General features: G+C 48.4%; 60 protein-coding genes, 2 tRNA genes, 3 rRNA genes and 1 pseudogene (2 of these 66 only partly in view). 29 read left to right on the forward strand and 37 right to left on the reverse strand.

Translation table 11 applies throughout. From position 1 onward, the window contains the following. The 6 genes in view from SFSGTM_RS14955 to SFSGTM_RS14980 are tightly spaced (at most 20 nt apart) and all read left to right on the forward strand, a layout consistent with a single transcriptional unit that may run on beyond the window. Positions 1-213 carry the final stretch of a serine/threonine protein kinase gene (locus SFSGTM_RS14955; RefSeq protein WP_162085860.1) on the forward strand. 729 nt of this gene lie to the left of the window's left edge, so 213 of the gene's 942 nt are visible here — the last part of the coding sequence; its start codon lies off the left edge, out of view; its stop codon occupies positions 211-213. A 20-nt stretch (positions 214-233) separates the two neighbouring features. Further along, entirely contained in the window at positions 234-1142 is a 909-nt protein-coding gene (locus SFSGTM_RS14960) for a PP2C family protein-serine/threonine phosphatase (protein ID WP_162085861.1), read from the forward strand. 9 nt (positions 1143-1151) lie between these two features. After that, positions 1152-1868 carry a ribonuclease PH gene (rph, locus tag SFSGTM_RS14965; protein WP_162085862.1) on the forward strand — a complete coding sequence of 239 codons (717 nt, stop codon included), beginning with the start codon at positions 1152-1154 and terminating at the stop codon, positions 1866-1868. Then, positions 1868-2461 (forward strand): RdgB/HAM1 family non-canonical purine NTP pyrophosphatase, encoded by a 594-nt coding sequence (gene rdgB, locus SFSGTM_RS14970; RefSeq protein ID WP_162085863.1) that lies wholly within the window; start codon positions 1868-1870, stop codon positions 2459-2461. Before rph ends, rdgB begins: the two co-directional genes overlap by 1 nt. Beyond that, positions 2461-3627 carry a radical SAM family heme chaperone HemW gene (gene hemW / locus SFSGTM_RS14975; RefSeq protein ID WP_232525996.1) on the forward strand — a complete coding sequence of 389 codons (1167 nt, stop codon included), beginning with the start codon at positions 2461-2463 and terminating at the stop codon, positions 3625-3627. Before rdgB ends, hemW begins: the two co-directional genes overlap by 1 nt. Then, positions 3624-4376, forward strand: coding sequence for a tRNA threonylcarbamoyladenosine dehydratase (locus SFSGTM_RS14980; protein ID WP_162085865.1), 753 nt, complete (start codon positions 3624-3626; stop codon positions 4374-4376). The genes hemW and SFSGTM_RS14980 overlap by 4 nt, the downstream gene beginning before the upstream one ends. Before the next feature lie 165 nt (positions 4377-4541). Here SFSGTM_RS14980 and rrf read toward each other — a convergent pair. The 6 genes from rrf to tyrS all read right to left on the reverse strand — a co-directional run bounded on the left by rrf (position 4542) and on the right by tyrS (position 11286). Beyond that, positions 4542-4655, reverse strand: a 5S ribosomal RNA gene (rrf, locus tag SFSGTM_RS14985). A 114-nt stretch (positions 4656-4769) separates the two neighbouring features. Then, positions 4770-7652, reverse strand: a 23S ribosomal RNA gene (locus SFSGTM_RS14990). A 310-nt stretch (positions 7653-7962) separates the two neighbouring features. After that, a tRNA-Ala gene (locus SFSGTM_RS14995) sits at positions 7963-8038 on the reverse strand. Positions 8039-8047: 9 nt separating this feature from the next. Then, positions 8048-8124, reverse strand: a tRNA-Ile gene (locus tag SFSGTM_RS15000). Between the two features lie 132 nt (positions 8125-8256). Beyond that, positions 8257-9794, reverse strand: a 16S ribosomal RNA gene (locus tag SFSGTM_RS15005). Together the 16S, 23S and 5S rRNA genes with 2 tRNA genes alongside form the textbook arrangement of a ribosomal RNA operon. A gap of 274 nt (positions 9795-10068) precedes the next feature. After that, positions 10069-11286, reverse strand: coding sequence for a tyrosine--tRNA ligase (gene tyrS / locus SFSGTM_RS15010; RefSeq protein ID WP_162086367.1), 1218 nt, complete (start codon positions 11284-11286; stop codon positions 10069-10071). A 102-nt stretch (positions 11287-11388) separates the two neighbouring features. On the opposite strand from tyrS, the gene SFSGTM_RS15015 reads away from it, so the two are divergent. Together SFSGTM_RS15015 and SFSGTM_RS15020 are read left to right on the forward strand one after the other, a co-directional pair. Then, entirely contained in the window at positions 11389-12714 is a 1326-nt protein-coding gene (locus tag SFSGTM_RS15015) for a M23 family metallopeptidase (protein ID WP_162085866.1), read from the forward strand. Between the two features lie 10 nt (positions 12715-12724). Then, a complete protein-coding gene (locus SFSGTM_RS15020; RefSeq protein WP_162085867.1) occupies positions 12725-13822 on the forward strand; it encodes an anhydro-N-acetylmuramic acid kinase in 1098 nt (365 codons plus the stop codon). 46 nt (positions 13823-13868) lie between these two features. On the opposite strand, the gene erpA is transcribed toward SFSGTM_RS15020, so the two are convergent. From erpA to rplM, 4 genes are all read right to left on the reverse strand, one after another. Then, positions 13869-14219 (reverse strand): iron-sulfur cluster insertion protein ErpA, encoded by a 351-nt coding sequence (gene erpA / locus SFSGTM_RS15025; protein ID WP_162085868.1) that lies wholly within the window; start codon positions 14217-14219, stop codon positions 13869-13871. Between the two features lie 54 nt (positions 14220-14273). Beyond that, a complete protein-coding gene (argC, locus tag SFSGTM_RS15030; RefSeq protein WP_162085869.1) occupies positions 14274-15302 on the reverse strand; it encodes an N-acetyl-gamma-glutamyl-phosphate reductase in 1029 nt (342 codons plus the stop codon). Positions 15303-15411: 109 nt separating this feature from the next. After that, entirely contained in the window at positions 15412-15804 is a 393-nt protein-coding gene (gene rpsI / locus SFSGTM_RS15035; protein WP_162085870.1) for a 30S ribosomal protein S9, read from the reverse strand. Positions 15805-15807: 3 nt separating this feature from the next. Continuing rightward, complete coding sequence (rplM, locus tag SFSGTM_RS15040) at positions 15808-16242, reverse strand: 50S ribosomal protein L13 (protein WP_162086368.1); 435 nt, start codon at positions 16240-16242, stop codon at positions 15808-15810. Between the two features lie 122 nt (positions 16243-16364). Between rplM and SFSGTM_RS15045 the strand changes: the two genes are divergently transcribed. Both SFSGTM_RS15045 and SFSGTM_RS15050 read left to right on the forward strand, forming a co-directional pair. Continuing rightward, positions 16365-17108 carry a YdcF family protein gene (locus tag SFSGTM_RS15045; RefSeq protein ID WP_162085871.1) on the forward strand — a complete coding sequence of 248 codons (744 nt, stop codon included), beginning with the start codon at positions 16365-16367 and terminating at the stop codon, positions 17106-17108. A 30-nt stretch (positions 17109-17138) separates the two neighbouring features. Beyond that, entirely contained in the window at positions 17139-17555 is a 417-nt protein-coding gene (locus SFSGTM_RS15050) for an OsmC family protein (protein WP_162085872.1), read from the forward strand. A 68-nt stretch (positions 17556-17623) separates the two neighbouring features. Here the strand turns inward: SFSGTM_RS15050 and SFSGTM_RS15055 are convergent, their stop codons facing one another. Together SFSGTM_RS15055 and coq7 are read right to left on the reverse strand one after the other, a co-directional pair. After that, entirely contained in the window at positions 17624-17941 is a 318-nt protein-coding gene (locus tag SFSGTM_RS15055) for a DUF2322 family protein (RefSeq protein ID WP_162085873.1), read from the reverse strand. A gap of 29 nt (positions 17942-17970) precedes the next feature. Beyond that, positions 17971-18600 carry a 2-polyprenyl-3-methyl-6-methoxy-1,4-benzoquinone monooxygenase gene (gene coq7, locus SFSGTM_RS15060; protein ID WP_162085874.1) on the reverse strand — a complete coding sequence of 210 codons (630 nt, stop codon included), beginning with the start codon at positions 18598-18600 and terminating at the stop codon, positions 17971-17973. A 61-nt stretch (positions 18601-18661) separates the two neighbouring features. Between coq7 and dacB the strand changes: the two genes are divergently transcribed. The 4 genes from dacB (at position 18662) to trhA (ending at position 21641) form a co-directional block, all read left to right on the forward strand. Further along, entirely contained in the window at positions 18662-20035 is a 1374-nt protein-coding gene (gene dacB, locus SFSGTM_RS15065; protein WP_162085875.1) for a D-alanyl-D-alanine carboxypeptidase/D-alanyl-D-alanine endopeptidase, read from the forward strand. Positions 20036-20118: 83 nt separating this feature from the next. Continuing rightward, entirely contained in the window at positions 20119-20262 is a 144-nt protein-coding gene (locus tag SFSGTM_RS15070) for a DUF3096 domain-containing protein (protein ID WP_162085876.1), read from the forward strand. Positions 20263-20305: 43 nt separating this feature from the next. Beyond that, positions 20306-20962: a YiaD family glycine zipper/OmpA-like lipoprotein gene (locus tag SFSGTM_RS15075; RefSeq protein WP_198420669.1), complete on the forward strand. Its 657-nt coding sequence runs from the start codon at positions 20306-20308 to the stop codon at positions 20960-20962. Between the two features lie 61 nt (positions 20963-21023). Then, positions 21024-21641, forward strand: coding sequence for a PAQR family membrane homeostasis protein TrhA (gene trhA / locus SFSGTM_RS15080; RefSeq protein WP_162085878.1), 618 nt, complete (start codon positions 21024-21026; stop codon positions 21639-21641). Between the two features lie 8 nt (positions 21642-21649). Here the strand turns inward: trhA and SFSGTM_RS15085 are convergent, their stop codons facing one another. Then, a complete protein-coding gene (locus SFSGTM_RS15085; RefSeq protein WP_162085879.1) occupies positions 21650-22201 on the reverse strand; it encodes a glycine zipper 2TM domain-containing protein in 552 nt (183 codons plus the stop codon). Between the two features lie 32 nt (positions 22202-22233). Further along, positions 22234-22779: a bactofilin family protein gene (locus tag SFSGTM_RS15090; RefSeq protein ID WP_162085880.1), complete on the reverse strand. Its 546-nt coding sequence runs from the start codon at positions 22777-22779 to the stop codon at positions 22234-22236. Positions 22780-23362: 583 nt separating this feature from the next. On the opposite strand from SFSGTM_RS15090, the gene SFSGTM_RS15095 reads away from it, so the two are divergent. After that, positions 23363-24073 (forward strand): flagellar brake protein, encoded by a 711-nt coding sequence (locus SFSGTM_RS15095; protein ID WP_162085881.1) that lies wholly within the window; start codon positions 23363-23365, stop codon positions 24071-24073. Positions 24074-24125: 52 nt separating this feature from the next. On the opposite strand, the gene SFSGTM_RS15100 is transcribed toward SFSGTM_RS15095, so the two are convergent. Both SFSGTM_RS15100 and SFSGTM_RS15105 read right to left on the reverse strand, forming a co-directional pair. Continuing rightward, a complete protein-coding gene (locus SFSGTM_RS15100) occupies positions 24126-24629 on the reverse strand; it encodes a cyclic nucleotide-binding domain-containing protein (RefSeq protein WP_162085882.1) in 504 nt (167 codons plus the stop codon). A 1-nt stretch (position 24630) separates the two neighbouring features. Next, complete coding sequence (locus SFSGTM_RS15105) at positions 24631-25044, reverse strand: hypothetical protein (RefSeq protein ID WP_162085883.1); 414 nt, start codon at positions 25042-25044, stop codon at positions 24631-24633. Between the two features lie 74 nt (positions 25045-25118). Here SFSGTM_RS15105 and SFSGTM_RS15110 point away from each other — a divergent pair, with 74 nt between their 5' ends. Next, complete coding sequence (locus SFSGTM_RS15110; protein ID WP_162085884.1) at positions 25119-26102, forward strand: biotin--[acetyl-CoA-carboxylase] ligase; 984 nt, start codon at positions 25119-25121, stop codon at positions 26100-26102. Then, positions 26099-26815, forward strand: coding sequence for a type III pantothenate kinase (locus SFSGTM_RS15115; protein ID WP_162085885.1), 717 nt, complete (start codon positions 26099-26101; stop codon positions 26813-26815). Before SFSGTM_RS15110 ends, SFSGTM_RS15115 begins: the two co-directional genes overlap by 4 nt. A 109-nt stretch (positions 26816-26924) precedes the next feature. Here the strand turns inward: SFSGTM_RS15115 and SFSGTM_RS16995 are convergent, their stop codons facing one another. Next, complete coding sequence (locus tag SFSGTM_RS16995; RefSeq protein WP_174237425.1) at positions 26925-27245, reverse strand: hypothetical protein; 321 nt, start codon at positions 27243-27245, stop codon at positions 26925-26927. Between the two features lie 79 nt (positions 27246-27324). Here SFSGTM_RS16995 and SFSGTM_RS17000 point away from each other — a divergent pair, with 79 nt between their 5' ends. Beyond that, a complete protein-coding gene (locus tag SFSGTM_RS17000) occupies positions 27325-27684 on the forward strand; it encodes an SPOR domain-containing protein (RefSeq protein ID WP_174237426.1) in 360 nt (119 codons plus the stop codon). Between the two features lie 194 nt (positions 27685-27878). Here SFSGTM_RS17000 and SFSGTM_RS15125 read toward each other — a convergent pair whose 3' ends face one another. Next, entirely contained in the window at positions 27879-29309 is a 1431-nt protein-coding gene (locus SFSGTM_RS15125; RefSeq protein ID WP_162085124.1) for an IS1182 family transposase, read from the reverse strand. Between the two features lie 322 nt (positions 29310-29631). Here SFSGTM_RS15125 and SFSGTM_RS15130 point away from each other — a divergent pair, with 322 nt between their 5' ends. From SFSGTM_RS15130 to SFSGTM_RS15145, 3 genes and pseudogenes are all read left to right on the forward strand, one after another. After that, positions 29632-31032 (forward strand): hypothetical protein, encoded by a 1401-nt coding sequence (locus SFSGTM_RS15130; protein WP_162085887.1) that lies wholly within the window; start codon positions 29632-29634, stop codon positions 31030-31032. Beyond that, a pseudogene (locus SFSGTM_RS15135) lies at positions 31022-31857 on the forward strand (tyrosine-type recombinase/integrase). The gene SFSGTM_RS15130 and the pseudogene SFSGTM_RS15135 overlap by 11 nt, the downstream one beginning before the upstream one ends. After that, complete coding sequence (locus SFSGTM_RS15145) at positions 31854-32969, forward strand: IS91 family transposase (protein ID WP_162083488.1); 1116 nt, start codon at positions 31854-31856, stop codon at positions 32967-32969. Before SFSGTM_RS15135 ends, SFSGTM_RS15145 begins: the two are co-directional and overlap by 4 nt. A 737-nt stretch (positions 32970-33706) precedes the next feature. Here the strand turns inward: SFSGTM_RS15145 and mscL are convergent. The 3 genes from mscL to SFSGTM_RS15160 form a co-directional block, all read right to left on the reverse strand. Beyond that, complete coding sequence (gene mscL, locus SFSGTM_RS15150) at positions 33707-34126, reverse strand: large conductance mechanosensitive channel protein MscL (protein WP_162085888.1); 420 nt, start codon at positions 34124-34126, stop codon at positions 33707-33709. A gap of 80 nt (positions 34127-34206) precedes the next feature. Then, a complete protein-coding gene (locus SFSGTM_RS15155) occupies positions 34207-34737 on the reverse strand; it encodes a response regulator transcription factor (protein ID WP_162085889.1) in 531 nt (176 codons plus the stop codon). Further along, a complete protein-coding gene (locus tag SFSGTM_RS15160; RefSeq protein WP_162085890.1) occupies positions 34734-35999 on the reverse strand; it encodes an ATP-binding protein in 1266 nt (421 codons plus the stop codon). The genes SFSGTM_RS15155 and SFSGTM_RS15160 overlap by 4 nt, the downstream gene beginning before the upstream one ends. 110 nt (positions 36000-36109) lie before the next feature. Between SFSGTM_RS15160 and SFSGTM_RS15165 the strand changes: the two genes are divergently transcribed. After that, positions 36110-36541 (forward strand): copper chaperone PCu(A)C, encoded by a 432-nt coding sequence (locus SFSGTM_RS15165; protein ID WP_162085891.1) that lies wholly within the window; start codon positions 36110-36112, stop codon positions 36539-36541. A gap of 3 nt (positions 36542-36544) precedes the next feature. On the opposite strand, the gene SFSGTM_RS15170 is transcribed toward SFSGTM_RS15165, so the two are convergent. Genes SFSGTM_RS15170 through SFSGTM_RS15235 form a run of 14 tightly spaced genes read right to left on the reverse strand, consistent with a single transcriptional unit; the run spans position 36545 to position 46109 of the window. After that, entirely contained in the window at positions 36545-37186 is a 642-nt protein-coding gene (locus tag SFSGTM_RS15170) for an LON peptidase substrate-binding domain-containing protein (RefSeq protein ID WP_162085892.1), read from the reverse strand. Continuing rightward, on the reverse strand, positions 37183-37800 hold the full coding sequence (locus SFSGTM_RS15175; RefSeq protein ID WP_162085893.1) for a flavin prenyltransferase UbiX: 618 nt from the start codon (positions 37798-37800) through the stop codon (positions 37183-37185). The genes SFSGTM_RS15170 and SFSGTM_RS15175 overlap by 4 nt, the downstream gene beginning before the upstream one ends. Next, positions 37781-38308, reverse strand: a complete 528-nt coding sequence (locus SFSGTM_RS15180; RefSeq protein WP_162085894.1) for a Gx transporter family protein — start codon at positions 38306-38308, stop codon at positions 37781-37783. Before SFSGTM_RS15180 ends, SFSGTM_RS15175 begins: the two co-directional genes overlap by 20 nt. Then, the gene (locus SFSGTM_RS15185) at positions 38289-38669 is read right to left on the reverse strand and encodes a NusG domain II-containing protein (protein WP_232525997.1); all 381 of its coding nucleotides are present in this window, start codon (positions 38667-38669) and stop codon (positions 38289-38291) included. Before SFSGTM_RS15185 ends, SFSGTM_RS15180 begins: the two co-directional genes overlap by 20 nt. After that, positions 38670-39503 (reverse strand): RNase adapter RapZ, encoded by an 834-nt coding sequence (rapZ, locus tag SFSGTM_RS15190; RefSeq protein WP_162086370.1) that lies wholly within the window; start codon positions 39501-39503, stop codon positions 38670-38672. Positions 39504-39523: 20 nt separating this feature from the next. After that, positions 39524-40468 (reverse strand): HPr(Ser) kinase/phosphatase, encoded by a 945-nt coding sequence (gene hprK, locus SFSGTM_RS15195; protein ID WP_174237427.1) that lies wholly within the window; start codon positions 40466-40468, stop codon positions 39524-39526. Further along, positions 40465-40920, reverse strand: a complete 456-nt coding sequence (gene ptsN / locus SFSGTM_RS15200) for a PTS IIA-like nitrogen regulatory protein PtsN (protein ID WP_162085895.1) — start codon at positions 40918-40920, stop codon at positions 40465-40467. Before ptsN ends, hprK begins: the two co-directional genes overlap by 4 nt. Positions 40921-40932: 12 nt before the next feature. Then, complete coding sequence (gene hpf, locus SFSGTM_RS15205; RefSeq protein ID WP_162085896.1) at positions 40933-41268, reverse strand: ribosome hibernation-promoting factor, HPF/YfiA family; 336 nt, start codon at positions 41266-41268, stop codon at positions 40933-40935. A 22-nt stretch (positions 41269-41290) separates the two neighbouring features. Further along, positions 41291-42715, reverse strand: a complete 1425-nt coding sequence (locus tag SFSGTM_RS15210) for an RNA polymerase factor sigma-54 (RefSeq protein ID WP_162085897.1) — start codon at positions 42713-42715, stop codon at positions 41291-41293. A gap of 2 nt (positions 42716-42717) precedes the next feature. Further along, positions 42718-43440 carry an LPS export ABC transporter ATP-binding protein gene (gene lptB, locus SFSGTM_RS15215; RefSeq protein WP_162085898.1) on the reverse strand — a complete coding sequence of 241 codons (723 nt, stop codon included), beginning with the start codon at positions 43438-43440 and terminating at the stop codon, positions 42718-42720. Continuing rightward, positions 43437-44027: a lipopolysaccharide transport periplasmic protein LptA gene (lptA, locus tag SFSGTM_RS15220; RefSeq protein ID WP_162085899.1), complete on the reverse strand. Its 591-nt coding sequence runs from the start codon at positions 44025-44027 to the stop codon at positions 43437-43439. Before lptA ends, lptB begins: the two co-directional genes overlap by 4 nt. After that, a complete protein-coding gene (gene lptC, locus SFSGTM_RS15225; protein WP_162085900.1) occupies positions 44011-44583 on the reverse strand; it encodes an LPS export ABC transporter periplasmic protein LptC in 573 nt (190 codons plus the stop codon). The genes lptA and lptC overlap by 17 nt, the downstream gene beginning before the upstream one ends. Next, positions 44580-45104, reverse strand: coding sequence for a KdsC family phosphatase (locus SFSGTM_RS15230; RefSeq protein ID WP_162085901.1), 525 nt, complete (start codon positions 45102-45104; stop codon positions 44580-44582). The genes lptC and SFSGTM_RS15230 overlap by 4 nt, the downstream gene beginning before the upstream one ends. Further along, positions 45105-46109, reverse strand: a complete 1005-nt coding sequence (locus SFSGTM_RS15235) for a KpsF/GutQ family sugar-phosphate isomerase (protein WP_198420570.1) — start codon at positions 46107-46109, stop codon at positions 45105-45107. It abuts the gene before it with no gap. Between the two features lie 92 nt (positions 46110-46201). On the opposite strand from SFSGTM_RS15235, the gene SFSGTM_RS15240 reads away from it, so the two are divergent. Next, positions 46202-48175 (forward strand): monovalent cation:proton antiporter family protein, encoded by a 1974-nt coding sequence (locus tag SFSGTM_RS15240; RefSeq protein WP_162086373.1) that lies wholly within the window; start codon positions 46202-46204, stop codon positions 48173-48175. A 5-nt stretch (positions 48176-48180) separates the two neighbouring features. Here SFSGTM_RS15240 and SFSGTM_RS15245 read toward each other — a convergent pair whose 3' ends face one another. Then, complete coding sequence (locus SFSGTM_RS15245; protein ID WP_162085902.1) at positions 48181-49059, reverse strand: SDR family oxidoreductase; 879 nt, start codon at positions 49057-49059, stop codon at positions 48181-48183. Between SFSGTM_RS15245 and SFSGTM_RS15250 the strand changes: the two genes are divergently transcribed. The 4 genes from SFSGTM_RS15250 (at position 49051) to SFSGTM_RS15265 (ending at position 54645) form a co-directional block, all read left to right on the forward strand. Then, positions 49051-50076: a CDP-6-deoxy-delta-3,4-glucoseen reductase gene (locus SFSGTM_RS15250; RefSeq protein WP_162085903.1), complete on the forward strand. Its 1026-nt coding sequence runs from the start codon at positions 49051-49053 to the stop codon at positions 50074-50076. The two genes, SFSGTM_RS15245 and SFSGTM_RS15250, sit on opposite strands and share 9 nt — an antisense overlap. Before the next feature lie 25 nt (positions 50077-50101). Then, positions 50102-53638 carry a DUF748 domain-containing protein gene (locus SFSGTM_RS15255; RefSeq protein ID WP_162085904.1) on the forward strand — a complete coding sequence of 1179 codons (3537 nt, stop codon included), beginning with the start codon at positions 50102-50104 and terminating at the stop codon, positions 53636-53638. A gap of 475 nt (positions 53639-54113) precedes the next feature. Further along, entirely contained in the window at positions 54114-54377 is a 264-nt protein-coding gene (locus SFSGTM_RS15260) for a type II toxin-antitoxin system RelB/DinJ family antitoxin (protein ID WP_162085905.1), read from the forward strand. After that, complete coding sequence (locus tag SFSGTM_RS15265; protein ID WP_162085906.1) at positions 54364-54645, forward strand: type II toxin-antitoxin system YafQ family toxin; 282 nt, start codon at positions 54364-54366, stop codon at positions 54643-54645. The genes SFSGTM_RS15260 and SFSGTM_RS15265 overlap by 14 nt, the downstream gene beginning before the upstream one ends. A gap of 124 nt (positions 54646-54769) precedes the next feature. Here the strand turns inward: SFSGTM_RS15265 and SFSGTM_RS15270 are convergent, their stop codons facing one another. Next, the gene (locus SFSGTM_RS15270) at positions 54770-55060 is read right to left on the reverse strand and encodes an HU family DNA-binding protein (RefSeq protein WP_269780111.1); all 291 of its coding nucleotides are present in this window, start codon (positions 55058-55060) and stop codon (positions 54770-54772) included. Positions 55061-55282: 222 nt separating this feature from the next. Between SFSGTM_RS15270 and SFSGTM_RS15275 the strand changes: the two genes are divergently transcribed. Together SFSGTM_RS15275 and SFSGTM_RS15280 are read left to right on the forward strand one after the other, a co-directional pair. Continuing rightward, positions 55283-55819, forward strand: a complete 537-nt coding sequence (locus SFSGTM_RS15275; protein ID WP_162085908.1) for a DUF4337 domain-containing protein — start codon at positions 55283-55285, stop codon at positions 55817-55819. A 289-nt stretch (positions 55820-56108) separates the two neighbouring features. Continuing rightward, positions 56109-57671, forward strand: the beginning of a protein-coding gene (locus tag SFSGTM_RS15280; RefSeq protein ID WP_198420571.1) for a type VI secretion system Vgr family protein. The gene runs 1905 nt beyond the window's last position; 1563 of the gene's 3468 nt are visible here — the first part of the coding sequence; the start codon lies at positions 56109-56111; its stop codon lies off the right edge, out of view.

Below are 57671 nucleotides of genomic sequence, written 5' to 3' on the forward strand. Positions count from 1 at the left end.
GACAAGTTAATCCCGGCCACCAAAGCCTGGCAGGGAAAGTATTCTCATGAAATGCTGGCTATTGTTGATGAATGCTTACAATTAGATCATCTAGCCAGACCTCAAAGCGTTTTTTCATTACAAAAGGCGATTATGGAAACCAAAGATCTGGTTATCAAACCGCCGACATTGTTAGAAAATTTACGCAATACCTTATACAAAGATATTTTTTAATTTTCTGAGTCGAGAACCCCATGCGTTTTTCTATCTATCAAGCAAGTCGACAAGGTGGCCGTCGCTACAATCAGGATCGCATTGCCTATTCTTACAGTCGTGATGCGCTCCTGATGGTGGTGGCAGACGGCATGGGGGGGCATTTACATGGTGAGATTGCAGCACAAATTACCGTCAAAGTATTGGCTGAAACCTTTCAGAAACACACTAGACCAAAATTACGCGATCCTGCCAGTTTTTTGCATGGTGCAATTCAACGTGCTCACGATGCAATCAACGAATACACTCGCAAAGAAAAACTGCCAGAAGCACCGCATACTACCTGCGTAGCATGTGTAGTGCAAGATGACACGGCATGGTGGGCACACGTTGGTGATTCCCGCTTATATTTATTCAGTGACAATGGGTTAGTCGCTCGCACTAACGACCATTCCACCGTTCAGCAATTGTGTGATGACGGCTTGATCACAGAAGATGAGATGAAAATACACCCAGATCGCAACAAAGTATACAATTGCCTGGGTGGCTACCTCGTTCCCGAAATTGAAATTTCCCGCCCCATGCCTCTAGCAGAACAGGATTCAATTTTAATGTGCACCGATGGATTATGGGGCATGCTGACCACTGAACAAATTGCTACAACATTACGCACTTTCCCGCTTGCCCGCGCCATAGAATTCCTCATGGATCATGCAGAATTGCGTGCAGGTCGTCATGGTGACAACCTGTCGGTGATAGCAATGACCTGGGAGTCTCATGACACCAATGATAGCCAATCGGTTTCTACTGTTGCCATGCCAATTAACACGTTCACTACCAAAATGGATGAATTCACGCCATCTTCTGCAGACTTAGCAGAAGATGAAGTTGAACGGGCAATTGCGGAAATACAAAATACCATCAAAAAATTCTCCGAGAATAATCCTTAAGGATACCTAATGCGGCCGAGTCAACGATTAACCAACCAGCTTCGTGACATCCACATCACACGTCATTACACCAAACACGCAGAAGGTTCAGTACTTATACGCTGTGGTGATACCCACGTAATTTGTACTGCCAGCATAGAAGACAAAGTACCAGGATTTTTAAAAGGTAAAAATCAGGGCTGGCTAACCGCCGAATACGGCATGTTGCCACGCTCAACCAGCACGCGCATGGATAGAGAAGCAGCACGCGGTAAACAATCTGGCCGCACACAGGAAATACAACGTTTAATTGGACGCTCATTACGCGCAGCAGTTGATTTAAATGCATTAGGTGAACGTACCCTGCATATCGATTGTGACGTAATACAAGCTGATGGCGGTACGCGTACCGCATCAATTTCAGGTGCTTTTGTGGCCGCCCACGACGCCATCAACACACTGCTGCAAAAAGGCGCATTAACCGTAAATCCCATCCGTGATTTCGTCGCTGCCATTTCAGTAGGCATATATCAGGGCGAGCCGGTATTAGATCTGGATTATGCTGAAGACGCGGCTTGCGATACTGACATGAACGTGGTCATGACCGGCACAGGCGGGATGATAGAAGTACAAGGCACAGCCGAAGGCGCCGCATATAATCGCGCAGAGCTAAATGCCATGCTGGATTTGGCTGAGCATGGCATACAGCAGATTGTCGCATTACAACGTGCGGCACTTGCAGGCTGATGCTGCAAACAATCGTCATTGCCAGCAACAATAAGGGCAAATTGCGCGAAATCAACCGCCTGCTTGTACCATTGGGGTATGACGTACAGCCACAATCCAATTTCGGCGTACCTGAGGCCGAAGAACCCTACCCGACTTTTATTGAAAACTGCATAGAAAAAGCTCGCCATGCATCCAAACTTACTGGACTGCCAGCGCTAGCAGATGATTCTGGTATTTGCGTGTCAGCATTGGATGGCGAACCAGGCGTACACTCGGCTCGTTTTGCAGGTGAGCCAAAGTCCGACCTGGGGAACAACGCTAAGTTGGTAGCCGCACTCGCTGATAACCCACAACGGTCGGCCTATTACTACTGTGTAATGGTTTATTTAAGACATGCGCGAGATCCACAACCTATCATTGCCGAAGGCCGCTGGCATGGTGAGATTATTGATGCCCCTCGGGGCATAGATGGATTTGGTTACGACCCGCATTTTTTCATCCCCAGCCTCAATAAGACTGCAGCTGAATTATCACCAGAAGAAAAAGATGCGCTAAGTCATCGTGGACAGGCATTACAGCAGCTAGTTACCCAACTTGGAAATCCATGCTAATGCCATTGCAACACAACTTAACAGCACTTCCACCACTATCACTTTATATACACATACCTTGGTGCGTAAAGAAATGCCCATATTGCGACTTTAACTCGCACACTGCACGTGATGCAATACCTGAGCAACGCTATATTGAAGCGTTAACCCGTGACCTTGAAAGCGCCTTACCTCTCATCTGGGGGCGAAATATTCATAGTATTTTTTTTGGCGGCGGCACACCCAGCCTTTTCTCCGGTGAAGGGATAGATAATATTCTGACCACGGTGCGCAGTTTATTAAAGCTTGATTTCTTTGCTGAGGTTACGCTTGAAGCCAATCCTGGTACAGTCGAAGCCAATAAATTTCAAGAATTCAAATCTGCTGGTATTAACCGACTCTCTTTAGGCATACAAAGCTTTAATCCAGCACATCTAAGCGCACTCGGTCGTATACATAATGATCGTGATGCGCATAATGCTATTGGTATCGCTAAAGACAATTTTGATAACTTCAATTTAGACTTAATGTATGCGTTGCCTAATCAAACCCTGTTACAAGCCCAACAGGATCTCAATACTGCGTTAAGTTATACTCCTCCACATTTATCTTGCTATCACCTCACGTTAGAACCTAATACACCGTTTCTTCATCACCCACCCAGTCTACCTGATGATGATTTATCAGCCGACATGCAGGTGATGATAGAAACCACACTTGTAACCGCGAATTATCTACACTACGAAACGTCAGCCTTTGCGCAACCCCATCGCAAGGCAAAACACAATCTTAACTATTGGCAATTTGGTGATTATTTAGGTATTGGAGCCGGTGCTCACAGTAAATTATCATTTCATAACCGCATGATACGGCAGATGCGACATAAACTGCCACGCGAGTATATGGATCATGCACTCGTAGGGAATCCTGTCCAAACCGAGCACGAGATTTCCACCTCTGACCGTTCTTTCGAATTCATGATGAATGCATTACGCTTAACTAATGGCTTCGATTTAAGTTTATTCAGTGAACGAACAGGATTGCCAATCACGGCTATACACAAACAGCTTGAACTTGCTGAAGCTCAGCAACTCATCACCCGTGACCACATACATGTCACACCAACATTGCATGGTCAGCGCTTCCTCAATGATTTACTAGGTTTATTTTTAACGAGCTCAACATGACAACGGTACCACAATTCGAACGCACTGAGATACTAATAGGACAAACGGGCATAGCTACTTTAGCTAGCAAACACATATTTGTTGCTGGTTTGGGTGGGGTTGGTTCATATTGCGCTGAAGCCTTAGCTCGGGCAGGCATAGGCAGAATCACCTTAGTTGATCACGATCATGTCGCTCCTAGCAATATTAACCGACAACTTCCCGCACTACTATCCACCATAGGACTACCCAAAATTGATATCATGCGTGAGCGCATTATGAATATTAATCCAGCTTGTAAACTCACCACGCATCAGGTTTTTTTAACTACAGAAAACATGCTTGATTACGTTCCTGCAGATGCTGATTACGTCATTGATTGCATAGATTCCCTTAATTGCAAGGTTGCACTGGTTTCCACTAGCCTGCAGCGTGGACTGAATGTCGCTTCTAGTATGGGTGCAGGAAATCGGCTGGAGCCTAGCATGATCAAACTTGCAGACATTAGCAAAACGGAAATGTGTCCTTTGGCGCGCATTATGCGCAAACGTCTGCACAAGCTTGGTATCAGAAAAGGCATATTGACAGTATATTCCGACGAGCAACCTGCCGATCCCCTGCCACCCGTTGCTGTTGATGGCCCTGGTCGCGCACGGGCAGTGAATGGCACAATTAGTTACATGCCACCACTTTTTGGTCTTATGCTTGCAGGTGAGGTCATACGTAGATTACTGGCTAGTCAGAGCACATCAACAACAGAATCCATCTAAAAAATTCAATTACAGCAATGTCTAAATTACCCGCCACACTATATCAATCCAAAAACTTGATCTAGCACTGCTATCTAATATAGTAACGTCTAAACTAGACGCTAGAATCTCACAAGCAATAAAAAACCCCCACCAGATAACTGGAGGGGGTTTTTAGAATGGGGAGTCTGACGATGACCTACTTTCACATGGGTAATCCACACTATCATTGGCGCAGTCTCGTTTCACGGCTCTGTTCGGGATGGGAAGAGGTGGTTCCAAGACGCTATTGTCGTCAGACGTAAGGGGTGAGATGCTGATTAAATCAACATCTCTTATCTGGAAGAAGTAAAGTCAGGTTTTAGACTGCATGTCTTATAACACTCGTCACACTAACCTCATACTTAAGGTTATAGGGTCAAGCCTCACGGGCAATTAGTACTGGTAAGCTTAATGCATTACTGCACTTCCACACCCAGCCTATCAACGTGGTGGTCTTCCACGACCCTTTAGGGGGGTTATACCCCCGGGAAATCTCATCTCAAGGCGAGTTTCACGCTTAGATGCTTTCAGCGTTTATCTCTTCCGAATTTAGCTACCCGGCAATACCACTGGCGTGATAACCGGTACACCAGAGATTCGTCCACTCCGGTCCTCTCGTACTAGGAGCAGGTCCCTTCAAATTTCCAGCGCCCACGGCAGATAGGGACCAAACTGTCTCACGACGTTTTAAACCCAGCTCACGTACCACTTTAAATGGCGAACAGCCATACCCTTGGGACCGGCTACAGCCCCAGGATGTGATGAGCCGACATCGAGGTGCCAAACTCCCCCGTCGATGTGAACTCTTGGGAGGAATCAGCCTGTTATCCCCAGAGTACCTTTTATCCGTTGAGCGATGGCCCTTCCATACAGAACCACCGGATCACTATGACCTGCTTTCGCACCTGCTCGACTTGTCAGTCTCGCAGTCAAGCATCCTTTTGCCATTGCACTATCGCTACGATTTCCGACCGTAGCTAGGATACCTTCGTGCTCCTCCGTTACGCTTTGGGAGGAGACCGCCCCAGTCAAACTGCCCACCATGCACGGTCCCCGATCCAGATAATGGACCTAGGTTAGAATCTCAAACACACCAGGGTGGTATTTCAAGGTTGGCTCCACAAGAACTGGCGTCCCTGCTTCTATGCCTCCCACCTATCCTACACAAGTCTATTCAAAATCCAATGCAAAGCTACAGTAAAGGTTCATGGGGTCTTTCCGTCTAGCCGCGGGTAGATTGCATCTTCACAAACATTTCAACTTCGCTGAGTCTCAGGAGGAGACAGTGTGGCCATCGTTACGCCATTCGTGCGGGTCGGAACTTACCCGACAAGGAATTTCGCTACCTTAGGACCGTTATAGTTACGGCCGCCGTTTACTGGGGCTTCGATCAAGAGCTTGCACCCCATCAATTAACCTTCCAGCACCGGGCAGGCGTCACACTGTATACTTCCACTTTCGTGTTTGCACAGTGCTGTGTTTTTATTAAACAGTCGCAGCCACCTTTTCACTGCAACCTCGTTCTGCTCCTCCCGCAGGGGATTCACATACTTGAGGCACACCTTCTCCCGAAGTTACGGTGTTAATTTGCCGAGTTCCTTCTCCTGAGTTCTCTCAAGCGCCTTAGGATTCTCACCCTGCCCACCTGTGTCGGTTTGCGGTACGGTCGTTCTTGAACTGAAGCTTAGTGGCTTTTCTTGGAAGCATGGTATCGCTCACTTCAGTGCCGTAGCACCTCGTCATCATGCCTCAGCATTAAGATCCCGGATTTGCCTAAGATCTCTGCCTACACACTTAAACCAACTATTCCAACAGTTGGCTGAGTTAACCTTCTCCGTCCCCACATCGCATTCAAGACCGGTACAGGAATATTAACCTGTTTTCCATCGACTACGCTTCTCAGCCTCGCCTTAGGGACCGACTCACCCTGTTCCGATGAACGTTGAACAGGAAACCTGGGGCTTTCGGCGAACGGGCTTTTCACCCGTTTTATCGCTACTCATGTCAGCATTCGCACTTCTGATACCTCCAGCAAGGTTCACACCTCACCTTCTCAGGCCTACAGAACGCTCTCCTACCATATGTCATAAATGACATATCCGTAGCTTCGGTGCACAGTTTGAGCCCCGTTACATCTTCCGCGCAGGACGACTCGACCAGTGAGCTATTACGCTTTCTTTAAATGATGGCTGCTTCTAAGCCAACATCCTGGCTGTCTATGCCTTCCCACATCGTTTACCACTTAACTGTGTCTTTGGGACCTTAGCTGACGGTCTGGGTTGTTTCCCTTTTGACACCGGACGTTAGCACCCGATGTCTGTCTCCCAAGCTCGCACTCTTCGGTATTCGGAGTTTGCAATGGGTTGGTAAGTCGTGATGACCCCTAGCCATAACAGTGCTCTACCCCCGAAGGTGATACTTGAGGCACTACCTAAATAGTTTTCGGAGAGAACCAGCTATTTCCAGATTTGTTTAGCCTTTCACCCCTATCCACAGCTCATCCCCTAATTTTTCAACATTAGTGGGTTCGGACCTCCAGTGCGTGTTACCGCACCTTCATCCTGGCCATGGATAGATCATCTGGTTTCGGGTCTACGCCCAGCAACTATCGCCCTTATCAGACTCGGTTTCCCTTCGCCTCCCCTATTCGGTTAAGCTCGCTACTGAACGTAAGTCGCTGACCCATTATACAAAAGGTACGCAGTCACGGATCAAGTCCGCTCCCACTGTTTGTATGCATGCGGTTTCAGGATCTATTTCACTCCCCTCCCGGGGTTCTTTTCGCCTTTCCCTCACGGTACTGGTTCACTATCGGTCGATTACGAGTATTTAGCCTTGGAGGATGGTCCCCCCATGTTCAAACAGGATTTCTCGTGTCCCGCCCTACTTGTCGCAAGCTTAGTTCTACTAACAGGTTTTTACATACGGGACTATCACCCACTATGGTCGGCCTTTCCAAACCGTTCTGTTAACGTGTTAGCTATATCTTGCAGGCTGCTCCGCGTTCGCTCGCCACTACTTGCGGAATCTCGGTTGATTTCTTTTCCTCGAGCTACTTAGATGTTTCAGTTCGCTCGGTTCGCTCCTCTAGACCTATGTATTCAGTCTAGGGTACCCCTAAGGGTGGGTTTCCCCATTCGGACATCTGCGGATCAAAGCTTGCTTGCCAGCTCCCCGCAGCTTTTCGCAGGCTGCAACGTCCTTCTTCGCCTGTAATCGCCAAGGCATCCACCACATGCACTTAGTCGCTTGACCCTATAACCTTAAGTCTCTGTCGCCAGAGCTTTCAGTCATAGGTTAGTGCAACGTTTGTGTTGCCAACTCGGTTCGACTAAGTTCCAAGTTGGTTTGATACAATCTAAAACCCATTTCGTCAATTCGCTTCTCAACAAGGCTTGCACCTGGTCAATCCACTTATCAACAACTTTACTTCTTCCATTTTTTTAAAGAGCATTTACACTTAAAGTGTAAGGTCTAGGGTGTTTGCTTTGTTTTTCATGCAACACGCTACACCTGACACTTCAGGTCTTCGCTTCCTAACAGTTTTACTTCGCACTAAGGTGAGTGGTGGAGGATAACGGGATCGAACCGTTGACCCTCTGCTTGCAAAGCAGATGCTCTCCCAGCTGAGCTAATCCCCCATTCATTCTTGGTGGGTCTGGTTGGGCTCGAACCAACGACCCCCGCGTTATCAACACGGTGCTCTAACCAACTGAGCTACAGACCCTTTGACAGGTCTGGTCGTGTGAGGCTGCTTGAGTCGCGTTGCTCTGCTTGTCTCAGGCTTTGCCTTGCCGCGCCATTCCTTGTGCGTCGCTGACAATCGATAAGTGTGAGTATTTACTGACGGTTACTCTAGAAAGGAGGTGATCCAGCCGCAGGTTCCCCTACGGCTACCTTGTTACGACTTCACCCCAGTCATGAATCCTACCGTGGTAAGCGCTCTCCCGAAGGTTAAGCTACCTACTTCTGGTAATACCCACTCCCATGGTGTGACGGGCGGTGTGTACAAGGCCCGGGAACGTATTCACCGCGACATGCTGATCCGCGATTACTAGCGATTCCGACTTCATGCAGTCGAGTTGCAGACTACAATCCGGACTACGATCGGCTTTCTGAGATTAGCTCCCCCTCGCGGGTTGGCAACCCTCTGTACCGACCATTGTATTACGTGTGAAGCCCTACCCATAAGGGCCATGAGGACTTGACGTCATCCCTACCTTCCTCCGGTTTGTCACCGGCAGTCTCATTAAAGTGCCCAACTAAATGATGGCAATTAATGACAAGGGTTGCGCTCGTTGCGGGACTTAACCCAACATCTCACGACACGAGCTGACGACAGCCATGCAGCACCTGTGTTACGGTTCTCTTTCAAGCACCAAGCTATCTCTAGCAAGTTCCGTACATGTCAAGGGTAGGTAAGGTTTTTCGCGTTGCATCGAATTAATCCACATAATCCACCGCTTGTGCGGGCCCCCGTCAATTCCTTTGAGTTTTAATCTTGCGACCGTACTCCCCAGGCGGTCAACTTCACGCGTTAGCTGCGTTACTAAGGAGGTCTCCCTCCCCAACAACTAGTTGACATCGTTTAGGGCGTGGACTACCAGGGTATCTAATCCTGTTTGCTACCCACGCTTTCGTGCATGAGCGTCAGTATCGACCCAGGGGGCTGCCTTCGCCATCGGTATTCCTCCACATATCTACGCATTTCACTGCTACACGTGGAATTCTACCCCCCTCTGCCGTACTCTAGTTTATCAGTTTCCAACGCAGTTCCCAGGTTAAGCCCGGGGCTTTCACATCAGACTTGATAAACCGCCTGCGCACGCTTTACGCCCAGTAATTCCGATTAACGCTCGCACCCTACGTATTACCGCGGCTGCTGGCACGTAGTTAGCCGGTGCTTCTTCTACAGGTACCGTCATTATTACTGGTTATTAACCAGTAACGTTTCTTCCCTGTTGAAAGAGCTTTACAACCCGAAGGCCTTCTTCACTCACGCGGAATGGCTGGATCAGGCTTGCGCCCATTGTCCAAAATTCCCCACTGCTGCCTCCCGTAGGAGTCTGGACCGTGTCTCAGTTCCAGTGTGGCTGATCATCCTCTCAGACCAGCTACTGATCGTCGCCTTGGTGAGCCTTTACCTCACCAACTAGCTAATCAGACGTCGGCCGCTCCACTAACGCAAGGCCCGAAGGTCCCCTGCTTTCTCCCGTAGGTCGTATGCGGTATTAGCACATCTTTCGATGCGTTATCCCCCATTAGTGGATACGTTCCGACGCATTACTCACCCGTTCGCCACTCGCCACCAGAGCAAGCTCCGTGCTGCCGTTCGACTTGCATGTGTAAAGCATTCCGCCAGCGTTCAATCTGAGCCAGGATCAAACTCTTCAGTTTAATTCCTGTTGTGCTACTCGCTACATAAATGCAACTTTCGCTTGTCGCTTGCTTACATATTTCTATTTCAGCATGCGTATTTACTACTTTTAGTTTCGTTTCAGTACAGCACCAGTTGCCCAGTACCGCACCAAACTCACCGCAGTAAATACCCACACTTATCGATTGTCTTCTTGTTAAAGAGCGTTTGCTTCCGGTCGGTTGCGACTTGCTTTGCTTCCAACGAGGTGCGAATTATACAGACCCATTTTACATTGTCAACTATATTTCTTGTTTAATTTGAATTAGGGTGAATAAGCACTTTTGCATACTTCCGCTTTCCAACCTGCAACACGCACTCACTACCTATTGGCAGAACTAAACCCCTATCGCTAATTTTCTCCCCATCAACTTTAACCCCACCCTGATCTATCATTCTATTGGCTTCAGACGTGCTAGCCGACAATCCTGCCTGCTTCATAATTTGCGCTATCTGCACACCCTTACCATCTGTTGCAGTCAGCTCTACAGTCACCAAATCATCCGGCACCCCACCCTGACGGAAGCGCGATTCGAAATCCAGCAATGCATTCTCTGCAGCTGTCGCATTGTAGAAACGACTAACCATCTCCTGCGCAAATCTGACTTTTATATCTCGTGGATTTAACCCCTCGACAACTTTCTGTTTCCAAATTGCTATATCCCCTAAACTTGCAGACGACAATAGTTCTAAGTAGCGCCACATCAATGTGTCAGGTATAGACATGATTTTGCCAAAGATCTCATTTGCCGGCTCCGTAATACCTATATAGTTACCTAGCGACTTGGACATTTTATTAACCCCATCCAAACCTTCCAATAAAGGCATGGTCAACACACACTGGGGAGCCTGACCATAATGCTTTTGCAACTCACGCCCCATCAACAAGTTAAATTTCTGATCAGTTCCGCCCAACTCCAAATCGGAGTTCAATGCCACCGAGTCATAACCCTGCACCAAGGGGTACAGAAACTCATGTATTGCAATAGGCTGATTATTTTTATAACGTTTACTAAAATCGTCCCGTTCCAGCATGCGCGCAACCGTGTGCGTTGCAGCCAACTTCATCACTCCCGCCGACCCTAACTGATCCATCCATGTGGAATTAAATACCACCTCAGTTTTATCTGGATCAAGAATCTTGAACACCTGCTCTGTGTATGACTTCGCATTTTCGGCAACCTGCTCACGCGTGAGTGGCGGGCGCGTAGTATTCTTGCCGGTGGGATCTCCTATCATTCCAGTAAAATCGCCAATCAGAAACAATGCATGATGACCCAAATCCTGCAATTGCTTCATTTTATTCAACAGCACTGTATGACCCAGATGCAAATCTGGCGCAGTTGGATCAAACCCGGCTTTAACCCGCAATACCTTGCCCGCCTTCAACTTCGCCACTAATTCATGCTCAACAATTAATTCATCACAACCACGCTTAATGATCTGCAGCGCTTCATTTACCCCAGCAACCATCACACTAACCCCATAATAATCAACACACTAAATCTAAAGCTTCTCATTGCCGACACGTTCTGTTACTATCACGTGTCGAGCACGCAGTAAGGAAATGAAACAATGGCGAGAATCAAACGTAATAGCAATTTACTAACACACGGCGAACGTGTAAACGCACGCAAAGTTCGCTTACGCTGGTTGATTGCTCTGTCCAGCCTTCCATTATTCGGCATGGTAACCGCTTTTGGTATAGCTCCGCAAACAGATACCTCCAACGTTACCGTTTCCACCGTTGTTGAAAACTTGGCGCTACCCGAAACAATCAGCCTTGCCGACACAAGCACTAACACATATATCCGCGACGAACGTATCGAACGTGGCGACACTGCTGCAAGCATACTCAAACGTTTGGGCGTAAATAACGAACAAATATCGGCATTCCTGAAAACCCCGGATGCGACACATGCACTAATACAAATAAATCCTGGCAAGCGCATACAAGCCGAGGTCAGCGATGATGGCAAATTAATTTGGTTACGTCATGCCAGCACAGATGGCAAAATGTTAAACATTATCGCCCAGAACAACCAATTCAACACCAGTGTAACTACCGCCCCACTTGAAACAGCAACTGTAATGAAGTCAGGCGTAATTCGTAACTCATTATTTGGCGCTACTGATGCCGCAGGCATACCTGACGCCATTGCCACACAAATGGCGGATCTGTTTTCTACCGACATAGACTTCCATCAGGATCTGCGCAAAGGCGACAACTTCAACGTTGTCTACGAGACCAAATCTTTAAATGGTCAAATGGTAATGACAGGGCGCGTTCTTGCTGCTGAATTTGTGAATGCTGGACACGCCTACCGCGCAGTGTTTTTCGATGGCGCAAATGGCAAGGGTGAATATTACACTCCTGAAGGCAAACCACTAAAAAAAGCATTTTTACGTTCGCCACTTGAATTTACACGTATCAGCTCTGGCTTCGAAATGCGTTTTCACCCCATTTTGAAACAATGGCGCCAACACAAAGGTATTGATTACGCAGCCCCAATCGGAACAAAAGTTCGTGCGATTGCTGATGCAACCGTTGAGTTTGTAGGCCAGCAAACGGGCTATGGCAACTTTATCGTACTTAAGCATAGTGGCAACTACAGCACTGCTTATGGTCATCTTTCAGCCTTTGCCCAAGGACTGCACAAAGGTGAAAAAGTTAGTCAAGGCGATTTAATTGGATATGTAGGCATGACGGGCTGGGCAACTGGACCACACTTACATTACGAGTTCAGAATTGCTGGTGTAGCAACGAATCCGCTTACCGCAAATATACCTGTTGCCTTTCCTATTGCAGCTCAACAGCTACCTAAATTTAAAGCGGAAGCACAACCTTTGGTCGCGCGACTCAACTTGCTAGACGGCACCAACCTTACCGCCATGGAATAAGCACGGCATCGTGTCCGATAAAACTCACCTTATCGGACTCATGTCCGGCACAAGTTTAGACGGTATTGATGCAGCATTGGTCTGTTTTGATGCATCGCACCCCGCAGGCTGTTTGATTGAAACGCAATATGATGCTTACCCACCCGAGCTAAGCCAACGCATACTTGCATTGCAAGATACTGGTGATGATGAAATCCATCGCACCGCAGTTCTTGCCAACGAACTCGCTGATCTGTATGCCGCTAGCGTCAACAAGCTTATCGCAAAATCTCATATTCACCCAACAGCCATCGCCTGCCATGGGCAAACCATACGTCATCGACCCGATGCAAGCTACACCATACAATTAGTCAATGCCGCTCGCCTGACTGAAAAAACACTAACCACAGTGATAGCCGACTTTCGTAGCCGCGACATTGCTGCAGGAGGTCAAGGCGCCCCGCTGGTTCCTGCTTTCCATGCCGCAGCCTTCAGGCGACCCGATTTACACAGAGTTATTGTTAACATAGGCGGCATTGCCAATATCAGTGACTTGCCAGTCGAGGGGAAAATCACCGGATTTGATTGTGGTCCAGGCATAGGTCTTTTAGACACATGGTGCCTGACCCATACCGGCGAGCCTTATGATAAAGATGGTGCTTGGGCAGCACAAGGTGAAGCATTACCTAAACTGCTTACCAAATTACTAAGCCATCCATATTTTAAATTACCCCCACCCAAAAGTGCGGGTAGGGAACAGTTCAATAATCAGTGGCTAAATTCATTACTGACAGGAAATGAGTCTCCCGTTGATGTGCAAGCAACACTTGTACAATTCACTGCTGACAGCATCGCCCAAGCAATCAATACACTATGCACTCCAAACGTTGATGAACTTTATTTGTGCGGAGGTGGCGTACATAACCAAGCACTAACATCGGCTCTTAAAATTGCACTACCCAAGCTCAACATCCAACGCACCGATGTTATCGGCATTCATGCAGACTGGCTTGAAGCACATGCGTTTGCCTGGCTAGGCTGGCAAACTCTACAGAATTTGCCAGGCAACCTGACTGAAGTCACAGGTGCCGAGCACCCATGCATATTAGGCGCCATCTACCCAGCATAAAAAAGGAGGCCGAAGCCTCCTTTTTTAGCATTCTCACATTACTAATTTAAGCAGAGAACGATGAACCACAACCACAAGTTGAAGTCGCGTTAGGGTTCTTAATTACGAACTGCGCACCTTCCAGACCTTCTTGATAATCAATCTCAGCACCTACCAAATACTGATAGCTCATAGGATCAATTAGCAAAGTCACGCCATTTTTAACCATAGCGGTATCATCTTCGTTCATGACTTCATCAAAAGTGAAGCCATATTGGAAACCTGAACAGCCACCACCGCTAACAAACACGCGCAGTTTCAAATCAGCATTACCTTCTTCTTCAATCAGTTGTGAAACCTTGTTCGCTGCGTTATCAGTAAACACTAACACAGGTTGCATTTCAGTCATTGCATTCATTTTAAAACTCCTATAAACAGTATTTTACCATTATCTACATGCCCATGCCTTACGTCAAGGCAACAGTCCAATTAATTCTAATCCCATCGACTCTGCGAAACCGAACATAATATTCATATTCTGCACAGCCTGGCCTGCAGCGCCTTTAACCAAATTATCGATCACTGACAACACCACAACCATATCGCCATTTTGCGGCCTGTGCCAAGAGATACGACAAGTGTTTGCACCTCGAACGGAACGCGTCTCAGGATGCGAGCCCGCAGGCATCACATCAACAAACGGCTCATTCTGATACCGCTGTTCAAATAGCGCCTGTATATCCACACCATGCGTCACCCGCGCGTACAAAGTCGCATGAATGCCCCGGATCAGCGGTGTTAAATGTGGCACGAAAGTAAAATTAACATTCTTCCCTGAAAATCCAGCCAAACCCTGACTAATTTCGGGCAGATGCCGATGTCCAGATGCACCATAAGCAGCAAAACTGTCTGCAGATTCAGCAAACAAAGCCCTTACAGACGCACCACGCCCGGCACCACTCACTCCCGACTTAGCATCCGCAATGAGACAAGAGGTATCAGCCACACCTGCAGCCAATAACGGTAAAAAGCCTAATTGCACTGCAGTAGGGTAACAACCAGGGTTCGCAATCAATCTGGCCGTTTTAATCTGCTCACGATTCACCTCAGGCAAACCATAAACTGCCTCCTCTACCAGCTCTGGACAAGCATGCTCCATGCCGTACCATTTAGACCAGACTACCAAATCCTTAATACGGAAATCAGCCGCCAAATCAATTACGCGGACACCTGCTGCCAATAACTCTCGCGCCTGTTGCATCGCAATACCATTTGGCGTGGCGAAAAACACCACATCACAACTTGCTAAATCCGCTTGCTCGGGATCAGAAAAAGCCAAATCCACATGCCCACGTAAATTAGGAAACATATCAGCAACGCGCATACCGGCTTCTTTACGTGAAGTAATCGCAGCCAGCTCAACCTGTGGATGCAACGCCAACAAACGCAATAACTCGACACCTGTATACCCTGTACCACCGACTATGCCAACCTTAATCATGCGCAACTTCCTTAATGTGCAAAAACATTATCATAACTCACAGACAACAAAAAAGCCGCCCAGTTCAAGGCGGCTTTTTCGATGGGCAAAATAAACAATGCCCGAATAATTAACGCTTGGAGAACTGTTTAGCGCGACGAGCTTTACGCAAGCCGACTTTCTTACGCTCAACCACACGCGCATCACGTGTTACGAAACCAGCTTTTTTCAATGAAGTCTTCAGACCCAAATCAAACTCAATCAGCGCACGGGTAATACCGTGGCGGATTGCACCAGCTTGACCAGATTCACCACCACCATGCACATTGACCATAATGTCAAATGCAGATACGTTGCTGGTTAATTCTAAAGGCTGACGAACGATCATACGACCTGTTTCACGAGAAAAATACTCATCAACAGGTTTTTCGTTCACAACAATATTTCCACTACCCGCTTTAATGAAAACACGAGCAACAGCGTTTTTGCGACGGCCAGTGCCGTAGTAATAATTTCCGATCATGGCTTAACCTCTGATTTCCAAAGCTTTAGGCTGTTGTGCAGAGTGCGGGTGGGTTGCACCTGCGTAGCACTTCAACTTTTTAATCATTGCATAGCCCAATGGGCCTTTAGGCAACATGCCCTTAACTGCTTTTTCTAAAACACGACCTGGAAAACGCGCTTGCATTTTCGCAAAGGTAGTTTCATAGATACCACCTGGGTAACCAGTGTGACGATAATATTTCTTATCTTCAGCTTTATTACCGGTTACTTTTAATTTCTCAACGTTAACAACAACGATAAAATCGCCAGTATCAACGTGAGGGGTAAATTCTGGCTTATGCTTGCCGCGTAAAATACGTGCAACTTCAGCAGCTACGTGTCCCAAAACTTTATCTGTTGCATCAACAACAAACCATTCACGATTAATCTCGTGTGCTTTGGCTGAAAACGTGCTCATTGCGGTAAAGGTGTTCATTTCAAACCCCTGCTAATTCTTAAACATGGAAAGCCGAGTATAATAATTCAAATAGCTAATCATGTCAAACACTCCCATCAATATTTGTTCCACTCACTATAAAAATGTCCTGGATTTTTACTATTTTTATCAGCGCCTTACTCTTGCCGCCACTCAGCCTTATTCTGCTTGGTGGCATAAGCCTAGGATTACTTAACCGCCATCGCTTGCTTGGCAAAATACTCTGCACAACCACTTTGATACTGCTATGCGCACTATCCATGCCTGTTATCGCTGATAGGCTACTGGCGCAATTTGAACATTACCCCGTAATCAATTTAGCCCACCCGCCTGCCGCAGATGCAATTGTTATCTTGGGTGCCGGCAGCTATTTTGATGCGCCTGAGTACGGTGGCGACACCGTTAGTCGCTATGCGTTAGAACGCGTGCGTTACGGCGCGCGACTTGCACGCGCTACTCATTTACCCGTTGCAGTCAGTGGAGGCAACCCTGCCGGCGGTGTAGCTGAAGCCTATTTAATGCGCGACACGTTGCAGCAAGATTTTAACGTTGCCACTCGCTGGATCGAACCTCACTCAAACAACACATGGGCAAATGCTCACGCCAGCCGTGCACTATTACCCAGTCAGATTAATCGTATCTATCTGGTAACCCATGCCTGGCACTTACCTCGTGCCATCTATGCTTTTGAGCATGCTGGATTTACCGTTATTCCTGCTGGCACAGGTTACAGCCTGGCCAAGCATATCAATCCAATTGACTTTATTCCGCAGCCACGCGGACTGACCAACAGTTATTTTGCAATCCATGAAGCGATAGGACTTATCTGGTATCGACTTAAAGGTTAGAATTATTCATCACTCACAAGGAGAAAACGCATGAAAGCACGTATCAAATGGATAGAAGGTGTAGCATTTGTGGGCGAAACAGGCAGCGGCCATGGCTTAGTAATGGATGGCTCGGTTGAAGGCGGGGGGCGCAATTTAGGTCCACGTCCTATGGAAATGATGTTGTTAGGTGCAGGTGGATGCACATCTTATGACGTCGTTACTATATTGAAAAAAGCACGTGCCGACATCGTAGATTGCGTTGCTGAAATTGAGGCAGTGCGTGCCGACACTGATCCTAAAGTATTTACCAAAATTCACTTGCACTTCATCGTCAGTGGCCGCAATCTCAAACCTGAATTAGTGGCTCGCGCAATCAATCTTTCAGCGGAAAAATACTGTTCAGCATCTATTATGCTGGGGAAAACTGCCGAGATGACACATGACTTTGAAATTGTAGAAATTTAACTCATCTCGACAGATCAGATCTTAATCTGGACTTGAAATACTGTATCGGGACATATCCCGATACAGTATTAAACTGGATAGCAGCGTACTGAATATACCGTGTTGTTTTTGATAATATCAAATAACAAATCAATATTAGGGTGTTTGCCAGGGTTCTGACGCGCATCATCAGTATGCTCTGCAAACAATGCTAACGCCTCTTGCGCGCCTTTTTGACCGATACCACCCCACTTTAGCGCAGCGTGATAATACACACGAAATGAACCTGCACTACCTGGTTTGTTTTCTATCACACCGCAGACATTACCCATTTCATCAAACAGTTTCATAGAACCAAACGCATCAACGTTCTCAAGTTTTTCAAGATTTTCTGCAAAATTCGCCATGACTTATACTTTCGTTCAAATGGTGAGCATTATACCCAATAAGCTGTTTTCGTCATCACTTTAGACATGAGCTGCATCACCCCTTTCACCGGCATGGGTAAGGCTGCACCGCCATGAGCCACAGCAGTCTCAGCATGACGTGCCTCATCCTCCTGCATCTGTTCAACCACCGCACGGCTTTTCGCATCAGCCACTGGCAATTCAGTCAAATGCGCTGCTAAATGCGACCCTACCTGCCGTTCAGTCTCAGCCAAAAATCCCAAATTCCACTTATCTCCCAACGCACCCGCCGCCATACCCACAGCTAACGAACTCGCATACCAGACGGGATTAAGCAAACTCTTGCGACCACCCAAAGCATCTATCCGTGCTTCGCACCACGCCAGGTGTTCTGTTTCTTCACGAGCAGCTTCAGCCAACGCCGCTTTTGCTTCAGGATTGCGTGCGGTCAACGACTGACCTTGATACAAAGCTTGAGCACACACCTCACCAACATGATTAATCCGCATCAGACTTGCCGCATGTTTTTTCTCTGCCTCCGTCAATGCCGCATCTTCTAACTCCTTGCCAGGAACAGCACGCACACTTTGCGCGGGTGCAAGTACGGTACGCAAACCATTATCCAACGCTAATATCAACGCATCTAAATTCATTACCATCTCACTTACTCGACTAATTTATGCAAGAATAACGCGAATTCATCCAAGATTAAACCTCAACATGCGTTACTGGCTCATACTGTTCCTTGCTTTTTTATCTCCTAGTCATGCAGCACCGCTATCTCACGCGGTTTTAAATGCGCTCAATGCCGCACATATACCAGAACAAAACACAGGCATCATCATTTGGGACAGTATGAGCCCCGCCCCAAGCATCATGATTAATCCCAATCGTGCATTTAATCCGGCATCTACCATGAAGTTGCTTACCAGCTATGCTGCACTCAATCTGCTTGGCCCTGCCTACACATGGAAAACCGACATCTATTACGACGGCAATTTGCACGATGGCACACTGAATGGCAATCTTTATCTCAAAGGTTTTGGCGACCCTGACTTAACCGTAGAACGATACTGGATGTTACTGCATCAATTGCGTTTAAGCGGCATACAGCACATCAACGGTGATCTGGTCATCGACCAACGTTACTTCCAACTCAGTCCTCGTCCACAATTCGACGATCACCCTAATCGCGCTTATAACGCAGAGCCTGCTGCGCTGATGGTCAATTTCAACAGCAGTGAAATCAAGCTCACACCCAATACGACGAATGTTACTGTACAAGCTGAACCACTTCCCAGCGATACGCATATCTTTAATCACATCACGCTTAACAACGAAACCTGCGGAGAGTGGCGCGATGCCATACACACCGAATGGCAAGCTGATACGCATCAGCTCAGCTTAAATGGCAACTATGCCAGAGACTGCGGTGAAAAATCTTTTGCACTCAATCTCGGTAATGCCAGCACACTGGCTGCAGGGCTTTTTCAACAGTTATGGCAAGCCGAGGGCGGCACAATAACTGGCACTTGGCGTGTAGCCAACACACCTGACAGCGCGCAGCTGGTTTTCAGCTACAGCTCTCCACCACTGGCGCAAATCATTTACGACATTAATAAATACAGCAACAACATCATGGCACGCAGTGTATTTTTAAGCCTGTCCTCGCCCCCTAGTGCTAACATAGCATCAGCCAGTGACAATGTTAAAAACTGGCTCAAACTGTCGCAACTGGACTTCCCTGAATTGATATTGGAAAACGGTGCCGGTTTATCCCGTCTGGAGCGCATCAGCCCATACCATATGGCACAACTGCTATACGCTGCGTACCATAGCCCCTATTACCCCGAACTTGCCAATAGCCTGCCCATCGTCGCTATGGACGGCACCATGAAAAAACGCCTGAAAGACACCCTCGTCGCAGGCCGCGCCCACATCAAAACAGGCACGCTGGATGGCGTAAAAACCATGGCCGGCTATGTACATGCCACCAATGGACACACCTACATCGTTGTCTTTTTTATCAACGACGAACACGCACAGGCAGGTGGTTTAGCGCAAGACACGCTATTACAAGAAGTCGATAATTAAATTGTAGCTATGTGAACTGACGCACATAACGACGATACGAAAAGAGCGTAGTATCTAATCTCCCACAGTCAGGAGAAAACATCATGAACCTACACTTAAGCATAGGACCACTCGCCGCACTTATCGCAGGCATACTTATATTGATTATGCCGCGTATGCTAAATCTAATCGTCGCAATTTATCTAATTGTCATTGGCATAATCGGTCTGTTTGGCACCCATTTTTGAGCGCCTAATCAGCATTCACCCAATCTCAATTTAATAAGGAATAATCATGCGTAAATTAATAATCAGCACACTTGCACTAAGCGTAGCACTCACAGGCTGTGCGGACATGTCCGCAACTCAGCGCGGCACGGCAACAGGCGCAGGAATAGGCGCAGGTTTAGGTGCGATTATTGGTGCAACAACGGCAGGCGGCGGTGGTGGGCGCGCAGCGACAGGCGCGGCAATAGGCGGTATTGCGGGTGCGGTTGCAGGCAATATCTGGTCGAACAAAATGGAACAGCAGAAGCAGCAAATGGAACAAGCCACTCAAGGCACAGGTGTACAGGTTAGCCAGACTGCTGACAACCGTTTAAAACTCGACATCCCCAGTGACATCTCATTTGACACTAACCGCGCCGATATCCGTCCGAATTTCCGTGTCATCCTGGATAAATTCGCCACCAGCCTGATCGAAAATCCAAGCACCCGAATTACTATCATTGGACATACCGACAACACTGGCAATGACGCAATCAACAACCCATTATCGCTAGCGCGAGCATCACATACACGCGACTACCTGACCGCACGTGGCGTGGCTGTTGCGCGGTTCAATGTTGATGGGCGCGGTTCACATGAACCCATTACCACCAATGACACCAGTGCAGGACGTGCGCAAAATCGTCGAGTCGAAATTTTTGTGGCTGAACCTCAACAATAAAGGCTGTGCACTATGGCCGTAACCATTATGCGTAGCTTGAATCCCGACAGGAACACACGACATGTATTACGGTGAGCGCTTCAACGCCATCACCCACCTCGTTGGTGCAGCACTATCCATTGCAGGCAGTGTGGTATTAATCACGCTTGCAGCACTACATGGCAACGCGCTGAAAATAACAGGTGTGGCTATCTACAGCTTTACTTTGATTACCCTCTACACCACTTCAACGCTCTACCACAGCCTGCGCGGACGCTCCAAAGACATACTGCGCAAACTAGACTACCAGGCCATCTACCTGCTCATTGCGGGGACATACACCCCATTTTGCCTGGTCACGCTCCACGGCACATGGGGCTGGTCACTACTAGCTATCGTGTGGACACTCGCAATCATAGGCATACTGCAAGAATTCTGGCCAAAAAATGAGGCCAGAATTCTATCCATCATCATCTACATACTCATGGGCTGGGTCATCCTGATTGCCATCATCCCGCTGCTCCACGCATTAGGCCGCACGGGCTTCATCTGGCTGGCTGCGGGTGGCTTGTTCTACACCGGGGGCATAGTTTTTTATGCCTATGATTATAAATTCAAACACTGGCACGGTATCTGGCACCTGTTCGTCATCGCTGGTAGCCTCATGCATTATTTCGCAATCTTATTCTTTGTTGTATAAGCCAGTCGTCATACTGGGGTAACAGCCACCGCTGGCGTTAATATCAACCGCCCATTCTGCACAGGAATTTGCTGCCCAGGGTTATGGTCCATACGCACCTTGCCCTGCTTGCTACCCAAACGATAAACCACATCATAACCCAATGTTTTTTTCGCACTTTCATATTCTGTTTTACAGCGCGATTTGATCTCGGTCTGCTTATCAGATTCCTGCATATTCTCTTGCACATGGTTCCCCGCATAACCGCCAGCCGCAGCACCTGCTACCGTCGCCACCGTTCTGCCTGTACCACCCCCCACCTGATTGCCCAATACCCCACCCAGCACCGCACCAATCGCGGTACCTGCAATCCGGTTTTCATCTTTTACCGGTGCCCGATGCACCACAGCCACATCTTTACATACACGATGTGACGTACGCACAGTTTCCGTCACTGGATCCACACTGACCACCTCCGCATAGGCAGGCTCAGCATGCATCACCTTATATCCAGCAACCCCGCCAATAGCCGTAACTGCAGCAGCCCCAGCCACTAAACCAATCAATAATGATTTATCCATTTTTCCCTCACATTAAAAAGTTAATGCAATGCTTAACGCTGATGTCTGTGTGCCAGACTGGATTGAACTAACCTAAAACCAGGCAAATCACTGGCATCTGTAGTATTCCCAGCATCATGTACTTGCACATCCTGAATTAACATATCTATTGTCCCTGTCACCTCTGCCCCATCTTCAACGGTCATGGCGGTATAGCGAATATGCCCATGAATTTTGGCGCTGGCATAAATCACTAGTCGTTTATGAACTATCAGCTCGCCCTCAAAAGTACCTCTTATTTCTGCCACATCAACCTCAGCCGTACCCTCAAACACGCCGCCTTCTGCAATCCGGATATGACGACTTTTCATCGACGACTCAACACGGCCCTCCACAATCAAAATTTCGCAATCCGTTATTTCAGATCCTTTAAGTTCGATATGCGGCCCTACCACCAGTTTGTTACCTTCATCCTTAGGTGGTTTCATTGTTGATGGCACAATCACAGGCGGTGCTGATGGTGACTTTAAATTGATTTTTGGCTCATCCGCGACTGCATTAGCATCCGCTTTACGCGCCTGTAGAAATTTTCTTAACATCTGACTTCTCCTATTGTCTTTATCTGACGACACTGAATTATTTTGCTTGGAAAAAACAACTAGAAAACAGTGAATTAATAATTAAAAAAGTGTCGCCCTTAAGCGACACCTGACCTGACAAACCCACTTTAATCAAACGCAGCCTTAATACGACTGCTGTAATTGCCCAGATAGAGCGCACCTATAAACAACATACGTGCGATATAAAGATTCAACATAAGAACTAAGTGGCTAAAATAAAGCATCATGATATTTTCCTATAAGTTAAGAGCGGGCTTAATTACCCAGCTAACCTAGCTACAGCAAACACCATGCCATTTATATTTATCATTAATTATCAATAAGTTAGATAATATTCTCGCAATTAATTACACGAATTTGTCGCCAATCGAAGACAGTTATTGATTTTCCAGCAACATATATACTTAGCAAAACCACATGCCAGCCACTACACATAACTGGCAGAGCAAATTCTCAACATCAGCACAGTCAACAACATTTATAAATGCCACTTGGCACAATTGAATAAATTCATATATGCTTACCGTCAGACGCTTGTTTTAATAACAAATATGGGAACAACATGAATACAGCAACCAAGCCTGCAAAACCCATGGCAACCGATCGATTTACGTCAACTTTTGACGATATCAAAGCACGTGTTGGTGATACGTTTCAGGTACAAATAGGTTCGGACGCGCAGGAAATCAGACACTCAGTCAAGCTACTGGGCTATCTGACTGGCAAAACCATAATGATTACTACCCCAGCAGTAAATAACAGCGCCATGTTGTTACGCGAAGGCCAGAACATAACTGTCCGTGCTTTTTCAGGAACGGCAGCTTATGCGTTCAGCTGCGACATTATCAAAGTCTGCAACACGCCGATTACCTATCTGCATTTAAGCTACCCAAAAACCACGCAAAAAGCCCCTATCCGCGCGGCCGCACGCATTAATTTTGACATCATCGGCGCATCAACCAATATTACGCATAATGAAAACAGCAATGCCGCACCCACACCGATTATCATTCACGATATCAGCACAACGGGGGCGTCAATTGCGTCAAGCACGCCATTAGGCAAAAAGGACGACATCTTGCGCATTGCTTTCCGCGCCAAGATACGTGACATTGTTGTTCACCCCACCCTCAAATGTGCAATACGCTCACTCACCAGCACCGATGATGAAGTCAATCCGATTAAATATGGGTTACAGTTTCTGGATTTAGATACGCAAGAACTGCTTACTTTGCAGAGCCTGGTTTATCAGAAAATACTGGAAGACAAATAAACTTAAGCTACGCACGATGTCGCAAGCGCAAACATCGTGCACACGTTCAAGCTTAAGCTTTAGATCCCGCACCATACAAATAATGCGAGAATTGCGCAAAGTCGCTACTGACTGAGCGGAACAATTTATCCATACTCAATACCGCCTGCTCAACAATATTAATTGCAATATAAGGATGCTCCACTTTCATCCGTTTATACATTGCACGGGATAACTTGAGTACTTGCGTGTCGGCCGCTTTAGCCACCAGACGTGCAGAGCGCGCACGTTTGTCGAAGAAAGACATCATCCCCAGCATTTCGCCCACACCGGTACGCACCACTTCATATTCATTCTGTCCGTCAGGAATAATCAACGCTATTTCGCCTTTCACAACGAAATACAATTCATCACCCACGTCACCCACGTCAGATACGACATCATCATAGTCAAAATGCAACACGCTCAAATAATTCAACAAGGTGTTCACTTCCGCTACGGTCAATGACTCACACAAATATTGCTGACTCATAAATTGAGCTAATTCTGCATGTTCTGCTAATTGTTTTGCGACCATTTCACTCTTCCTCTACATTAAATTCATCAGCGGCCTTCTGCATTAAACGCATGCCGCCTATCATACCTTCTACCCGACTCCGCACCCGCGCAGCCAACGCTTGCCAGCCGTCTTTATCGCTGGCTGCAGGAATGGGTTCAAACGGATAATGTCTATGCTGCACCCCTGCTCGTAAAATGGGCTTGGCAGCAAACGCAGCCTGATCCAGCGTCACCAGCAAATCCGCCCATGTTAACAACGCCTCATCCAGCACGGGCACATCACCCTCCACGCCAGCCAACACCGCAGCACGCGCTTCCAGCCACTCACGGCCTAATTTTTGCGCATAGTGCGCAGCCAAATTAGCCGGTGCGGGATGTAAACCACCCAAAAAAATCACCCGCGCACGTCTTTTGTAGCCCATATTCTTAGCCATCTATTTAAAACCATATTCATTTTATCGGGTTTTAGCCTAAAATTGCCATATCACACACAAATAACCAAGCCACTGTGCATACGCTACTTTTGCCCATACTACGCAGCCTGTCTGATGGCCAGTTTCATTCAGGCACTCAACTCGCCCTGCAACATCAAATTTCACGCGCCAGCGTGTGCAATATTATTGCGGGTGCAGCCGACTTGGGTATCACTGTACATAAAGTTCGTGGACGTGGTTACCAACTTGCCAGCCGCCCAGACTGGCTAGATGCTGAAGCTGTGCGAGCAGCCATGCCCGCCACAACAGCACCCTACCAGCTAGAAGTCATCGACAGTATTGCCTCAACCAACGCCACCCTGCTTCACGCCACTGACGATGCACCACATCGCCATTGCCTTGTGGCTGAACAACAAACTGCAGGTCGTGGACGGCGCGGTAAAGTCTGGCAGAGTGTTTTGGGTGGCAGCCTGACCTGCTCTATCCGCTGGCGCTTTAACCAGGGCATAGCGACACTTGCAGGACTCAGCCTCGCCGTTGGTGTCGCATTAATACGCAGCTTGCAACAACTAGGTTGCGATGGGATACAACTCAAATGGCCCAACGATCTGCTCTGGCATCAGCGTAAACTGGCCGGTATCCTCATCGAAGTACAAGGTGATATGAATGGTCCCTCGACCGCCATTATCGGCATCGGTATCAACATGCAACTCCCTGCTACTGCACGCAATCAGATTGATCAAGCGGTTACGGATATACAAGAAATACTCGGCCATCCATTATCCCGTAACGTGTTACTCGGCACACTACTCACCGAGCTCGCCGACGTCATGGACGATTTCGAACGCAATGGACTGCACAATTTACAAAAAGTGTGGCAAGCGTCACACGCCTACGCCGATCAACCAGTACAAATCCATATGAGCAATGGCCAAATCATTCAGGGTATCGCTGTCGGCCTGGCTGAAAATGGTGCACTCCTGCTGCGTACTGACGATGATAAACAAATCAGCGTCCACAGCGGTGAAGTCCATAGCGCCCGTAAATTAACGCCATGAACTTACTCCTCATTGACGCCGGCAACACCCGTATCAAATGGCGGCGCATCGGTGCAGATGGTGAACGCCGTAACGGCTATCTCAGCCATGCACAAGTTGACCAGCTTGCTGAACTGACAGGCATCATCAGCCACATCATCATCAGCAACGTGGCCGGAGCAGCATTAGGTGCTCGCATCAACCAGCAATATCCATCCTGCGCGCAATACATCCTGACCGCCAGCACACAACAATGTGGCGTACACAGCCATTACCAGCCCGCCACACAACTCGGCAGTGACCGTTGGGCGGCACTCATAGGCGCGCACCATCTGGGTGCCAACAACAGCATTATCGTCAGCGCAGGCACGGCAATTACCGTTGACGCATTAAGCCACGGCGAGTTTCTCGGCGGCATCATTATGCCGGGCACACAACTGATGCATAGCACACTCAGCCAGAATACTGCGCAACTGCCACGAGCTGATGGGTACATCAGCGAATTCCCTTCCAACACCGCAGACGCCATAACCACCGGCTGTATGTTAGCGCTCACTAGCGCCATTACAGCCATGCAAGAAAGACTAACAACCCGAAACACTATGCCAACTGACATCTGGCTACATGGCGGCGATGCAACCACTTTTAGCCCATTGCTTCCACACACACCGCATTTAGTGGACAATCTGGTTCTGACTGGCTTGGAAGTCATTGCACACGAGGTATACACTTGAGACTGCTGATTTTAATTCTACTGATAGCTAACGCACTGGTTTTCGCCTGGACACAATGGGGACAACCTGCACCCATCCCAGAGCCCAAAGAATTCAATCCGGAAAAAATTCATATCGTGCGTGAAAACGAGCCCGCGCAGCCTGTGGCCGCTGTAGCAAAGGCAGAACCAACTCCAGTGGCAGCAACTACTGAACCCGTTGCGCCACCCACACCCACACCCACACCCACACCCACACCCACACCCACACCCACACCCACACCCACACCCACACCCACACCTGCACCTGCACCTGCACCTGCACCTGCACCCACACCCACACCCACACCCACACCTGCACCCACACCTGCACCTGCACCTGCACCTGCACCTGCACCTGCAATAGTATCCGCCAAACCAGCTATCAGCTCAGCTACTACAACATGCGCCACTTGGGGACCTATTGCCGCTCAACGCGTTGAAGATGCACAAATACGCCTGAACAAACTGAAATTGGGCGATCGCCTTAATGTGCTAGAGACGCCAATACACAGCGGCCCATACTGGGTTTACCTGCCTCCGCTTAAATCCAAAGCCGAAGCTGATAATAAAACTGAAGAATTAAAAAATTCAGGTATCAAGGACATCTCCGTCATCCGTGATGGCAAATGGGAAAATGCGATTTCCATGGGCTTATACGGCAAAGAAGCCATTGCCAATGACCGTGTAGCCAAACTCAAAAAGCTGGGCATTAATGCCCAAATAGAAGCCAGAGGCAAAACCGCCCGCACGTTCGCACTACACCATCTGAGTGATGACGAACTGAAACAGATCAAACAAATGCAAACAGACTTTGGTGGTCCAGCGATCAAGAAAACTACATGTGAATAAGCCATATTTTGAGCAGAATATACAACGCACCATGAATCGACAGTCATAATGCGTGGCCAGAAAGTCTGCTATTCGGCGAGGCTGTGTGAAAACGGTCTAAAATTCTGACCGGGATGGGGTGGCCTCAGAAACACACTGGCTGCTCAATTTTGATTTGCAGGTGGTGTTGGGAACAGAGCAAGCAAAAGGCCCGATCAGGCCTGTATCGCCACCATCAACTCCTTGATTCCGATGATTTTCATCACTCGCTTCATGTTGTAGGCGAGTACATGCAGGCTCATTTCGGTACTGACCCGTTCCAAGGTTCGGGTCAGGAAATGGGTTGCTCCCATCCAATCCTTAAGCGTGCCGAACGGATGCTCAACGGTCTGTCGTCGAATTCGCATAGCATCTGGTTTTTTATCGAGACGTTTTTGCATGGCATCAAGGCTGGACTCATGCTCTCCACGGGAGATACGTCGATATGGGCTGGGAGTACATTTATCCTTGATTGAACAGCGAGGGCAATCCGAACTCGAGTATCTATGAATAAGTGCACCCCGCTCAATACTGGTGAACCGTTTGGTCAGTCGGCTTCCGGCCGGGCAACGGTATTCGTCTGTTTCTGGTTCGAAGATGAAATCTTCTTTGTCGAATCGTCCATCGGCTTTGGCCGATGAAGTCATTGGCTTGGAAACGAAAGGGGTAATGCCTGTTTCCTCGCAGGCATGTATTTCCTCGCCATTGAAATAGCCACGATCCGCAATCACCTGCAGATCGGACGCGACCATGGCCACCTTGGCTTGCTTGGCCATCTTTGCTAACTGACCCCGGTCACTCCCCGTATTGGTGACCTCGTGGGCAACGATGAGATGGTGCTGTGTATCGACCGCCGTTTGAACGTTATAACCCACCAACCCTCGACTGGTACTGGTTGCCATGGCGCGAGCATCCGGATCGGTTAACGAAATTTGTCCGCTGGGTACCTGATCCAGTTGAGCTTTAATTTCTTTCAGTTGCTCCAGCCTGACCTTCATCGTTGCCATCTTCTCCTTGAGTCGGGTTGTTCTCGCCTCGGCAATATCGGCAGGCTGCCGGTCTGCGGTATCCATTGCTGTCAGGTAACGCTCAATGCTACGATCAATTTCCTGTATCCGCTTTTCAAGTTTGCCGCGTGTGAAGTTGCGGTCATGTGCATTGACCGCTTTGAACTTGCTGCCATCAATAGCCACGACTGCTTGGGTGAAGAGATTTAGCTGGCGACATAGCACAATGAACTGATGGCAAACGTTGCGGATACCTTTGCTGTTGTCCTTCCTAAAGTCAGCAATGGTCTTGAAGTCGGGAGACAGCCTTCCGAGCAGCCACATCAGTTCAATATTCCGATGAGTTTCTCTTTCCAGCCGGCGGCTCGATTGAATGCGATTGAGATAGCCATACACATAAAGTTTCAGGAGCGTCGATGGGTGATACGAAGGTCGCCCGGTAGCGGCTGGCGCAACTGAAAAACCAAGGTCACTAAGATCGAGCTGATCGACAAACACATCAACAACCTGGACAGGATTGTCTTCACTGATATAGTCATCGAGGCACTCCGGTAGCAACGAGACTTGGCTCCGACATTCGCTATGGATAAATCGCTTCACGATAAGCCTAACATAATGTTTATATGCGTTATTTTAACACATAATGGCGATTTATCGTTTACACGGGGGCGACGTTTTCACACAGCCTCCGGCCAAACCAGACTGTCACTTTAGCCCTTACTCCATCAACTATGAACGACAGCTTTTGGCAGGCAAATTACATCGTTCAACTGCTGCGTAGCAGTAGTGGAACTTTACGTATATTCAGCTGAATGACTATTTTCAGTTGTGCAGCGGCCGTTCATGAGTAGAATATTGCAGACTTGATGCATGGCCACGAAAGAGTGATCAAGAGAGTTCGCAATTGAAGGTGTTAGATTGAATGAAAATTAATCTGGAGCTTAATATATCAATGTCATCCCCATGGATAGTTCGTATTCTAATGTCAGGTTTATTGCTGGCTTTATCAACCACAGCTTTTGGGTTTTCAACACATACAGATGAATGGACTGAAGAGGCGCTTTTACACGATGGGAAAGTAATAAAAATTAATCGAGAAGTCTATTGGACATTCCATTTTCTCTCTGGTGGCGACGCTAGTCCTCAATTGATGGAAAGTTATCCTGACAAATATTGGTTTAAGTTCATCAACCCATATACCAAGGAGACAATAAAGTGGCATGGGGACGAAGACTATGTTCCCGTTTTGTTAGATATTATGGACGGTGTTCCTTATTTGGCTGTACATGGGCCACAAGATCAAAAAACAAGAGCAAAGTATCTTTGCCCGGAAGTCCCGTATTTCTTTTATAAATATGATTCAAAAGGTTTTGGTAGCTGGACTCAAATTGCGCCAAAGGAATTTCCAAGTATATTGAAAAAAGCTAACCTTTCACCTACCATCCCATATGATATTGAAGACTATTATTATACATATAGGGGTGCAGCACCAAAAGATATACCCCAGCCAAATAAAGAGTTAACTCATGATATCGTATGGGCTTATATTAAAAATGATGAAAGGAGGTCTGGAGGGCGGCTTCAATCCATAATCGCTAATGAATGTCCTGTATGGCAGAAACCCGCTGCAATTATTTTGCCTTCACCTCAAAAAGTGACTTTAGAGATTTTGGAATCCAAAGAGTATTCACCTGAAAAACCATTCAATCCGGACGATTTGTTTGATAAAGAGAAATCTAAAGCATGTGTCAAACTTATAAAATTGGAGGATCCAAAAAATCCGCTAAAAAATGGTAGGTACTTATTTGTTAAAGACAAATCAGAGCTGAACGCCATACAACTTAGACCATTCGCATTGCCATTTTTCAACATGGTTTGTGATGGGGAGGATGTATGGTTTCCAAGCTATGATAAAGAAACAGGAATTGAACTAACTAAATACTCTAGTTCTGGAGAGTTGGTTTATAGGGTTAGGTTTCAAAGCCCATTTCCAGCATTAATAATTTTCTCATCAGTTAAAGCAATAGACGGCTATTTATACTTCGATTTATGGGACTCACAAATTAATGCGCAAGGAGGGCGTCTAAAACGCTCCTTGAAAGTCAGATTCCTTGAACCAAAAGTTGAACGAAGCCGCTATCGCGGAGAAATATTCCCGAACCATCAAATTACGCAGCATAATTTCGTCTCCCCCAGCAATGGAATTTTGATTACTGTACCACGAGGAGACGACATTGACAGCCCCCACACCCATCCCCGCGCACTTCGAGCACAATCACCAGCGACTGCTGAATTGCCTCAAGCTCAGAGGCATGCAGCCTAAAACCATCGCCTTGTATTCACACGGCGTACGGCGCGCAGCGGTGTATTTTAATGACCAGATAGACGCGCTCACCAAGCCACAATTAACCGACTATTTTGTTCGCATCCTGGATACCCATTCATGGAGTACGCTCAAACATGATCTGTATGGACTGAAGTTCTATTATGCCCATGTACTCAGCCAACCCTGGCCAGGTGCGGATCTGGTTAAACCACCCAAGTCATATAGCCTGCCCGACATCATTACCGTCGCCCAGGCACAACAAATCTTCATGGCCACCCGCGTATTGAGCTACCGCGTATTCTTCTTCACCCTCTACAGCCTGGGCTTACGATTAGGCGAAGGCTTACGCTTGCAGGTAGGGGATATCGATGCGGATCGGATGCGGGTGCAAGTACGCAACGCCAAAGGCAACCGTGATCGATTGGTGCCGTTATCAGAGAACACCTTGCAGGTATTGCGCCGTTTCTGGCTCACCCATCGCAACCCAAGCTTGCTCTTTCCTAATCGACACGGCGGTCTTGCCAAATCGCACTTGGCACGCACCCCGCTGGATCGTGGTGGTATCCAGACCACCTTGGGTCAAGTGACCCGTGACTGTGGCTTAAAAAAAGAATTACACCACACAGCCTGCGCCACAGCTATGCCACCCACCTGATAGAAGCTGGCATCGATTTACTCGAAATTCAGCAGATACTCGGACACCAGTCCATCCTCACCACCATCCGCTACACCCACCTCACCGAACAACGCCATCAGAGCGCACACACTCGCCTTAATCAATTAATGGAGAAATTCCACATTCATTGGGGCAAAGTCAAATGATCAGACTGGCGCACATCGTAGCAACCTACGCAGCTAAACTGCTTGCACAACACGGTCATCACCTATTGCCCAGCCAGCAAGCTGCCTTAACCGCCTTTCAAACCTGCCGTAGCCAGATGAGCCCGAGGATGCAACTTGCCTGTGATGATTGTCAAACACCCAGCTACCTGCCACATTCCTGCGGTCATCGGCATTGCCCGCATTGCCAGGCGCACGAATCACAGCGCTGGATAGACCAGCAATTACACAAATCCATCCCCGCCAACTACTTCATGCTCACCTTCACCGTGCCCGCCCAGTTGCGCACACTGGCCTGGCAACATCAGCGCGTCATGTATGACTTGATCACACGCTGCGCGTGGGAAACAGTCAACACCTTCAGCCAAAACGACAACAAGCTGCGCGGCAGCGCAGGGGCGGTGACTGTACTGCATACCCATAACCGCCGACTGGACTATCACCCCCATGTGCATCTCGTCATGCCCGCTGTCGCCTTTAACCCCAAACAGCGACGCATGCGTCATAAACACGGCAACTACCTGTTTAACCACAAAGCCCTGGCCAAAGTATTTCGTGCCAAATTACTGGCAGGCATCAGACAAGCAGGACTCACCCTGCCAAACGATTACCCGACCGATTGGGTGGTGGATTGCAAAGCCGTCGGCACTGGACAGCACGCTCTGATCTACCTTGGGCGCTATCTGTATCGGGGGGTGATACAGGAGAAAGACATCCTCTCCGACCGGCATGGTCAGGTCACCTTCCGTTACCGGAACAGCCAAACCAAACAAATGGAAACCCGTACCTTGAGTGGTGTAGCCTTCCTGCGACTGATACTGCAACACATTCTGCCCAAAGGCTACCGCCGCGCCCGCAACTTTGGCTACCTGCATCCCAATAGCAAACTACTCACCCAGCTACAGCTGACCCACCTATGGCGACGGAACAATCCGCCGCCAGCGCAACCCAGACCAGCGATACGTTGCCAATGTTGCGGTGGGGTGATGAAGATAGTGCGCACACGTATCAAAGCGATACCGCTAGCCACATCAGCCCCATCTATAAAACGGGAACACAGAGCAGATGACACAGGGTGGGAGACCATGCGCTAAACCAGCCCACACCGCCCACCTGCCAGACTAGGCAGGTATGGCCGTGCTCGCCCTGAAGAAGGCTGAAATTGGGTTAACATGCCCGAAAAGCCGACTAAAAACGGTGAGTTGAATAGAATAAGTTGCTGCAATGGCAACGTGAAGGTCGTGAAATGGCGGGTGGGATGCGTAACGCGTCCAGTTATGCCAGCATAGTCAAAAAGATATTTCCATAAGCGCTCAAGCAACACCCGCCCCAGCCATGCCGGGCTTGTCCAACAAACGGTTCAGATTGTGGCTCGCTTCGCGATCACAATCTAACCTTATTCGTTAGTCCTGTTAATGCTGAGAAATCAATTCTGTAATCCTTAACTTAATAAAACAAACTAGGTTAACTGCTCGACATCCCCTTAGGGGAAAAGGTGCTATCTCTCATGAATTGCAAAGCAGTCAGTCTGATTACTTACTTTCTATGACCTCATTGGATCGTTAATTAATATTGGAAAATTTAGAAAGCGGACACTCAGTTGTTCTCTGGAGGTGCCATATTGAAGGCGGCGTGAGCGTCCGCAAAGGCCGAAAAACAGTCATTAGACACAACATCCTCGACCGCCCACTCGGGGCGAGAGTACTCAATCACTCTCCCCACAAGCAACCATAAGTATTATGAGGCCTCAACATCGGCCTCAATATACCCGGTTTAAGGGTAGTAGATTTTACATAGTCTGATTTACAACCTCAGATTCTGCACACAAACCCTATTTCTTTAAGCTATCCCGGATCTCACGCAATAACACGATATCTTCTGGTATGACAGCAGGCACTGGCGCTGCAGCAGGCGCTTCGTTTTTCAACTTATTAATGGCTTTAACTGCAACAAATATCGCCAACGCCACAATAGTAAAATCAACTACCGTATTAATAAAACTGCCATACTTGATCAACGGTGCGCCAGCTTTTTCTGCCAGCTCTAACGTCGCATAAGTCTGATCGCCCAGGTTGAAATACAACTGTTTGAAATCCACGCCGCCTACCAACTGGCCGACCATAGGCATTACAATATCTTTAACGAACGAATCAACTATCTTGCCAAAGGCGCCACCAATAATCACACCCACAGCCAGATCAATCACGTTGCCTTTGATGGCAAACTCTTTAAACTCACTAATAAAACTCATATTACGCTCCCCAGTTTGACTATCAACAATCACTGCATGACCGATTATAGCGATCTCATCACAGTAATTATATAAAAATCCTACACTTTCACGGGGTGTTTGAACAATTTCCGTTGCAAGGTGCGCCTGTGCATATTTAACGCGCGAGCCGTTGCGGATATGTTGCCATCATGTTCATTCAATACTCGCTGTATGTGCTCCCATTCCAGCCTGTCCAGGGACGGCGTGGGTATATCTTGCACAACAGGTAGCACTACCTCATCCTGACGTAATGCTGCGACGATTTCATCCACTTCAGCGGGCTTCGCCAAGTAATGTGTTGCACCCAACTTAATCGCGTCCACAGCAGTAGCAATACTGGCATAGCCAGTCAGCATCACTATGCGCACCGCAGGATTTAACTGCCTTAGTTGCGCTATTAACGACAATCCGGTTTCACCAGCCATTTTCAGATCCAGCACGACATACGCAGGGATCAGCTGCTCTGCCAAGATGAGCGCACTGCTCACATTTTGCGCGGTACGCACAGTAAATCCGCGCCGAGTCATTGCCCGTGCCAGCACCATGCAAAAGGTTTCGTCATCGTCGACCAGCAGTAATTCCTGACTCATATCTCCCCACCCATTATTGGCAACCGCACTATTACTTTTGCGCCACCACCCTCACGTGCAAGCAACGCCACGCTGCCTCCATGTCGTTCTATCGTTGCATTGGCAAGATACAAACCAACACCGAAACCACCTTGTGCCTGTTTCGTAGTAAAAAATATTTTGCTGGCTTGCGCAGGATTAGCAAATCCGGCACCTCTATCCAACACCGCAATTTGTACATATGCCGCATCCCAATCAAGTTCAATTTCGACCTGTCCATTATCCGCATCTGCTGCGTTATTACACAAACTCAGTATTGCCTGATTCAGACTAGTGTCATTCAATACCACAGGCACTGTATGCTTGCCGATAACACGTGTCGTCACCTGTACTTGTGGCCGCATCAGTTGCCACTGACTAATCAACGCCGTCAGCCAAGTATCAAGCTGAACCTGCATGCCGGCATCAACTCGACCTTGCTGATTCACCTGCGTCAGTCGGGTCAATATAGATTTACATGCTGCAATCTGATTACGCAAAATAAGCAATGCGTCCTGCTTTACCTCGTCATCCTTGCACTCAAATTGCAGCTCCTCCGTGATCACCGACATCGTCGCTAATGGTGTAGATAACTCATGTGCTGCCCCTGCGGCCAGATTACCCAATGCCAACACCTGCTCGTCAGCCAAGGCGCGTTCACGTATGCTCGCCAGTTCCTGATCACGCGCTCGTATAGACGCCGCCATCTTGCCAATAAAAAAAGCGATCAGCACCGCACTCACAATAAAATTCAACCACATCCCAACCAAATGCAGGGAAAACTCTACAGCGCCTGGCGGCAAACTCAATGGCACAAACAATTGTGTTAACACTGAATACGCCAACACGCTCAATAGCGTCATCATCCACACATAGGTGGCTGGCAAAGTCGTCGCAGCAATAATAATCGGGATTAAATACAATGAAACAAACGGATTACTCGCACCACCGCTAAAATAGAGCAGCAATGTCAATGTCGCCATATCTGCCACCAATTGCACAAAAAATTCCAATGCTGTTACTGGGCTAGCCTGCCTTAACCGCAGCCAGGTTACTGCATTCAGCATTGCCAGTCCCACCACCACGCTCAACATGGCAGGTAGTGGCAGTGCAATATGCAGGCCAAATTCGGCAACGGCCAGTGCCAATAACTGCCCACCAACCGCGAACAGTCGCAGCACGAACAAATTGCGCAACATGCCTGCAACAGGAACAGTGCTAAATGAAGAAGATGGAATTAACATAGGCTTATTTTACTCGCCCATGCGAATAAATTGATAGCTGCGACATTTTGCCGCAGGCATTATTCATATAATTGCGTAACAATCTAGCTTTTATCATAAAGGGTCGCAGCATGAAAAAACTGAGCATACTTTTCAGCATCATTTTCTCACAGGCAGCCATGGCTGCTGACATTAAAGTCGAGAATGCGTGGATGCGCGCCACTGCCCCTGGTCAAGAAGTTGCCGGTGCATTCATGGATATTACCAGCACTGACAATGCGAAATTAGTTGGCGCAACTAGCACCGCTGCAGGCAAACTGGAACTGCATTCCATGAGTATGGATAACGGTGTAATGGAAATGCGACAAATGAAATCGATAGACCTGCCCAAAGGCAAAACCATACAACTCTCACCCGGCGGACTACACGTCATGCTGTTTGATTTGAAGCAACCGATGAAACAAGGGGAAACCATACCGATGACACTGGATGTCCTCACTGCCGACAAACATCATGAAAGCATCAAAATTGATGTGAGCGTACGCGATCTCGGTGGCAAGTAATAACTAACCCTGCACGCCCTGCCGCTTGAGGAATTCTTGTAATATCCGCAAGCGCATGGCACTGTCATTCATTTCCAGCAAATCCTGCTTGGCACGAGATTTAATAGGCAAGCTTTCTGCCAGGCGGTAACCTAACCAGGCGGCCTGTTCTGGGTGTGGTGGATTGGAAAAACGAGCAGCGCCGAGTTCCTGATAAATAGTGTCAAATACAGTGCTGCAAATATGGAATTCATCCTCGACCAACTGCGTGGGTTCAGCTGGCAGCAAACGCACTTCGGCCATGATCAAACCATCTTTCGCAACTTCACTGCTTTCAATTAAAAAGCGTTGCCCACCTTGAGCGGTGATATTGAGTATGCCTAATTGCGGCATGTCCCAATCGGCGATATGCGCCAAAGTGCCGACTGCATGAGGCTGTGCGGGCGTACCCACTTCTTCACCAGACTGAATCAGACAAATGCCGAATGGCGCATTATCTTTCATACACACTCTCGCCATATCGAGATAACGGGTCTCAAATAACTTGAGTGGCAATAAGCCGTCCGGATAGAGCACGGTATTTAATGGGAAAATCGGGATAGTCAAATGCGGGGTGTGATGTAACCGGTCAAACACCAAAGGTAACTTTTCTTTCAACCAACTCATACACTCTCTCCCCAGCGCGCCATCAGCTCATGAGGCACATGCAACTGATCCAATATCCGCGCTACGACAAAATCCACCAGGTCCGCTACGCTTTGCGGATGATGATAAAACCCAGGATTAGGCGGCAAAATCACCACACCCATACGGGCAAGCTTGAGCATATTCTCCAGATGCAACGCAGAATATGGCGTTTCCCGCGGAACCAGAATAAGTTTGCGCTGCTCCTTAAGCATCACATCCGCTGCACGCTCAATTAAATTATCTGCCAATCCTTGCGCTATCGCAGCAAGACTACCCATAGTGCAAGGGCACACCACCATAGCATCCGCAGGATTAGACCCGGATGCCACTGGTGCAAACCACTCTTCCCGCCCATACACCTGCAGCTGCCCTTCGTCGGCGCTGAAGTGCTGAGTTAAAAACGCCGCCAGCTCTTGCACGCGACTCGGCAAAGCCAAATCCAGTTCTTGTTTAATGACAATTTGCGCCGTGCTGGACACCAGCAAATGTACCTTGACGCCTGCCCCTAACAAACACTGTAACAAACGCACGCCGTAAGGCATGCCGGATGCGCCAGTCCAAGCCAAGGTTACACTACGTGGAGCTGGGTGCATGAGACTCACTTTCTACCAAATAGGCTGCAATTAAGCCATTGCTTAAACCAAATACCCACGCAGCCAAGGCAAACATCGGGCTTAAATAAAAAACATTTACACCAGGCATCAGCCATACCGATACCGCAGCCAATTGCGCGGCAATATGGGCAAATGCTGCCAATACACTGAGGCTGACCATACCGAAATAACGACTCGGTAAATACCGCGCGATCGCCAGTATAGCCAGACTCGCCATTGCACCGCTCACACTTAAGATAAATCCCGGCGTCAGGAAACTGCCTAACAAGATGCTACCAGCGACCACCCGCAAGCCTGTTACCCAGACGGCGGCACGCAAACCATATTGCTGCAACACCAGCAAGGTAACAATATTCGCCAAACCGGGCTTTACCCCAGGAATAGGGGAAGGCAGCGCCGCTTCCATCAGCATGAGCACTATGGCCAGCGCAGCCATGTAAGCAATACGATGATCTTCTGCAGTGGGTTTAATAGTTAAGACTGTCATATCGCCTTGCTGCTCCTACGATTTCTAAACTCACCTGATTAGGCAGGCAAATCGCCGCTTCACCTTCATGACTGATCCAGCCCTGCTTCACGCATAATTGTCTTGGCCCCGGATCGCTGATGACACGCGCACGCTGATGGTCAACGACAACCTGAGTAATACCCAACGGCCCAGGCACTGCTACTGTAAAAGGGCGTGCCAACGACGCGCTCAGAAACACCTCACCGCCACGTTTAATCAGTAATTTCTGCCCCGCTGGCGACAACCAGAAATGGATAAACAATACGACTACCAAAGCCAGGCTGAATACCAGTACCAGCCAATCCCCAGACCGAATCAAGGCTATGTGATTACGTAACAATTAGCTTAACTCTCTATGCCGCACCAAAGTCTGCACTTCTGCCTTAAAGTATGCCGCAAGCTGCTCAGTTAAATACACCGAACGGTGCTGTCCGCCAGTACAACCAATCGCCACAGTCAAATAGGCACGATTATCTCGTACAAAACATGGCAACCATTTATGGACATATTGCTGAATGTCAGCCAGCATCTCAGCAACATCTGGCGATGCCGCTAGAAACTTTATCACCGCAGCATCCCGTCCAGTTTGAGGACGTAAAACAGGATCATAATGTGGATTAGGCAAACAACGCACATCAAACACCAAATCTGCATCGAGTGGAATGCCGTGTTTAAAACCAAATGATGTAAACAACAAGGTCAACTTTGCGCTTTCCAGCGCCATCATGTCGCGTATCCAGCAGCGCAGTGTATTTGCAGACAAATCACTGGTGTCAATACGATGCGCTAACTGAGCAACATCATCCAGCCTGTCGCGTTCCAGAGCAATCGCATCCGGCAAAGTAATGTCATCATTACTTAACGGATGACGGCGACGCGTTTCAGAGAACCGCCGCACCAGAGTTTCGGTCTTGGCCTCCAAAAACAAAAGGCGCACATGCAAACGTTTGCGTAAATCCTCAATCAACGATGGCAGGTGCTGGTATGAATCCCCACTACGCGCATCAACACTAATCGCCAACTGGCGGTACTTATTCTGTGTCAGATAATCTATCGTTTCATTGACCAGCTTGGCGGGTAAATTATCTATGCAATAATACCCGGCATCCTCCAGCACGTTCAGTGCAATACTTTTCCCTGAGCCAGACAAGCCACTAATCAGCACCAGCTGCATTTCGCCAGCATACGACGGGCTCATTGGTTCGCCTGCAAAAAACGCTGTTGCCGTGCTATGAAGTCTTCCGCACTGTTTATCCCGCGCGCGCGCAAAATATAATTACGAGTGGCCACTTCAACCAATACTGCCAAGTTACGTCCTGCTGCAACTGGAATATATACTTTACTAATTTCTACGCCTAATATCGTTTCCGCTGTCGCCTCCATATCCAGACGTGAAATTCTTTCCTGAGGCATTCCTGTCTGATCTTGCAGATTCACAATCAGCTTCAGATTTTTCTTGAACTTCACTGCGGGTTCGCCAAACAGGGTACGAATATTCAACACACCCAGGCCACGCACTTCAAGAAAGTCCTGCAGCATGGGCGGACATTGCGCTTCCAATATCGCTGGCGCTACCTTATACAAATCCACCACATCATCGGCAACCAGCCGGTGACCACGTGTAATGAGTTCCAAGGCCAATTCACTTTTCCCTGCAGCAGAATTGCCAGTCAACATTACACCGATACCATCAACTTCCAGCATAACACCATGCACATTAATCGAGTCAGCCAAGGCATGAGTCAAATAATGCGACAACACCGCCATAAGCTCAGGGCTGGCCTGTGGTGAAGTGAACAAAGGTGTATGAGTACGTCGGGCGGCAACTAACAAGGGCGCTGGCACACTCTCGCCATTCGCAATAATGACTACAGCCAGCTCAGTGGCGAATAAGTTGTCGATTGCCTGTGCTAACTCGGCATCTCCCAGCTGTCGCAGATAATCCATCTCGGCGCAGCCCAATACCTGAACACGGTTCGGATGTACAAAATTCAAATGGCCCACCAAGGCCAAAGAAGGTTTTTGTACGGTATCACCGATAAGCTGCTTATCACCACCCTCCTCCCCTGCTACCCAGGTTAAATCCAAGGGCACGACAAGATCCGCAAACATTTTGCTAACAGGGATGGTATTAATCATGGTGTCCAGTTTCTAATAATAGCCAGTGCATCTTCAGCACTTTCACTGAGACACAACGCATCGCGCACTGTTTTACTGCTAAAAAACTGTGCCAGTTCGCTTAATATTTCCAAATGTAAATCAGTCGCCTGTGCTGGCACGAACAAAATGAATAACAAACGCACTGGCAGGTGATCAGGGGCATCGAATTCTATGGGATTGCGTAATCTGACGAATACGCCTGAAGCAGATTTAAGTCCTTTGATACGACCATGAGGCATGGCAACGCCTAGCCCCAGACCGGTAGAACCGAGTTTTTCTCTTGCTAACAAACTATCCAGCACAGTCTTTTCAGAAATACATGATTCTGCATGTAACAACTGTCCGACCTGCTCAAATAACTGTTTTTTACTCTCCGCCTCCACATCCAGCAGGATGCGGGTAACGGAAAGTAAGGATGCTAACTGATTCATGGAATGAGTGAATTACTCTTCTTCAACCAAGACTTGATGTTTAATACCACCATTGGTTTGATGTGTAGAACTGTGTTTTTCTTTATGTTTAACAACTTGGCGATCCAGTTTATCTGCCAAAGCATCAATCGCTGCGTACATATCTGCGTCTTCTGCCTGGACAAAAATATCTTTCCCGCTCATATGCACATTCGCCTCAACACTGTGTTTCAGCTTCTCTACGGTCATAATAACGCTGATATCAATTACGTGATCAAAGTGGCGTTTGATACGCTCCATTTTGGTAGTTACATATTCACGAATTGCTGGGGTAATTTCCAGATGATGACCGGTAATTTTGAGGTTCATGATATTCCCTTTCACTTGCTGGTTATAGCGCTTTGCGCTGGTTGGCGGGAGGGATTTGCAAAGATTCCCGATACTTGGCGATAGTCCGTCGTGCGACATTAATGCCTTGTTGAACGAGCATCTCCGCTATCTTCCCGTCGGATAAAGGCTTCTTAGTATTTTCCGCGCTAATCAGTTGCTTAATTAACGCACGAATTGCCGTCGCTGAGCAAGCACCACCTGCATCTGTGCTCACATGGCTACCGAAAAAGTATTTTAATTCAAAGATACCTCGAGGTGTCATCATGAATTTCTGCGTAGTGACTCGCGACACAGTCGATTCGTGCAATTCAACAATATCAGCAATTTCACGCAATACCAAGGGGCGCATGGCAACTTCACCATGTTCAAAAAAATGCTTTTGCCTGTCAACAATACACTGCGTTACCCGCAATATGGTATCAAAACGCTGCATAATGTTCTTAATCAGCCACTTAGCCTCTTGCAGCTGCCCAGACAGATGCTGATGATTTGCATCCCGGTTCCGCGACAAAATATCAGCATACATTTGATTAACACGCAGCTTGGGCATCGCTTCGGAATTCAAACTGGCTACCCAGCGCCCCTTAACTTTTTTCACTATCACATCAGGGATAATATAACGCGTATCCGACGTGCCAAATGCTTCACCAGGACGGGGATTCAATTGCTGGATCAGACTTTGCGCCGCGCCCAATGCCACATCATCGCAGTGCAGCTTGCGCTTTAGACCTGCATAATCATGCGCGCCCAACGCGGCCAATTCATGCGTTGCGATTTTTTGCGCCAAATCTAAATGCGGCGTATCGACTGGCAAAGCACGTAATTGCAAGAGCAGACACTCAGCTAAATCGCGCGCACCCACACCGGTAGGCTCGAGGTTCTGCAATTGTTTGAGTGCAATTTGCAAATCTTCTAAATCTACGTCCAGCTCTTCTGGCAGCATCGCCAGTATTTCATCCAGTGTCTGGGTTAAATAACCAGCTTCATTCAAATCGTCTATCAACAACGCCACCAAACGCTTATCGCGTTCGGATAACTGAGTCAGATTTAGCTGCCATAACAAATGGTCACGCAACGGCGGCTCATCTTGCGCAGTAGCCTGTGGTTCAAAATCCTCATCCAGATCATCACCCGAACCATAGTTTGGCGTTTCATCCCAGTCTAAATCATTGAGTTCGCGTGGCGCCGCTTCAACAGGTTGTTCACTTGCGCTTTCTTGCGTTGCTGATGTGGTCTCAAACTCCGCCGTATGAGGCGTACCATCATCAATACTGTCCACTCGCTCCAGCAGTGGATTCTCCTGCACCATCAGCTCCAGCTCTTGATTAAGCTCCAGAGTCGACAGCTGTAACAAGCGTATAGACTGCTGCAGCTGCGGCGTCAGCGTCAGATTCTGTGAGAATTTAAGTTGTAAACCTTGTTTCATAATTAAAGCCTGAAATGCTCGCCCAGATAGACCCGGCGCACACTTTCATTATGGATGATTTCATCAGGATTACCAGCAGCCAACACTGTACCGTCATTAATAATATACGCACGATCACAAATACCCAAGGTTTCACGCACATTGTGATCAGTAATCAGTATACCTATGCCACGCTCCGTCAAAAACCGTATCAACTTCTGGATATCTATCACCGCAATTGGATCTATCCCCGCAAAAGGCTCATCCAATAGTACAAAACGTGGATTCATTGCCAGCGCACGCGCAATTTCCACGCGCCTGCGTTCACCGCCAGACAAGCTCATCGCAGAGGCATCACGCAGATGCTCAACATGCAAATCAGCCAGTAAACTTTCTAAATGTTGCGAGATCTCTTCATCACTGTAATGTTTCAATTCCAGAATTGCACGGATATTTTGTTCCACAGTCATCTTGCGGAAAATCGACGCCTCTTGAGGCAAATAACTCAAACCCAAACCAGCCCTGCGATGAATAGGCATCACTCCCACATCCGCGCCATCCAATGTGATCGAGCCGCCATCAATTTTAACCAGGCCCACTATCATGTAAAAGCACGTCGTCTTACCCGCGCCATTCGGGCCCAACAAACCCACCACCTCTCCACTACGCACAGTGAGTGACACGTCCTTCACCACTACCCGTGACTTGTAGCTTTTTTTAAGATGGTTGATGCTGAGTTCGCTCATGGCTTCACCAATGTTGGCGCTGGTGTAGACCTTAATGGCAATGGTGGTTGCGCGACGGCTGGCGTTTCAGTCTTAACTTTGGGTCGGATAACTGCACGCACTCGACTGGCTGGGGCATTTGGATCTTTAGCTGCTGTTGGGTCGTTCCTAGCTTCGAACACTTCACTGGTGGTGTTATAAGTCATCGTATGACCACGCAACTCGTCTTCACCTTTTTTCAGCCGCGCATTACCAGTCAAATACACCATATTCGATTTGCTATCCATGTCAATGCGACTGGCATAACCTTCGACATACTCATCGACCTTATCGCGCTTCTGACGGAAATAAACCGGGTTACCGTATGCCACCGCCTTATTAAAGCCTTCGCCATTCTCGCTCACTTCAATTCTGTCCGCACGTAGCAACATTGTGCCCTGTATCAATACCACGCTACCGACATACACGCTGGTTTTATGAATATCATCGACAGTCACGCTATCCGCTTCCAAATTGACAGGCTTAGTTCTATCCGCCAATTCCGCGTTTGCGGTATGCGCCAATAACAGGCAAACGAGGGCAACTGGAAATTTACTTAATAGGTTCATAACGAGCTTTTACTTTGTTGGTTAGTCGCAAAATACGAGTTTGATTGTCCAATTCTAACCCGCCTGCAGTCATTTGTATGGATTTACCCACCACGTGGACTAATTTATTGGTGCGCACCACCCTTGCATCGGGTATAGCTACTAAATATTCGGTCGTCAGTGTCAACGGCCCCTGCTCATCATGCGCATCTCGTACCAGCACGACATTACCGATAAAATCCACTTCCTTACCTTTGGCGGTCACGAATCCCTGTTTCGCTCGGACATCAGCGCTGCCTTGATGATCATCATGCGCAATCAAATGGGGTTTAAGTAAGGTAGTAGTATCATCATCCAGAAAATGCTCGGCATGGTCGGCGTGCAAGGTGTAAATCAGTTGACCAGCCAGATTAGTGCGCGATACGGAAAACTGCTCGATAATATAATCCGCTATGTGCCTGTCTTTGGAAAAGATATTGGCACGCGGCGATTGCACCACGAACTGCAACCAAAACGTCAGCCCTGCAATCACTGCCAGTATCCCCAAAGGGAACCAATAGAGCGGACGATTGTTCATTTCAAATAAATCGCCAGCAAGTCCGCATAAGTATTCTGTGCACGCATAATAAACTCACATGCCTCACGCACCGCACCATGCCCACCTTCACGCCGCGTCACCATGTGCGCATAACGCTGCACTTCAGGTGGTGCTGCGGGCACGCTGATTGCCAAACCGCAACGTATCAAAATTGGCAGATCTATCACATCATCGCCCATATACGCAGTTTGTTCAGGTGCCAACGCCAGCTTCTCCAGCAAATGCTGATAGGCGTCGAGCTTATTCTCGACACCCTGATATACGTGGTGTATACCCAGATTTTTTGCACGGTGAGAGACAACACCAGAATTACGCGCAGTAATAATGGCTGTTTCTACACCCGTCTGTTTGAGCATTTTCAATCCATGCCCATCCAGCGAATTAAACGCTTTGAATTCTTTACCATCATCAGCAAAAAACAGACTGCCATCAGTCATGACGCCATCGACATCAAATATCGCTAAACGTATAGGTCGAGCTCGTTGATAGATAGGGTTCATTTACACCACTCCCGCCCGTAATAAATCCAGCATATTTAATGCCCCGACTAATTTACCCGTCTCATCAATCACGAGCAAACCGTTGATATTATGCTGTTGCATCTGCTCTACTGCCACCACGGCCAACTGACTAGATTCGATGCAACGCGGATTGACCGACATCACTTCACGTACCACAGCAGTACGCACATCGATATTTCTAGCCAGCACGCGACGCAAATCGCCATCGGTCACAATTCCCGACACTTGCCCCGCCGCATCAACCACCGCTGTCATGCCCAGACCTTTGCTGGTCATCTCCAGCAATGCTGCTGGCAACAGCGCATCTGCAGTTACCGTAGGCAGCTCATCCCCCTGATGCATAATGTCACGTACATGAACCAGCAAACGCCGCCCTAACGAGCCGCCTGGATGCGTACGGGCAAAATCCTCAGAACCAAAGCCTCGCGCTTCCAGCAACGCAATTGCCAGCGCATCACCCAGCGCCAGCACTGCAGTGGTACTGGCAGTTGGCGCCAGATTAAGCGGACACGCCTCCTGCGCGACACTGGCGTCCAGATGCACATCAGACTCACGTGCCAGAGTGGAGCTCGGATTACCGGTCATCGCAATCAAACGCGCACCACGGCGTTTAATCAGCGGCATGATACTCACCAATTCTGCACTTTCGCCCGAATTCGACAAGACGATACACACATCCTCGTGAGTAATCATGCCCAAATCGCCATGACTCGCTTCACCAGGATGAACAAAAAAAGCGGGGGTACCTGTACTGGCGAAAGTCGCTGCAATTTTGTTGCCGATATGGCCTGATTTACCCATACCACTCACGACCACACGCCCACGACAGGTGAGTATTAACTGCATCGCAGCAATAAACTGCCCATCCAGCCGCTCACCCAGCGCCAACACAGCATCAGCCTCTATACGCAGTACCCGCCTGGCCAAATCCAGACTGGCGATTTCATCAATTTTTATGGCGGGCGAGTTAGGCATAGTGGTCATATCATTCTATAGATTGGGTATTTTAGCATTAGTGTTGCGACTAATCAGCAAAACCCTTGCACGCAATGCCAGTTGCCTCTAATCTGGCGGCTATGCACTCTACTTTAAGCCTGATTATCCTGCTGCTTGCCGCTGCCGTTGTGGTCTCGGCGCTGTTTCGCGCTTGGCGTTTACCGTCCATGCTGGGATTCTTGCTGGTTGGTATTATCATGGGACCGCATGCACTTAACTGGTTGCCAGACAGCCCGGAAACTCGTCATCTAGCCGAGTTTGGCGTGGTATTCCTGATGTTTAGCATAGGGCTGGAATTCAGCCTGCCCAAGCTTAACGCAATACGTACTGTCGTATTTGGCTTCGGCGGTGCACAGGTATTGAGCTTCATCCTCATCACTATCTTCATCACCAGCAACGTTGGCTTGCCCTGGACCACCGGTCTGGCAATCGGTGGCGCATTAGCCATGTCCTCTACTGCCATCGTCAGCAAAATGCTGGCTGAAAAACTTGCGCTGCAATCCGAGCACGGCAAGCAAATGATAGCTGTTCTGCTTTTTCAGGATCTTGCTGTTGTGCCACTGCTCATCCTCACCCCCACACTGGCATCAGGCGGGGAGGACTTATGGCTCGAACTGCTCACTGCGGGCGGCAAGGCAATCGCCGTGTTGCTGCTCCTGTTATTTGTTGGACAGAAACTCATGCGCCCCTGGTTCAGCTGGGTTGCCAGCCATAAGTCGTCTGAACTTTTCATGCTCAACGTGCTGCTCATCACGCTGGGACTGGCTTACCTGACTGATCAGGCTGGACTATCACTTGCGCTGGGCGCATTTCTGGCGGGCATGTTGATTTCCGAAACCGAGTTTCGATATCAAGTGGAAGACGACATCAAGCCATTCCGCGACGTATTGCTGGGGCTGTTTTTTGTCACCATAGGCATGCTGCTGGACTTGCACGAAGTCGCCCATCACTGGTTCGGTGTAACCAGTATATTAATCGCGCTCATACTTACCAAAACCGCCATCGTCTGGACTATCGGCCGCGCGTTCGGTAATGATTCGCATATTGCCACACGCACAGCACTCGGTTTGGCACAAGCTGGCGAATTTGGTTTTGTGCTGTTAGCGCAAGCAGATGGGTTGAACTTAATCACGGGTACACCGATGCAGATCGTGCTGGCTGCCATGGTGCTTTCCATGATGATAGCGCCGATCATCATTCAGAATAGTGACAAAATTACCCGTCGCCTGTGTGGTGGCGAATGGGCAGGACGGGCGCGAGAACTCCACGATATCGCCATTAAAAGCATGAGTGCTGATGCCCATCTTATCGTCTGCGGTTATGGTCGCAGCGGGCAAAATTTAGCACGTTTATTGGAATCCGAAGATATTCCCTACATTGCGCTTGACGCCGACCCCGCTCGCGTCAAAGCCGCAGCTGCTGCAGGTGAGAGCGTGGTTTTTGGGGACGCGTCCAAACGTGAAGTATTGCTGGCAGCTGGGTTGAATCGGGCACGCGGCATGGTTATCACTTTTGCTGAATTACATGCTGCGATGAAAATACTCAGCCTGGTACAGGAAATCCGTCCCGACCTCCCCGTCATTGTCCGCACCCATGACGAAACTGATTTGGATGCGCTCAAACTCGCAGGCGCGGCTGCCGTCGTACCTGAAGTACTGGAAGGCTCGCTCATGCTCGCCTCACACGCGTTGCTACTGCTAGGCGTGCCATTAAGCCGCGTGCTTAAGAAACTGCGTAATGTTCGTGAACAACGCTACGGCTTGTTGCGTGGATTTTTCCGTGGCGCGACCGACGAAGATGAACAACTCAGCGAAACTGCGCAACCGCGCCTGCGTTCTGTATTAATTACCGAGCAAGCCGCTGCTGCTGGCAAAACCATAGCCGACAGCCAGATCCTCGAACTCGGTGTAGAAGTCCTCGTCGTCCGCCGCCGTAATATCCGCGGACTGGATCCACAGCCTGATATGCAAATTCATACAGGCGATGTGCTGGTATTGCGCGGCATACCAGAAAGTCTGGCTATAGCGGAAAAATACCTGCTACAGGGCGAGTAATCAGGCTACACTCCCGCCAGAAAATCGCCCACGGTCGCATAGCGTAATCGCACTCGTAGCTCTCGCTTCATCCGTTGATTCAACATGCGCCGTGATTCACTCATGAATGACATTTGCATAGGTGACAAACAGGCTTGCGCCTGTTCACGGCTGATTGCTTCCGGCATGGGCAAATTATAAGCCTCCGCCACTAGCGCGAAATATGCCGCCATTTTCAACTCACTATCATCACTGGCATGATAAACACGGCAGTTCGCACCTCGATATAGCGCCGCAACTGCAATCCCTGCAAGATCATCGGCGTGAATGTGATTGGTATAGACATCATCTGCCGCACGCAACACTGGCGTGCCACGTTGCAAACGGTCTATCGGCAGACGCTCTGCTGCATAGATGCCGGGCACACGCACGATCACTATTTGCACACCCGTTTGCCGTGCAAATTGCCGCATCTGCTGTTCCGCCTCGGCTCTACGTACCCCACGCGCACTAACGGGATTAGGCGTACGTGTTTCGTCGATATACTCGCCAGCACAATCCCCATACACACCGCTGGTACTGATATAAATCAGTCGCCGCACACCATGCTGCGCCAGCGCTGCCAATAAATTACGCGTGCGCGTATCCGCCTTGCCCATATTAGGTGGGGGCGCAAAATGCAAAACCGTATCCGCCAATCCAGCGATTCGAGTTAAACTACTTCTATCGTCCAAATCAGCTAACACGGGAACAACCCCAGCCGCACGCAAAGATATGGCTGCATCAGTTGAACGCACCATGCCAAATACGCGATAATGAGGCAGAAGCAGTTTAGCAGTGCGCGTTCCGACATCACCGCAACCCACAATTAATACACGTTTACTTGAAAGCCCCTTATGTCGCATCAGATCACCATCCAGCCCAGCGGGCACAAATTAATTGCCGAAGACGGCGAAACCATCCTTGCCGCCGCCTCACGCGAAGGCTTCATGTTACCTTATGGTTGCCGCAATGGTGCATGCGGTAGCTGTAAAGGCAAAGTTACATCAGGTGAAATCGACTATGGCGAATTTCAATCAAGCGCGCTGACTGATGCCGACATCGCCGCAGGCAAAGCATTATTCTGTGTCGCCTGTGCCACTAGCGACATCAGCATAGAGTGTCGCGAAGTTGGCGCCGCCAAAGATATACAAATCAAAACCCTGCCTTGCCGTGTGCACAAAATGGAAAAACTTGGCCACGATGTTATGGGCTTATCGCTCAAACTCCCGGCCAACGAGCGCATGCAGTTTCTCGCAGGGCAATATATCGACATCCTGCTCAAAAATGGCAACCGCCGCAGCTTTTCGCTCGCCAACGCACCACATGACGATGCGCTATTGCAGCTGCATATCCGCCATGTACCCGGCGGTGAATACACTGAACACGTATTTAACACCATGAAAGAAAAAGACATATTGCGCATAGAAGGCCCGCTGGGCGGCTTCTTCCTGCGTGAAGACAATGAAAAACCCATCATTTTCATCGCTGGTGGCACAGGTTTCGCCCCTATCAAAGCGATGATAGAACACGCCCTGCATCATCACGCCAACCGTGAAATGGTGTTGTACTGGGGCGCACGGGAATTACGTGATTTATATATGCCGCATCTGGCATCCAAGTGGCAGCAGGAAAACCCTAACGTGACCTTTATCCCCGTGCTCTCAGCGCCCAGCACCAATGATGCATGGCCAGGACGCACAGGCTTGGTAGTTGATGCCGTATTGCAGGACTTCCCCGATTTATCAGGCTATCAAGTGTACGCCTGTGGTGCTCCCGCAATGGTGGAAGCAGCACAAAATGGCTGTTTACAACAGGGTCTGCCTGAAGCGGAGTTCTTTGCAGATGCGTTTTTATATCAGTCTAACAATACGACAAATTAACCGCAGTCATTATGGAGCGTGACCTATGAACCTACCTGCATTCATCACCTCACCGCGCTCCATTAAATGGTCACGCCGTTTAGTCATTGCCACTCTGATACTCTGGGCGATAGGCTTTTTCATCATGCCCTATGCGACCAAGCCGCTGCTGGAAAAACTGATCACGGATAAATATCATCGCCCAGTTAGCATAGATAGCATCAGCATTAACCCTATCGTCCTTTCCGCCCGTATTAAACAATTCAACATGCTGGATCGGGACGGCAAATCGCCTTTACTCAAATTCAAAGAGCTTTACGTCAATGTACAGGCTCGCTCCATTTTCGCTGGTGCACCAGTCGTAGAAGCACTGCAACTGACTCAACCCGAATTACACATCTCCCGCCTGACTGCGAATACTTACAATATTACCGACATCATCGACGACATACTCAAGCCATCAGACAGTAAAACCTTATTTTCGCTTAACAACATACAGGTCACTCAGGGTCTCATAAACTTTGATGATCAGCCTGTACATACGCAACAAGTTGTCAGCGACCTGAATCTGAACATCCCCTTTATTTCCAATTTACCGTATCAGGCAGAAAGTTATGTTACGCCATTACTTATGGCCAAAATTAATGGTGCCGCAATTAAGCTCACCGGACGCAGTCAGCCATTTGCAACATCACATCAAAGCATGATTGACCTCAAGCTAACCGATGTGGACATTGCCAAATACATGGGATACGTACCAGCAAAACTTAATTTCAGCGTATCCAGCGCACACCTGGACACCAACCTCGTCATTAATTTTGCTGAAAATACCCAGCATCAGCCCACCCTGAATTTAAGTGGCACGGCCAGCCTGAGCCAAATACAGATGGCGCAGGCAAACAACAGTCTGCTGGCAATCAAGCAACTCAGTGTAAAGCTGGATAATGCCGATCTGTTTGGCATGCACTTTAAACTCAGCCAACTCAACATCGACTCACCCGACATCAATCTCACTCGCAACACACATGGGCAACTCAATTTCAGCCAACTGCTGCCATCCAGCCCCGCTGAAAAATCTGCGCCAGCTGCCAAATCAAATCCAGTACTATTGGAAATAGCTGATGTTAACTTGACCCATGGCAGCGTCAATTTCAATGACGAAGTTCCCAGCCCCGTATTTCACACCCGCCTGAATGACATCGACATCCACCTGAAGCAGTTTTCGACTGCAGCGAATCACCCGATGAACATCCTTGCCAGCCTGACCACTGACTATCATGCGACCCTTAGCAACACCACCAAGCTCACACTCAATCCACTGGCAGCTGAAGGTGATTTACAGCTCACCGACATAGCGCTGGAACACTACGCGCCGTACTACAACAAACTGATTTTGTTTAACCCAGCCGGCACGGCAAATCTCGCCAGCCACTATCAGTTCAGCCTGACCGACAACACGCCACAATTGCGTCTGAGTCAGCTCAATGGTGATATTAGCCAACTGCAATTTCAGCAACACAGCAACAACCTGCTCAAAATCGCACATTTAGCTGTTAAGCAAGGCGAGCTGGATCTGGCAAAGCACAGTGTCACCTTGGGCGAAATCAGCACCGAAGATGGCTTGATTGAGGTCAAACGCAACCGCGGCGGCGTCATCAATTTTACCCAGCTCACGCCTGACCATCCAACTCATGCCCACGCATCAACAACGTCACCCGACTGGACTGTTGCAGTTAGTCAATTCGCCCTGAGTAATTATGCAGTTAATTTTACCGATGCAAGCGCTGCCAGCCCCGTTACCGTTAAAACCAGCAACATCAAACTGAGTGCCAGTGACTTCAGCACGGTGGCGAACAACAAAACCAAACTTGATTTACAACTCAATATTAATCGTACGGGTAAGCTGGTAGTCAACGGCTTAATCACCCCGACGCCATTCAGCGGCACGCTCAACCTCACCGCTCGCGGCATTGACATCGTACCGATACAGCCCTACTTTGCCGATCAGCTCAACGTTACCGTCACCGATGGCGATGTATCTGCAAAAGGCAAATTGCAACTTGCCACCCATGACAAACAACCCACCACCATCAATTACACAGGCAATGCCAACATCACCAGCTTTGCCAGCGTTGATAATCAGGATTCTGCCGATTTTCTCAAATGGGATAACCTGGCATTGCAACATATCAATTTCGCCAGTCAGCCCCAGCGCTTAAGCATTAATACCATTAGCCTGGCAGGCTTGTATTCTCGTCTTATTATCAATCCAGATGGTAAGTTAAACGTACAGAATATCGTCAAAACCAGCGCCACACCGACAACAACTTCGGTTGCACCGGCAGCAGCCGTGCCAGCGCCACAACCTGCAAAGCAGCCAGCTGTGGTCAGCATTAACAAAATCGCGTTAAACAAAGGGCATGTCAACTTTACCGATCACTATATCAAACCTAATTACTCCGCCAACCTCACCGATCTGAATGGTGGCGTAACTGGACTTTCATCGCTAGCCAGCAGCAAGGCCGACATACTCATTAACGGCAAAGTGGATAATCAAGGGCAATTGGACATCAGCGGTCAGGTGAATCCGCTGTCAGGTAACTTATATCTGAACTTGCTCGCCAAACTCAGCGATTTTGAGTTGTCGCCACTCACGCCTTACTCAGCGAAATATGCAGGTTATGGTATACAAAAAGGCAAGCTGGGGTTTGAAGTCAAATACCAGATTAATGATAGAAAACTGTCTGCAGAGAATCACCTCTATCTCAATCAACTGACACTGGGCGACAAGATAGACAGCCCCACTGCGACCAAGCTACCTGTCACCCTCGCTTTAGCGCTACTCAAGGACAGAAATGGCAACATCGACATTAACCTGCCTATCTCTGGCTCGCTAGATGACCCGCAGTTCAGCATAGGCGGCCTCATCATTAAAGTCATCGTTAATCTGCTGGTCAAAGCGGTCACCTCACCTTTTGCATTAATTGGTGGCTTGTTAGGTGGCGATAGTGCGCAACTCAGTTTTCTGGACTTCCCTGCTGGCAGTGCAATTATCAATGAAGCGGGCATAACCAAGCTCGACCACCTCAGTAAAGCACTAGCGGATCGTCCTAGCCTGAAACTCGATATCGCGGGCAGAGTGGATACTGAAACAGATAGCAATGGGCTGCGCCAACTGGCATTTGAACGCTTACTGAAAGTACAAAAACTCAAACAACTGGTCAAAGATGGCGTATCCATCACCTCAGCAGACGATATCAAGATAGCCAGCAATGAGTATACAACTTATCTGAAAGCCGCCTACAAAGCCGACAAGATACCTGACAAACCCAAAATCATGGGTCTGATAGACAAGGATATTCCACCTGCACAAATGGAAAAACTGATGCTCGCCAACATTAAAATCAGCGCAGATGATTTACGTGACCTCACCATCAAACGTGCGCAAGCGGCAAAAGAATATCTGCTGAAATCAGGCGCCATCGATGCCACCCGTATTTTCATTACCACAGCCAAAACAGAATCTGAAGAACAAAAGAAACTGCCTGATAATCGAGTGGATTTTATCTTAGGTAGCCATTAACTTTTTCCATCCGGCAAGCCCTAATTCACGCAGGGTTTGCATATTTTTCTCATAGGGGTAGACGCAGAAAACGGAATTTAAAGCACGTTAATGAAATTTAATTAAAATTATAATGTTATGGCCGTTATGTTTTGACAAAGTTATGTCGATTGTTTTGTGAATTAAATAGCTTAAAAATCAATGTATTGAGCGGCCTTAACGTACTTTAAATTCCGTTTTCTGCGTCGACCCCAAATGGGCTGCGGCTGTACGCCTTGCCCCATCCTTTGGATGGCTCCCACGCGCCATTGCGCGTCGCCAAAACCTGCCTAATTTTGATTGTTAATTTTGGTTTTACAGTTGTTTGCAGAATCGCGTGCGAGCGTATTTCTGTTTGTGGTGACTTGTCACAATCTTCCTGTTCAGGCTTTGTGATAAAAATGGTATTTTGTTATATTTATGAGCTACAATGTGGCTCATAAATAAAGGAGTTTCCATGACTACAAACGCCGTTGTTAGAGCTCGGATTGACGAGCATATCAAGGAAGAAGCATCAATCGTACTGGCTACGATGGGTCTTACTGTATCAGATGCCTTCCGCATCATGCTCACGCGCATTGCGCGCGAGAAAGCTTTACCGTTTGATCCGCTAGTGCCAAACGAAACCACGATAGCCGCCATGCGTGAGGCTCGGGCTGGTAACCTCAAAAGTTTTGATAGCGTTGATGCGCTGATGGCTGATTTACATGCGGAAGATTGATCCGACCAGTCAGTTCAGGCGTGATTACAAACGCGAAGCAAAAGGTCAGCATCGCGTAACGCTCGATGCTGATTTAGCACCCGTACTCCAGACACTGGCCAACGATCAGCCATTAGCGCCGCGCCATCGTGACCATGCGCTTACTGGCGACTGGAAAGAACATCGAGATTGCCACATTAAGCCAGATTTGGTATTGATTTACCGAAAGCCAGATGCTGTCACCCTGCAACTCATACGAATTGGCTCGCACAGTGAGCTGGGTCTTTAATAAAAATTTCCTGAATACGGCAGACCATCCATTGGTGGGTTGGATTTGCCATGCTAAGTAATGCCTGGATAGTCTGGTCGTAGCCAGTCATTGAGCGTCATCCCAATGCCTGGACTAGCAACCTTTAATTCACAGCTTCTTTTAATGCCTTGCCAGCACTAAACCCTGGTGAATTACGGGCTGCGATTTCCAATGCGGCACCCGTTTTAGGGTTGCGTCCTGTACGCGCTGCGCGTTTGGATACCTTAAATGTACCAAAGCCCACTAATGCCACATCATCACCTTTCTTAAGGGCATCCGTAATACTGCTAATGATGGTATTCAATGCTTTTTCTGCTGAATCCTGTGTTAATTCTGACTCCTTGGCAATGAATGCCACTAACTCTTTCTTGTTCATGGTCGCTCTCTTTTGTATAGGGAAATTGATGGATAGTATCGGCACGTGTGCCGTTGCGTATTATGCCACGGCATTATTGGGGAAGGGCATCGGTTGCGTTACCTGTTCCGTTGCCCCTCCAAGACCATTTACTGATGTTTTGTAAAAAACAGCGTTCAGACACCTTGCTTTGCGCGACATAACCTACTTTGTCCTATAAGATACATTCTTAACATTCTGCTTTGAACGATGGAGAAAAAAATGGCTGCAGATATAAAAGAACCCTGGTTAAATTACTTAGCGCTAACGACGGTGATATTTGCTGTGTGCGCAACACTTGCGACATTCAAAGGGGGTGGATTTTCTACCCGTTCCGTCTTGAGCCAAACTCAGGCTTCTGATCAGTGGGCTTTTTATCAGGCCAAAGCAATTAAGTCTTACTTGTATGAGATGCAAGCGGATAAACTTGAAATGGATATGCTCGCCTTGACCAATAAAGATCAGGGATCAGCTGCAAACGCCTATAAAGAAAAAATTGCAGATTATGAAATGAAAGTTAAAAAGTACGAAAAAGAGAAGACAGATATTAAACAGGAAGCAAAAAAACTAGAGCAAATCAGGGATTCCGCCCAAGCCAACGCCAAGAAGTTTGGTATGGCTGTGATCTTCCTGCAAATTACAATACTGTTATCCTCTATTGCAGGTCTTTTAAGAAAAAAACCTGTATGGTATTTTAGTTTAATGTTTGGTGTATTAGGTCTGGTTTATTTTGCTGATGGATTTCTCTTATTCATGTAAACGTCAGTTATTTGACCTGTGGCCATGAACTCAGTGCGCAGCGCTTAATTCGCACGACTTTGTGCATTAACCCTCACGCAGCGTACATCCGCAAACAACAGAACATCCGTCATAACACAGACTGAATGGCAGCTTCTTGCCGCCCATTTATTAATGACAGACAAACTTATACGCAATAAGTATCTAAACACAGCATATAATATCAAACTACACCGTCATTCACGAACGGCATGTTCATGACGTGAATGCGCATGCATAACTAATAATTATTGTTGAGTCTGGAGTTACCATGATGAATAACAACGACACCACCGCATTTGACAGCCTGGCCGCAATAGCAGGTTATAGCAGCGACACACGGCTCTATGAATTCATCTTTGCTGATACCGATGAACTCACTCCTTGGCTAGACAACAACGGCCTGCTCGTTGCCGCCTTCAGCAGCAATGACAGCCTGCACCAAGTACCCTACACCGACATTCTCGTGCTCTCACGCCGTCCAGACCTGCCCCTGCAATTAGTCATGGGTCGCGCCGCCACCCTGCACATCAGCCTCGCCAACGCCAGCCGCACCCACCTCAACGGCTACATCACCGACATCCAGCCACTAGGCAGCGACGGTGGCGTAACCCGTTACCAGTTGCGCTTATCCCCCTGGCTGGAAGATCTACGCCATGCCACCCATAGCCGGGTCTGGCAGGAGCAGTCAGTGCTGGCGATAGTCGATAGTGTATTTGCCGATTATGCCCCACGTGCCTACTGGGACTGGAGCAATGATGCGCTGTCGCTGTTGTCTGCCCTGCCTGTGCGTAGCTACTGTGTGCAGTATCGTGAATCGGATCTGGCGTTTGTGACGCGCTTGCTGGCTGAGGATGGCTTGAGCTGGCGAGTGGATCAGGATGACATGGATGCACCTGATGGGCATACGCTGGTGTTGTTTGCCGACAGTGCGCAAGTCAGTGCTTGCCCTGCTGTGCCGTTTGCACCAGCAACGGGGTTGCGCTTTGCGGGTACTGGCTCGCAGCAGCAGGCGGACAGTATTACGGCATTGTCTTCTTCGCACCGGTTGATACCGGCACGGGTGACGCTGGCGAGTTTTGATTATAAGGCGAAGTCGGTGGTGGCAAGCTCGGTGCCAACGCAGCTAGTTATTGGTGATGCGCAGTATCAGAAGTTGCCACCCATAGAGCATTATGACTATGTGGGGGCATATGCGTTCAGCCAGGCGGATGAAGCACAACGCCATGCGCTGGTAATCATGCAGACGCTGGAGGCACGGCAGCAGATTTGGTCGGGGTTGAGTACGGTGCGCAGTCTGCGGGCGGGGTTGCAATTTGGCATAGACGGGCATCCACGGGTGGGGGTGCCAGGTACGCCGGAGAGTTGGGTAAGTACGCAGGTGGTGCAGGCGGGGATTAATAATTTGCCTTATGCGGCACATGGCAGTGCTGCGGGCAATACGGCTGGCAATACGCTGGTGCCGTCTTTGACGGACTGGCTGGTGGCGCTGTTAGCGCCATCATCTGATGATGCTGACACAGCGCACAACACGGCAAGGCAGCGCGATCAGGATGTGGATGCGCTGTCTGCCCCGCTTGCGGATGAAGCCCGTGCCGCGCTGGTGGCGACTGCCCAGCGTCTGGGTTATGCCAATGCGTTTATCGCATTACCTGCCAACCGTCCATGGCGACCCTGGCAGTCACGGCATTTGCATATGTTGCCAACAGGCATGGGCAGTCAGACTGCACGGGTGGTGGGGTTTGATGGGGCTGATGATGCTGGGAATAATACGGCTGCTGGCAGCAATGCGTCTGGCAGTGACTCCCCTGCCCTGCTAGGCAATGATGAGATT

Origin of the sequence: Sulfuriferula nivalis (assembly GCF_009937995.1) — a bacterium.
Taxonomy (GTDB): Bacteria; Pseudomonadota; Gammaproteobacteria; order Burkholderiales; family Sulfuriferulaceae; genus Sulfuriferula; species Sulfuriferula nivalis.

Excerpts from the sequence above, each read along its gene's own strand:
- SFSGTM_RS15145 (WP_162083488.1), top strand. The coding sequence starts at position 31,854 with ATGATCAGACTGGCGCACATCGTAGCAACCTACGCAGCTAAACTGCTT.
- SFSGTM_RS15155 (WP_162085889.1), bottom strand. The coding sequence starts at position 34,737 with ATGAGTCAGGAATTACTGCTGGTCGACGATGACGAAACCTTTTGCATG.
- SFSGTM_RS15105 (WP_162085883.1), bottom strand. The coding sequence starts at position 25,044 with ATGGCTAAGAATATGGGCTACAAAAGACGTGCGCGGGTGATTTTTTTG.
- SFSGTM_RS15045 (WP_162085871.1), top strand. The coding sequence starts at position 16,365 with ATGTCCTGGATTTTTACTATTTTTATCAGCGCCTTACTCTTGCCGCCA.
- SFSGTM_RS15175 (WP_162085893.1), bottom strand. The coding sequence starts at position 37,800 with ATGCACCCAGCTCCACGTAGTGTAACCTTGGCTTGGACTGGCGCATCC.
- SFSGTM_RS15130 (WP_162085887.1), top strand. The coding sequence starts at position 29,632 with ATGAAAATTAATCTGGAGCTTAATATATCAATGTCATCCCCATGGATA.
- SFSGTM_RS15210 (WP_162085897.1), bottom strand. The coding sequence starts at position 42,715 with ATGAAACAAGGTTTACAACTTAAATTCTCACAGAATCTGACGCTGACG.
- SFSGTM_RS15070 (WP_162085876.1), top strand. The coding sequence starts at position 20,119 with ATGAACCTACACTTAAGCATAGGACCACTCGCCGCACTTATCGCAGGC.
- SFSGTM_RS15265 (WP_162085906.1), top strand. The coding sequence starts at position 54,364 with ATGCGGAAGATTGATCCGACCAGTCAGTTCAGGCGTGATTACAAACGC.
- tyrS (WP_162086367.1), bottom strand. The coding sequence starts at position 11,286 with ATGGTTGCTGGGGTAAATGAAGCGCTGCAGATCATTAAGCGTGGTTGT.
- SFSGTM_RS15250 (WP_162085903.1), top strand. The coding sequence starts at position 49,051 with ATGTCGCATCAGATCACCATCCAGCCCAGCGGGCACAAATTAATTGCC.
- SFSGTM_RS14960 (WP_162085861.1), top strand. The coding sequence starts at position 234 with ATGCGTTTTTCTATCTATCAAGCAAGTCGACAAGGTGGCCGTCGCTAC.
- rdgB (WP_162085863.1), top strand. The coding sequence starts at position 1,868 with ATGCTGCAAACAATCGTCATTGCCAGCAACAATAAGGGCAAATTGCGC.
- argC (WP_162085869.1), bottom strand. The coding sequence starts at position 15,302 with ATGATTAAGGTTGGCATAGTCGGTGGTACAGGGTATACAGGTGTCGAG.
- SFSGTM_RS15015 (WP_162085866.1), top strand. The coding sequence starts at position 11,389 with ATGGCGAGAATCAAACGTAATAGCAATTTACTAACACACGGCGAACGT.
- SFSGTM_RS15275 (WP_162085908.1), top strand. The coding sequence starts at position 55,283 with ATGGCTGCAGATATAAAAGAACCCTGGTTAAATTACTTAGCGCTAACG.
- mscL (WP_162085888.1), bottom strand. The coding sequence starts at position 34,126 with ATGAGTTTTATTAGTGAGTTTAAAGAGTTTGCCATCAAAGGCAACGTG.
- SFSGTM_RS15055 (WP_162085873.1), bottom strand. The coding sequence starts at position 17,941 with ATGGCGAATTTTGCAGAAAATCTTGAAAAACTTGAGAACGTTGATGCG.
- SFSGTM_RS15260 (WP_162085905.1), top strand. The coding sequence starts at position 54,114 with ATGACTACAAACGCCGTTGTTAGAGCTCGGATTGACGAGCATATCAAG.
- SFSGTM_RS15170 (WP_162085892.1), bottom strand. The coding sequence starts at position 37,186 with ATGAGTTGGTTGAAAGAAAAGTTACCTTTGGTGTTTGACCGGTTACAT.
- SFSGTM_RS15050 (WP_162085872.1), top strand. The coding sequence starts at position 17,139 with ATGAAAGCACGTATCAAATGGATAGAAGGTGTAGCATTTGTGGGCGAA.
- hemW (WP_232525996.1), top strand. The coding sequence starts at position 2,461 with ATGCCATTGCAACACAACTTAACAGCACTTCCACCACTATCACTTTAT.
- SFSGTM_RS15095 (WP_162085881.1), top strand. The coding sequence starts at position 23,363 with ATGAATACAGCAACCAAGCCTGCAAAACCCATGGCAACCGATCGATTT.
- lptB (WP_162085898.1), bottom strand. The coding sequence starts at position 43,440 with ATGAGCGAACTCAGCATCAACCATCTTAAAAAAAGCTACAAGTCACGG.
- rapZ (WP_162086370.1), bottom strand. The coding sequence starts at position 39,503 with ATGCAGCTGGTGCTGATTAGTGGCTTGTCTGGCTCAGGGAAAAGTATT.
- SFSGTM_RS15255 (WP_162085904.1), top strand. The coding sequence starts at position 50,102 with ATGAACCTACCTGCATTCATCACCTCACCGCGCTCCATTAAATGGTCA.
- SFSGTM_RS15240 (WP_162086373.1), top strand. The coding sequence starts at position 46,202 with ATGCACTCTACTTTAAGCCTGATTATCCTGCTGCTTGCCGCTGCCGTT.
- SFSGTM_RS15235 (WP_198420570.1), bottom strand. The coding sequence starts at position 46,109 with ATGACCACTATGCCTAACTCGCCCGCCATAAAAATTGATGAAATCGCC.
- rpsI (WP_162085870.1), bottom strand. The coding sequence starts at position 15,804 with ATGATCGGAAATTATTACTACGGCACTGGCCGTCGCAAAAACGCTGTT.
- SFSGTM_RS15160 (WP_162085890.1), bottom strand. The coding sequence starts at position 35,999 with ATGTTAATTCCATCTTCTTCATTTAGCACTGTTCCTGTTGCAGGCATG.
- SFSGTM_RS15090 (WP_162085880.1), bottom strand. The coding sequence starts at position 22,779 with ATGTTAAGAAAATTTCTACAGGCGCGTAAAGCGGATGCTAATGCAGTC.
- rph (WP_162085862.1), top strand. The coding sequence starts at position 1,152 with ATGCGGCCGAGTCAACGATTAACCAACCAGCTTCGTGACATCCACATC.
- SFSGTM_RS14980 (WP_162085865.1), top strand. The coding sequence starts at position 3,624 with ATGACAACGGTACCACAATTCGAACGCACTGAGATACTAATAGGACAA.
- ptsN (WP_162085895.1), bottom strand. The coding sequence starts at position 40,920 with ATGAATCAGTTAGCATCCTTACTTTCCGTTACCCGCATCCTGCTGGAT.
- erpA (WP_162085868.1), bottom strand. The coding sequence starts at position 14,219 with ATGAATGCAATGACTGAAATGCAACCTGTGTTAGTGTTTACTGATAAC.
- hpf (WP_162085896.1), bottom strand. The coding sequence starts at position 41,268 with ATGAACCTCAAAATTACCGGTCATCATCTGGAAATTACCCCAGCAATT.
- hprK (WP_174237427.1), bottom strand. The coding sequence starts at position 40,468 with ATGATTAATACCATCCCTGTTAGCAAAATGTTTGCGGATCTTGTCGTG.
- SFSGTM_RS15230 (WP_162085901.1), bottom strand. The coding sequence starts at position 45,104 with ATGAACCCTATCTATCAACGAGCTCGACCTATACGTTTAGCGATATTT.
- coq7 (WP_162085874.1), bottom strand. The coding sequence starts at position 18,600 with ATGGTAATGAATTTAGATGCGTTGATATTAGCGTTGGATAATGGTTTG.
- SFSGTM_RS15085 (WP_162085879.1), bottom strand. The coding sequence starts at position 22,201 with ATGGATAAATCATTATTGATTGGTTTAGTGGCTGGGGCTGCTGCAGTT.
- SFSGTM_RS15165 (WP_162085891.1), top strand. The coding sequence starts at position 36,110 with ATGAAAAAACTGAGCATACTTTTCAGCATCATTTTCTCACAGGCAGCC.
- SFSGTM_RS15100 (WP_162085882.1), bottom strand. The coding sequence starts at position 24,629 with ATGGTCGCAAAACAATTAGCAGAACATGCAGAATTAGCTCAATTTATG.
- lptA (WP_162085899.1), bottom strand. The coding sequence starts at position 44,027 with ATGAACCTATTAAGTAAATTTCCAGTTGCCCTCGTTTGCCTGTTATTG.
- dacB (WP_162085875.1), top strand. The coding sequence starts at position 18,662 with ATGCGTTACTGGCTCATACTGTTCCTTGCTTTTTTATCTCCTAGTCAT.
- SFSGTM_RS15180 (WP_162085894.1), bottom strand. The coding sequence starts at position 38,308 with ATGACAGTCTTAACTATTAAACCCACTGCAGAAGATCATCGTATTGCT.
- trhA (WP_162085878.1), top strand. The coding sequence starts at position 21,024 with ATGTATTACGGTGAGCGCTTCAACGCCATCACCCACCTCGTTGGTGCA.
- rplM (WP_162086368.1), bottom strand. The coding sequence starts at position 16,242 with ATGAGCACGTTTTCAGCCAAAGCACACGAGATTAATCGTGAATGGTTT.
- SFSGTM_RS15115 (WP_162085885.1), top strand. The coding sequence starts at position 26,099 with ATGAACTTACTCCTCATTGACGCCGGCAACACCCGTATCAAATGGCGG.
- lptC (WP_162085900.1), bottom strand. The coding sequence starts at position 44,583 with ATGAACAATCGTCCGCTCTATTGGTTCCCTTTGGGGATACTGGCAGTG.
- SFSGTM_RS15245 (WP_162085902.1), bottom strand. The coding sequence starts at position 49,059 with ATGCGACATAAGGGGCTTTCAAGTAAACGTGTATTAATTGTGGGTTGC.